Below are 56,693 nucleotides of genomic sequence, written 5' to 3'. Positions count from 1 at the left end.
GCTCGTGCGCCTGGGCGACCGAGGTCGCGTACCAGTAGTCCATGCCGGCGAGTGCGCCGAGCTGCAGCGCGACGAGCACGGCGACACGGACGTCGTCGGATGCCGCCAACCCGGCGATCCCCGCCGCGGCCACGCCGACCGCGATGCCGGTGAGGATGCGTCGCCGGCCCCGCGGAGTGGCGGCGAGGGTCGCGGCGTACAGCAGGTCGAGCACCACGACCAGCGTGACGATGCCGCCGACGGTCAGGAGGTCGGCCACGAAGAGCACGAGCGCTGCGCCCAGCAGCGGCAGCGGCGCGCGCTGCCGGAACGGCACGAGGGCGCAGGCCGGCAGCGCGATCACAAGCGACCACCACGGCGAGACCGGCGCGGACAGCACCGAGAACGCCGTCCACAGACCGACCAGGCCGAGCGCGGCGAAGACGACGGCCAGCACCGCGAAGCCGAGGGCATCGGCGAGCGGTCGGTGAGAGAGCACCCATGCGACCAGGGCGCTCCGGGTGCGCGGCGCGGCGAGCCCCGCGGTCCCCGCGACATCGGCACCCGCAACCGGACCGGCAGTCCCTGGGCCCGCGGCACCGGTCGGGGCCCCTGGGTCGATCGCACGTGCCGCGGGCGCTCGCTCGGCCGCCACGCCCCGCCTCGTTCCGCTCACGCTCTCATGCAACCACGCGCGCCGGGTTGCGGCATCCGTCGAAAGAGGGAGGCACGGAGCGCACGGACTCGTCCCTCCGCCCGATCCGCGCGTGCCCGCCCGCGACGAGGCTGGCGTCATGGAACTCCTCGCCGACGCACCCCTCGCCGTGACGCTGGGCCTGCTCGCCCTCCTCGACGGCCTGAGCATCGGGACGCTTCTCATCCCGGTTTTCCTGCTGCTCACCCCCGGACGCGTCCGCGTCGGACGGGTGCTGCTGTACCTCGTGACGATCGCCGTGTTCTATCTCGCGGTCGGGATCCTGTTCATGCTCGGGCTCGTGAACCTCGTCGACGTCGCGCAGGACTTCCTGTCGTCCACCGGCGGGCAGGTCGTGCGGCTGCTGGTCGGAGCCGGGCTGCTGATCGCCGCCTTCTTCATCGGCGGCGGCGCGTCCGCCCAGGCGAAGGCCGCCGCGCAGGCCGCGGCATCCAACCCCTCCTCACGGTCGAGTCTCGAAGACCCGGGCGTCTCGCCGTGGACCGGGATGCCGCGGCCCACGGTCAGCGGTCCCGCGCACGTCTCCGCGGGCTCGACGCCCCCGAGCGCCGCGCCCCCGGGCGCCTCGCCCACGAGGCCGGCACCCGCGAGCTCGGCGCCCGAGACCCGTCTCACCCGCTGGCGCAACCGGCTGCTCGCGCCCGAGGCCTCCGGCGCCGCGGTCATGGCGGTCGCGATCGGCGCCGGCCTCGTGGAGATCGCGACGATGCTGCCGTACCTCGTCGCGATGGGCATGCTGGCCGAGGCGCCGCTGACGATGCCCGTCCGCATCGGCGCCCTCGCCGCGTACTGCACGGTGATGGTCGTCCCGGCTCTCGTGCTGCTGGTGCTGCGGGTGGTCGCCGCACCCCTCGTCGAGCGTCCGCTCGCGCGCCTCGCCGCGTGGATGGAGCGCACGGGGCGCGAGAACACTGCCTGGATCGTCGGCATCGTGGGCTTCCTGATCGCCCGAGGCGCGGCGACCGAGCTCGGACTGTTCGAGCGACTCGGAGCGACCCTCGGCTGACCGCGCGGGCTAGGCTCTTCGGGTGCGTCTCGTCATCGCCCGCTGCTCCGTCGATTACACCGGGCGGCTCAACGCCCACCTGCCTCTGGCGACCCGGCTGCTGGTGCACAAGGGCGACGGCTCGCTGCTCGTGCACTCCGACGGCGGCTCGTACAAGCCGCTCAATTGGATGAGCCCGCCCTGTCGCCTGGACGTCGAAATTCCGGATGCCGAGTCCGCCGCCGCAGGAGTCCTCGAGCACTGGCGGGTCACGCACGCGAAGACCGGTGACGCGCTGCTCGTGCGCATCTACGAGGTGCTGCACGACACATCGCACGAGCTCGGCATCGACCCGGGACTGCAGAAGGACGGCGTCGAGGCCGACCTGCAGCGCCTCCTCGCCGAGCAGGTCGAGGTCATCGGCGACGACCTGACGCTCGTGCGCCGCGAGTATCCGACGGCGATCGGCCCGGTCGACCTGCTGCTGCGCGATCCCGCCGGCGGCACGATCGCCGTCGAGGTGAAGCGCCGCGGCGACATCGACGGCGTCGAGCAGCTCACCCGCTACCTCGAGCTGCTCGGGCGCGACCCGCATCTCGCGCCGGTGACCGGCGTCTTCGCGGCCCAGGAGATCAAGCCGCAGGCCAAGGTGCTCGCCGCGGACCGCGGCATCCGCTGCGTCACCCTCGACTACGAGGGGATGAAGGGCATCGAGTCCGGCGCCCCGCGCCTCTTCTGACCCCGGCCCCTCTCGCTCGAGCCGCGGCCCCCCCGGCGATCCGCCAAGAGTACAGCTGGTCGCCGAGGGGTAGGGAAGCAACCGCGCTCTCGTCCACCAGCTGTACTCTCACGGCCGGAGACGCCGGGCCCCTCGCGGGCGGGGGCGACCCGGGTCCGTCGCGGACGACGGACGGCGGACGGCCGGCCCCGGGCCGCAGGCGGCAGGCGGCAGCCGGCCGGCGGGGAGCGGCGGGCAGCGTCCCCGTAGGCTGGGAGCATGCCGAGCCGATCTCCGTGGACCTGTGTGCTGTGGGATGTCGACGGGACCATCGTCGACGCCTCCGACGGGATCCTCCGACGCCTGACGATCGCCCTCGAGCACTTCGGCAAGCGCCCGCCGACTCGCGCCGAGCTCGTGCACTGGATCGGCCCGCCGATGTACGAGTCGTTCCAGGTCAACGTCGGCATGACGCCCGAGCAGGCCACCGAAGCCGTCGCGTTCTACCGCGGCCTCAACAAGACCGACGGCTACACCACCGGCGCCAAGCTCTTCCCCGGCATCGGCGAGCTGGTGACGGATGTCGCGGCCGCCGGCATCCCGCAGGCCACGGCCAGTTCGAAGCCCGAGGTGCAGGTCGTCGCCCTCATGGACCACTTCGACCTCTCGACCTCCCTCACCGCGATCGTCGGAGCCACGCCCGACGAGAAGACGCTCAGCGCCAAGGCCGACATCGTCGCCGAGGCCCTGCGCCGCCTCGCCGCGGCCGGCGTCGACACGAGCCGTCCGGTGCTCGTCGGCGACCGTCACCACGACGTCGAGGGCGGTGCCGTCCACGGCGTGCCCGTGATCTTCGTGCGCTGGGGCTTCAGCTGGCCGCACGAGTCCGAGGGCGCGCAGGCCGTCGTCGAGAACGCCGACCAGCTGCGCGCACTGCTGCTGTTCGGCACTCCCACGCACGAGGCCGCACCCGAACCCGTCGGCACCCCCGCGCACGACGCCGCACCCGAACACGTCGGCACTCCCGCGCACGACGCCGCGCCTGCGCCCTCCGGCGACGCGGTCGATGCCGCCCATGCCTGACCTCGCCGCGGCGATCCTCGGGTGGCTCGTGCCGGCCGTGGTCGTCTTCGGGATCGCGGCGCTCGCGATCGGCCTGCTCGTCTGGGGGATCCGCCGCGCCAGGCGGTCGCCACGTGCGCGAGCGGTCGCCGAGGAGGCGCGCGCCCGCGCCGGCGCCACGCTGGTGCGGCTCGACGACGAGGTCGACGAGCTCGAGCTCGAGGTCGGCCTGTCGGGGGCGCTCTACGGCGGCGACGCCCCGGCGTCCCTGCGACGCGCGCGGCTCACGGCGCAGCACGTGCGCGACGACGCCTTCGAGGAGTACCGCGCGATCAGCGAGCCCGACGCCGCGCCCGACGAGATCCGCCGCGTCGCCTCGCGCATCGAGCGTCGCGCGGGCGAGGCCCTCGCGGTGGTCGCGGCCGCCCGGCGCGAGCACGGCGCCTGGGTGCGCGAGCACGTGTCGGCGGCGAGCCAGGTCGACGCCGCGCAGCATCGGCTCGCCGAGCTGAAGGCATCCATGGGAGACCCCGCCGCCCTGGTCGCAGAACTCTCGTCGCGCTTCGCCGAGGACGAATGGCGCGACGCCTCGCGCGCGGCGCACGGCGCGGTGTCGGCCGTCGCCGAATCCGAGCACCGGCTCGACGAGGCCGCCGCACGCGCCGCCGACCCGTCGCTGAGCGCGCTCCCCGACCTCGCAGCGGCGGAGCGGGCGCTGCGCCAGGCCGAAGCCGATGCCCGCGTCCTCGAAGAGACGCACCGGCTCGTGCTGCAGGCGGCGCAGGCCGTGCCCGGCGAGATCACCGCGGCGCGCGCCGCACTGCACCAGGCCGCACTCACGCGCGAGCACCTCGAGCCCGCCGACGCCGAGCGCCTCGGCGCGGAGCTGCGCGCCCTCGAGGGCGAGCTCGACGGCATCGTGACGGATGCCGCGCGCCACCCGACCCGGACGGTCGATGCCATCGCGCGCCTGCGTGGGCGCCTCGACCTCGCGCTGGGTGACGCCCGCACCGCGCAGCAGCGCCTGCGCGGCGCACGCACCGCCCTGCCGGGGACGCTCGCCGCCGCGCGCGGCGCGATCGCCCAGGCCGAGGCATCCGTCATCCACGCCCGCGCCGGCGCCGACGCGCGCTCCCGGCTGCTGTCGGCCCAGCGCGAGCTCGCACAGGCGCGACAGGCGCAGGATCCGGTCTCGGCGCTCGACGCGGCACGCCGCGCGCTGCGTGACGCCGAGGACGCGAAGGCTCTCGCCGACTACTCCCGCCTCGCCGCGCCCCGCTGAGCACCCGCATCGCCGGCGGAGGCGTCGCTAGGGTGAACCCCATGAGCGACGGGGCGACTCAGACACCGAACCGCGTGCTCGCCGGGGTACGACGCATCCCGGCGACGCTGACGATGGTCGCGCTGATCCTCGTGGCCGGCGTCGTATGGCAGGGGCTGTGGCAGCCGTTCGAGGACTCGCCGCTGTTCGACGTCGTCGCGTACGGGCTCCCGGCGCTGCAGGAGGGCCGCTGGTGGACGCCGCTCACCGGCACGTTCTTCGTCAACCAGCCGTGGGTCTACCTGTTCACCATCGGCAGCTTCATCGGCATGGCGTACCTCGAGTTCCGCAAGGGCTCCCGGGTGGCCCTGGCCTACTACTGGGTCGGCCAACTGTTCGCCATCTTCGCGACGGCGCTGCTGCTGTGGGGCCTGTCGTACCTGCCGTGGGCCTGGGCGCAGGCGCAGGCGGCGGCGCTCGATGTGGGCGCGTCGGGCGGCACGATGGCCTGCATCGCCGCGGCGGTGGGACTCTTCCGCCCGCCGTGGCGCGTCCGCGCGTGGCTGCTGCTGATCGGGTTCGTGTTCATCGCCATGCTCTTCTGGGGAGCCGTCGCCGACCTCGAGCACCTGATGGCCGTGCTCCTCGTGCTGTTCGTCGATCGCTCGCTGCGGATCCAGCGCACCACGGTGCGGGAGCAGCGCCTCATCGCCTTCGTCGCCGTCATCGCGCTGGGCGTGATCGAGGGCATCACGATCGTCGTCCCGACCGACGGGCCGTTCGGGCCGACGGAACCCGTCTCAGGCGGATTCATCGACGTCGCGATCGACGTGATCGTCGTGCTCATCGTCGCCAACGGACTCCGCCGCGGCCGCCGCTGGACCTGGGTCGTGGCCATCGTGCTGGCCGTGGTAAACGTCCTGTTCGGGCTGCTGATCCTGGCCGCCATCATCATCGCCAGCGAGGCCCGGATCGAGGCGACCATCGACGGCGAGACCGAGCTCGCCCTGGCGAGCGGCTTCCTGTGGCTGCTGGTGCTGATCTATCTGGTGTGGGTGCGGCGCGCGTTCCGCGCCCGCCGCACCTCGCGCATCGGCCGCCAGCCGGCGCCCGGCGTCGGCGACGTCAAGCAGGCGCTGCACGCGCACGGCGGCGGCACCCTGTCGTGGATGACCACGTGGGACGGCAACAGCTACGCCCGCACCGCCGACGGCATCGTCGCGTACCAGCGTCGCGCGGGCGTCGCCCTGGCCCTCGCCGACCCGGTCGGACCGGCGGCCGCGCGCGAGGCCTCGGTGCGCGAGTTCATCCGCGACGCCGAGCAGGCCGGGCTCGTGCCCTGCTTCTTCAGCGCCGACGAAGCGACTCGCGCCGCCGTGCCGGCGTCGTGGCGCAGCCTCGTGGTCGCCGACGACACCATCGTCGACCTGCCCGGGCTCGAGTTCACCGGCAAGCGCTGGAACTCGGTGCGGTCGTCGCTCAACCGCGCCGGCCGCGAAGACATGCAGTTCCGCATGACCCGCCTCAAGGAGGAATCCTGGGGTGTGCAGCAGCAGCTGCGCGCGATCTCGGAGATGTGGGTCGGCGACAAGGGGCTCCCCGAGATGGGCTTCACGCTCGGCACCCTGGTCGAGGCCGAGGATCCCGAGGTGCGTCTCGCCCTGGCGCTCGCCCCCAACGGCGACGTCGACGGCTTCCTGTCGTGGCTGCCGGTCTACGGTGAAGGCGCCGGCGGCGAGCGCGTCATCCACGGCTGGACCCTCGACCTCATGCGCCGCCGCGACGGCGGCTTCGCGCCCGTCATGGAGTTCCTGATCGGCTCGTCGGCCAAGCTCTTCTCCGAGGAGGGCGCGCAGATCATGTCGCTGTCGGGCGCCCCGCTCGCCCACGACTACCCGCCGGATGCCGGGATGATCGCCGCCCTGAGCGACAAGCTGGCCGACGCGCTCGAGCCCGTCTACGGCTTCCGCTCGCTGCACCGCTTCAAGGAGAAGTTCCACCCGCGATACGAGACGCTCTACCTGCTGTACCGCGACGAGAGCGACCTCACGCGCATCGGCGGCGCGCTCACGCGGGCGTTCCTCCCCGACGCGACGCTGCGGCAGTTCGCCGGGGCGGGCATGGAGCTCGTCCGCGGCGACCGGGACTGACCCCGGCGCGACGGAAGCGGCGGGTCAGCGCCGAGCCCCCAGCGAACCGCAGCAGCCCGCAGAACCCGCCGGACGCGCAGGCCCCGCAGACCCCGCGGGCCGGCCGCGCGAACCCGAGCCCGCAGCGCCGTGCAGGCACGCGGGCATGCTGAAGCCGCGGCATCCGCCATCGTCTCGGACGGGGATGCCGCGGCTCGCGACCGCACGAAGCGGTCTGCCCGCGTCAGAGCGGGCGGATGTTCTCGGCCTGGAGGCCCTTGGGTCCCTGCGCGATCTCGAACTCGACGCGCTGGTTCTCCTCGAGGGAGCGGTAGCCACCCGACTGGATGGCGCTGTAGTGCGCGAAGACGTCTGCGCCGCCTTCATCGGGAGCGATGAACCCGAAACCCTTCTCCGAGTTGAACCACTTCACGGTGCCCTGCGTGCTCATTACTTGCCGTTCTTCGGTGATCTCGCTGCGATTGCGGCGATTCACTCCAACGTAGTGAAGTCACGCGCGCGCGGCGAGACCCAGTTCGGATGGTGACACAAACGTTGCACTGCGTTCACGGAGTCCGGGTCCCATCGCACGCCCGGGCTGAGCGGTGCTCGAAGCCCGGGCGTCGACGGATCCCCCCGGATAGGCCACGCCGTAGCGTGGACATCGCCAATCGTACCGATATATCAGCGTGAGGGCGAGTGTCGGATGCCGCGAGAACACGCGATTCGCACGGCCACGAGGCGCGTCCCGATCGGCCTGGCTGCGAGGTCTATGCAGCTGAATCGTCCGGCGTACACTGGTGCCACTCATGACTGCCCCCTTCGTCCCGCTCGAGCCACGGGGCGCCGTCCTCGGCGACGAGGTGTACGCGCGCCTGGGCGAGGCGATCCTCGACGGCCGGCTCGCGCCGGGGGAGCGTCTGCGCGACCAGGAGCTCGCCGAATGGCTGGGAGTCTCGCGCACTCCGGTGCGCGAAGCACTGCAGCGCCTCGAGCGCGCGGGGCTGGTCGAGGTGTCACCCCATCGCTACACCCGCGTCTCGCACCCCAACCAGCAGAGCGACACCGTCGAGCTCGTCGCCTACAACATGGGCCTGGCCGTGCGGATGGCCTGCGCCCGCGCCGACGACGAGGCGCTGGCCGATGCGCTGGAACGACTCGAAGAGGTCATCGCCGCGTCGCGGTCGGACGAACCCGCCGCCCTCGCCGCGGCCAGCCACGCGTTCTTCGGCGTCGTCACGCGCGCCGGCGGCAACTTCGCCCTCCTGCAGTTCATCCGCGAGTACGAGATCGCCATCCGGCGCGACATGGTGGGCTGGCGCCCGTTCATCGAGTGCCCGATCGGCCGGTCGACGGCGTACGAGGAATTCCGCGAGGCGTTCCGCGCGCGCGATGCCGACCGGGCCGAGCAGCTGCTGCGCCAGATCCACGGACTCTCCTGACCCGCCGGGCGGGGGTTCGTCAAGCGCTTCTGCGTCCGCACCCGCGGGGCTAGCGTGGGCCGCGTGAACCACATCGAGCTGCGCGCCCTGGATGACGACGACCTCGACGCCGTCTTCGAGATGATGCGCGACCCGGAGGCCATCGCGATGGCCGCGTTCACCGCGCAGGACCCCGACGACCGCGCCGCCTTCGACGCCTGGATCGCCCGCGAGCGCGCATCGGACGACGTCCTGTCGTTCGTGGTCACCGAGAACGGCGGCTTCGCCGGCACGGCGGCATCGTTCACCGTCGACGGCGACCGCGAGGTCACCTTCTGGATCGCCCGGCACGCCCGCGGCCGCGGGGTCGCGACCGAGGCGCTGCGGCTGCTGATCTCGCGCGAGCCCCTCCGGCCGCTCTTCGCCCGCGCCGCCGCCCACAACGCCGGCGCCATCGCCGTGCTGACGAGGAACGGCTTCACCGAGGTCTCGCGCAACGTCGACTTCGCCCCCGGCGTCGGCCGCGAGGTCGAAGAGGTCGTGTTCACACTGCTGCCGGTCCTCGACGGCTGAATCCCCGCGATCCAGCGAACCCCCGGAGCCCGCCCGCGCAGGGCATCCCCGGGAACGTCGAAGGCCCCCGGTCTCCCGGGGGCCTTCGATGCGCTGTGCGCGAGGGGGGAGTTGAACCCCCACGCCCTTTCGGGCACTGGCACCTGAAGCCAGCGCGTCTGCCTATTCCGCCACTCGCGCGAGCCGCGGCATCCGGAGATCCCGCGAAACTCAACTTCCCGAGGATATCATGCGTCGCGGCCGGGTCCGAACCGACCCGGTCGGTCCGGCGATCCATAACGGGTACAGCCAGTGCAATTAGCATGTAGCAACCGGCACCCCCCTCAAGAGGAGCTCCGTGGGACTACTTGACAGCTTCGAGAAAGGTCTCGAGCGCGCAGTGAACAGCGCGTTCGCGAAGACCTTCCGCAGCGGCATCCAGCCTGTCGAGATCGCGTCCGCCCTGCGCAGCGAACTCGACAAGAAGGCCGCCGTGGTCAGCCGCGACCGCATCCTCGCGCCGAACACGTTCACGGTGCTGCTCTCACCGGCCGACGACGAGCGGATGTCGGCGCTCGGCGCCGCGCTCACCCAGGAGCTCGACACGCTCGTGCACAAGCACGCGAAGGCGCAGGGCTACTCGTTCGCCGGTCCCGTGTCGATCACCGTGCGCCGCGACGACCAGCTGGCGACCGGCACGCTCCGCGTCGAGTCGTCCACCGCCGAGGGCGGACGCGTCTCGTGGCGCGGCGTGGTCGACGTCGAGGGCCGCCGCATCCCGCTCACCGCGTCGCGCACCGTCATCGGCCGCGGCAGCGACGCCGACATCACGATCGCCGACGCCGGCACCAGCCGCAAGCACGTCGAGATCCTGTGGGACGGCGAGCGCGCGATGGTCCGCGACCTCGGCTCGACCAACGGCACGATGCTCGACGGCCGCAAGATCACCGAGGCCGCGCTGCCGCCCGACTCGACGGTGCGGATCGGCCGCACCGACATCGTCTTCCGGGTCGTCGCGCAGGCCGCAGCCGTCCGGCCCCCGGCATCCGTCGACGACTCGACGCGCGCGTACGGCGCGTTCGATCCGCGCGAGAGGGGTCAGCGGTCATGAGCGAGCTCACCCTCCTGCTGCTGCGCATCGGCTTCCTCGTGTTGCTGTGGGCGTTCGTCTTCGCCGTCGTCTACTCGCTGCGCGCCGACCTCTTCGGTGTGAAGGTCAGGAGAATGCCGGATGCCGCCCCCGCCGCCGCTGCGGCAGCGCCGGCCGCCGCCGGGCCCGGCCCCGCGGCCATGACCGCGCCCGTCGCGCCGGCTCCCTCCGCGCAGGGCCGCGCGTCGCAGCCGGGCGGACCCGCCACGACCGCCACGGTGTCGCGCATCGTCATCACGAGCGGGCCGAAGACCGGGCTCGAGCTGCCGCTCGGCAACGAGCCGCTCACCATCGGCCGTTCGAGCGAGTCGGGGCTCGTCGTGCGCGACGACTACACCTCGAGCCACCACGCACGCCTGGTGCTGTGGGGCGACCAGTGGATGATCCAGGACCTCGACTCGACCAACGGCACGTGGCACGACGGCGCCCGCGTCACCGCTCCCGTCCCCGTCAACATCGGCGCGCCCATCAAGGTCGGCGCGACGACGTTCGAGCTGCGGAAGTAGCGGGCGGTCCCCTCGCACATGGTCTTCCAGGGCTCGAGCGCCGCGATCTCGCACACCGGCAAGGTGCGCTCCAACAACCAGGACTCGGGGTACGCGGGCTCCAACCTGTTCGTCGTGGCCGACGGCATGGGCGGCCACGCCGGCGGTGACGTCGCCTCGAGCCTGGCGATCTCGCGGCTGGAGGCCCTCGACCGCCCGTACGCCTCGACGGCCGAGGCCGAGAATGCGCTCGGCGACGCGATCGCCGACGCCGCGGTCGACCTCGTCGACACCGTGAACGTGCGCCCCGAGCTCGCGGGCATGGGCACCACGGTGAGTGCGCTCATCATGGTGGACGACTACGCGGTGATCGCCCACATCGGCGACTCGCGCATCTACCTGTTCCGCGACGGCGCCCTCACGCAGATCACCACCGACCACACCTTCGTCCAGCGGCTCGTCGACTCGGGCCGCATCACCCCCGAAGAGGCCCGGTACCACCCGCGCCGCTCGGTGCTCATGCGCGTGCTCGGCGACATGGACACCGACCCCGAGCTCGACACCTTCATCATGCCGACCCAGCCCGGCGACCGGTGGCTGCTGTGCTCGGACGGACTCTCGGGCGTGGTGGACGACGCCCACACCGCCAAGGCGATGGGGCAGGGCCTCGCTCCCGGGCGCACCGCCGACACGCTGCTCAAGCAGGCGCTCGACGGCGGCGCGCCCGACAACGTCACGATCGTGATCGTCGACGTCGGCGGGCAGCACCCCGTCTTCTCCGGCACGCCGACCATCGTGGGATCGGCGTCGAACCCGGTCGGCGTCGAGGTGCCGGCATCCGCTCCACGGCGCTCGAGCTGGCTGCACCCCAACCGGCAGGCGGCCAACGAGCCCACCCACTTCGAGCCGGCGCCCGAGTTCCTCGAGGAGCTCATCGAGGAGGACCGTCGCCGCGCCCGGCGCCGCCGCGTCGGCTGGATCGCGGGGGTGGCGCTCGTGCTCCTGCTCCTCGCCGGCGCCGCATGGATCGGCTACCAGTGGACGCAGACGCGCTTCTACGTCGGCGCCGATGAGGACACCGTCGTGATCTACCAGGGCGTGCAGCAGAACATCGGCCCGATCTCCCTGTCGACGCCGTACGAAGAGACCGGCATCCCGCTCGACTCCCTCTCGGATTTCGCCCGCGCGACCGTCGAGGGCACCATCTCGGCGAGCTCTCTCACAGACGCACGCCGTATCGTCGCCGACATCAGCGATCTGGCGGGAGGCAGCGGATGAGCGCGCCGACGAGCACGCCCACCGACGCGGTGTCGACCGACACCGCCGTGGTGCGGGCGCTGCGCCGCATCCGCGTGCCGCAGACGCAGCGCAACCGCGAGCTGGCACTCCTGGTCTTCGCCTTCGCCATCAACGGCTCGGCCATCGCGCTGGTGCAGCTCGGCGCCCTCGGCGCGATCGACTGGACGTTCCTCGTCTACTGCGGCGGCCTCACCGCCCTCGTGATCGCGCTGCACATCCTGCTGCGGCTGCGGGCGCGCGACGCCGACCCGTTCGTCGTGCCGATCGCGACGCTCCTCACGGGCCTCGGCCTCGCGATGATCTACCGGCTCGACCTGTACCGCGAGCGCCACGGGTGGGACGCCTTCTCGACCCGCCAGCTCGCGTGGGCGGCGATCGCCCTGGTCGCCGCACTGCTGGTGGTGCTGTTCCTCAAGAACTACCGGGTGCTGTTCCGCTACACCTACGTCTTCGGCTTCGCGGGCATCCTGCTGCTGATCCTGCCGGTCATCCCGGGCCTGAGCGGAGGCGGCAACGCCGACGTGTGGGTCGATCTCGGGTTCTTCAGCTTCCAGCCCGGCGAGCTCGCCAAGATCGCGCTCGGCATCTTCTTCGCCGGCTACCTCGTGCGCACGCGCGAGAGCCTCACGTCGACCGGCACCCGCTTCCTCGGGCTCACGTGGCCCCGTGCTCGTGAGCTCGGGCCGCTGCTCGTCATCTGGCTCGTCTCGCTGGGCATCATCGTGCTGCAGCGCGACCTCGGCACCGGGGTGCTGATCTTCGGCATGTTCGTGGCGATGCTCTACGTCGCCACCGGCAAGACGAGCTGGGTGCTCATCGGTGTCGTGCTCGCGGTGTCGGGGGCGTTCCTGGCCTCGCGGATCCTGCCGTACGTCGGGGCGCGCTTCAACAACTGGCTCGACGCCTTCAACCCCGACCTCATGGACAACTCGAGCTTCCAGCTCGTCAACGGACTCTTCGGCATGGCCAACGGCGGCCTGATCGGCACCGGCCTGGGTCAGGGGAGGCCCTACCTCACGCCGGTCGCCGAGAGCGACTACATCCTTCCGGCGCTCGGCGAGGAACTCGGCCTCATCGGCGTGTTCGCGATCCTGTGCCTGTACATGGTGTTCACGAGCCGCGGCATCCGCATCGGCCTGGCCGGTCAGGACGACTTCGGCAAGCTGCTGGCCACGGGGCTGTCGTTCACGATCGCGCTGCAGGTGTTCATCATGGTCGGCGGCGTCACGCGCCTCATCCCCCTCACCGGCCTCACGACGCCGTTCCTCGCCGCGGGCGGTTCGTCGCTCGTCGCGAACTGGATCATCGTGGCGCTCCTCCTGCGCATCTCGGATGCGGTGCGCAGCCGGCCCCGGGTGGTGATCGGCTGATGCGTTTCGTCTCGGTCGCTTCGCTCCCTCGCTCAACGACCGCGGCGGTCCGGTCGTTGAGCGAGCGAAGCGAGACGAAACGCGGCAAGGCGGTGAATCACTGACATGACGAAAGAACTCAGGCGTCTCAGCATCCTGATGCTGGTCATGTTCCTCGCGCTGTTCGGGTCGACCAGCTGGATCCAGGTGATCCAGGCCGACGAGCTGATGGCCAATCCGGCGAACCGCCGCACGCTGTACGACTCGTACGAGGTGCAGCGCGGCTCGATCATCGCCAGCGGCTCGGCCATCGCCACCTCGGTGCCGTCGGGCGACCTCTACAGCTGGCAGCGCGTGTACACGGATGCCGAGATGTGGGCGCCCGTGACCGGGTACATCAATCCGGTGCTGAACTCGGCGACCAACATCGAGCAGGCGATGAACCGTGAGCTCAGCGGCACCGCGGGACCGCAGTTCCTGTCGCGGGTCGAGCGGATCTTCACCGGCCAGCCGCCGCGCGGCTCGAACGTCGTGCTGTCGCTCGAGGCCGACGTGCAGCGGGCGGCGTACGAGGCCCTGGGCGACCTGCAGGGCGGGGTCATCGCCATCGAGCCGTCGACCGGGCGCATCCTGGCGCTCGTGACGAGCCCCAGCTACGACACCAACGTGCTCGCGTCGCACAACGCCGACGCGGTCAACGACGCGTACGACGCGCTGGTGGCCGATCCGGGCAAGCCGATGTCGGACCGCGCGATCGGCGGCGACCTCAACCCGCCGGGGTCGACGTTCAAGCTCGTGGTGGCCTCGGCGGCGCTCGCGTCGGGCGAGTACACCCCGGACTCGGCGCTGCCGAACCCAGCCACCTACCAGCTGCCGCAGTCGAGCAGCGTCGTGCACAACGCCAGCGGCGGGGCCTGTGGCGCGGGCGACACGGTCACGCTCGCCGACGCGCTCCGGCTCAGCTGCAACATCCCCTTCGCCGAGCTCGCGGTCGAGCTCGGCGACACCGCGATCCGCGAAGAGGCCGAGAAGTACGGCTTCAACCTCTCGTTCGACATCCCGCTCAAGTCGACCGCGTCGGGCTACCCGCGAACGATCCAGGATGACGCCCAGACGGCGCTGAGCGGCTTCGGCCAGGGCCAGGTGACCGCGACGCCCCTGCAGATCGCGATGGTCTCGGCCGGCATCGCGAACGGCGGGATGGTGATGAACCCGCGCATGGTGGACCGGGTGATCGGCCCCGACCTCTCGGTGCAGCAGACCTTCGACGACACCGAGTTCGGTCGTGCGCTCGACCCCGAGCTCGCAGAGGAGCTGGTGAGCATGATGGTCGCCAATGTCAGTGACGGCGCGGCGTCGGGTGCAAGAATAGACGGCGTCGACGTGGCCGGAAAGACGGGGACGGCGGAGAACACGGGCAACGAGCCGTATACGCTCTGGTTCACCGGGTTCGCTCCCGCCGACAACCCCGAGGTCGCCGTCGCCGTGGTCGTCGAAGACGGCGGCGGGCAAGGACAGTCGGGCAGCGGCAACACCATCGCCGCTCCTATCGCGAAGAAGGTCATGGAGGCGGTGCTGGGCAGATGAGACCGACGCAGGGCGTGACCTTCGGCGGCCGTTACGAACTCGATTCGCGTATTGCGATCGGCGGCATGGGTGAGGTCTGGGAGGCGACCGACCACGTCATCGGACGCACCGTCGCCATCAAGATCCTCAAAGACGAGTACATGGGCGATCCGGGCTTCCTGGAGCGCTTCCGCGCCGAGGCCCGCCACGCGGCCCTGGTCAACCACGAGGGCATCGCCAGCGTGTTCGACTACGGCGAGGAGAACGGCAGCGCGTTCCTCGTCATGGAGCTCGTGCCCGGTGAAGCCCTGTCGACGATCCTCGAGCGCGACGGCTCGCTGTCGACCGACAAGACCCTCGACATCGTCGCGCAGACGTCGGCGGCGCTGCAGGCCGCACACGCGGCGGGCCTGGTGCACCGCGACATCAAGCCCGGCAACCTGCTCATCACGCCCGACGGGCGCGTGAAGATCACCGACTTCGGCATCGCGCGCATCGCCGACCAGGTGCCGCTCACCGCGACCGGCCAGGTGATGGGCACCGTGCAGTACCTCTCGCCGGAGCAGGCGTCGGGGCACCCGGCATCCCCCGCCACCGACATCTACTCGCTCGGCATCGTGGCGTACGAGTGCCTGGCGGGCAAGCGCCCGTTCACGGGCGAGTCGCAGGTCGCCATCGCGATGGCGCAGATCAACGAGCAGCCTCCGGCGCTTCCGGCCACGGTCGCCGCGCCGGTGCAGAACCTCGTGATGGCGATGATCGCCAAGAAGCCCGAGGACCGCCCCGCGTCGGCGGCAGCCGTCGCGCGGGCCGCCACCGCCCTCCGGCGCGGTGACGTCGCCGCCGCAGCGGCCGCCGTTCCCGCCATCGCGGGCGCCGCCGTCGCGGGAGAGGCGGCCACGCAGCTGCTCACCGCCGGCTCCGACACCTCGGCCGCGACGCGGATCATGCCGGCCCCGGGCGAGGAGGTCGTCGAGGAGCAGACCGAGAAGAAGAAGCGCAGCCCGTGGACGTGGCCGCTCATCGCCCTCATCGCACTGCTCCTGCTCGTGCTCATCGGCACGATCTGGGCCGTCGTCGCGAACCAGGGCGGCGACCCCGAGCCCGCTGCCTCGACTTCGACCTCGACCCCGAAGGTGACGCCGAGCGACACGCCCACCCCCACGCCCACGACCGCGAATGTCGTCGCGGGCGATTACGAGGGCCAGGACTGCGCCACGGCGTCGGCGGCGCTCGACGCGCTCGGACTCGGTGCGTCGTGCCCAGAGGGCAACGCCGCTCCCGACGAGGGCAGCGTGGGCAAGATCTACGACGTCAGCCCCACCGGCAACGTTCCCAAGGGCACGATCATCCAGCTCACGGTGTTCGCGGGTCAGACGCCCATGCCGACGCCCAACGCACCGACGTTCCAGGGCGCGCCCGCCTCGGTCGAGCCAGGCGGGCAGCTCACGGTGATGTGGGACGGCTACTCCTGCCCGTCCGGCACCGGCTCGGTCAGCGCGTACACGTTCACCGTGCAGAACGGCACGATCGCCAATGGGCCGAGCTTCCCGCAGAACGCGCGCTCGGCGCAGGTCACGGCAGCCGACGCCCCGGGCCAGACCGTCATCGTCACGTACAACGTGACGTGCAGCGGCGGCACGGCGGGCAACCGCACCTCGTCGGAGTCGGGCGAGGCCACCGTGCTCATCGAGGCCCCGCAGCCGGAGCCGACGCCGACCCCGTGAGCCTGGCTGAGTGACTCCGCAGAGCGGGTCGCGTGAGACACGCGACCCGCTCCGGCTCGGATAGTCTGGCCTTTGTTCCACGCAGGGAGAGACCGTGACAGCTGAGCCGCGCGTGCTTTCGGGGCGCTATCGCATCGACGAGCCGATCGGCCGGGGTGGCATGGCCAGCGTGTACCGGGGCTACGACCTCACGCTCGGGCGCGAGGTCGCGATCAAGATCCTCGACCGCGAGCTCGCCGACGACAACGCGTTCCGTACGCGGTTCCGCCTCGAGGCGCAGGCTGCGTCGCGCATGGCACACCCGACCATCGTCCGGGTGTACGACGCGGGGGAGGACACCCGCACCGCGCCCGACGGCTCGCTCCGGCCCGTGCCCTTCATCGTGATGGAGCTCGTCAAGGGCCGGCTCCTGAAGGATGTCATCGCGGACGGCCCGGTTCCCGTGACGGATGCCGTCCGCTATGTCGACGGGATCCTCGAGGCGCTCGAGTACTCGCACCGGGCGGGCGTGGTGCATCGGGACATCAAGCCGGGCAACGTGATGGTCACCGACGCCGGTCAGGTGAAGGTGATGGACTTCGGCATCGCTCGTGCCGTGTCGGACAGCTCGTCGACCGTCGCCGAGACGACCCAGATCCTCGGCACCGCGGCCTACTTCTCGCCGGAGCAGGCCAAGGGCGAGCCAGTCGACGCGCGCGCCGACCTGTACTCGACGGGCGTGGTGCTCTACGAGCTGCTCACCGGGCGCCAGCCCTTCCGCGGCGAGTCTCCGGTCGCGGTGGCGTATCAGCACGTGAGCGAGGCGCCGGTGCCGCCGTCCGAGGTGAACGACACCGTTCCGCGCGCGCTCGACACGGTGGCGCTGCGTGCGCTGGCGAAGGATCCCTTCCAGCGATATCAGGATGCCGCGGGCTTCCGCGAGGCGCTCGACGCGACGGTCGACGGGCGCCAGCCCTCCAAGCGTCAGGTCGGCGCCCTCACCAGCGAGCTGTACGGGCCGAACCCGCGCCAGGCCGCCGAGACCGCGCGGTCGCTGCGCCAGCTGAGCACCGACACCACCATGAAGCGCACGCAGGCCGGCCCGCCCGTCGCGTGGATCTGGGCGGGGGTGGCGCTGCTCGCGGTGCTGCTGATCTCGCTGCTGTTCTGGGTGCTGACTATCCAGCCGCGCGAGGACCTCCCAGGCAACGTCCGGGTGGTTCCCGACGTCGTCGGCATGACCTACGACCGCGCGAACGACGAACTCGCCGCCGAGGATCTCGCGGCCTTCCGCGTCGACGAGGAGAGCAGCGAGGTCGCCGAGGGCAACGTCATCCGCACGGATCCCGCCTCCGGCACGTCGGTCGAACCCGACCAGCAGGTGCGGGTCTACGTCTCGACAGGGCAGCAGATGTCGACCGTCCCCACGCTCGCCGGGCTCGGACAGGACACCGCGTCCACCGCCCTCACCGACGCGGGCCTGCAGCTGGGCACCATCACGTCGCGGAACGACAACGATCTCGCCGCCGGCACGGTGATCTCGAGCGACCCCGCGGAAGGCACGAGCGTGGCCTCCGGCTCCACGGTGAATCTCGTCGTGGCCTCGGGACGAGTGGCGATCGACGACGTCCGGGGGTACACGCTCGACGCGGCGACCCGGCAGCTCGAGGATGCCGGACTCACCGTCATTCCGCAGGAGGACCCCAACTGCGCCGGCGCGAATCCGCCCACGGTCTCGGCGCAGTCCCTGCCTCCGGGCGACGTGCCGGTGCGCTCCGAGATCACGCTCACCTACTGCAGCGGAACGTAGCGCGCAGCCTGGCTCCGCTTCGGAGCCGCGTTTCACTGCATCCGCATGATGCTCCTCGTCGCATCCCGCGCCACGGTGGGAGTGGCGCTGCACCGGGACGAGTGAGCCACGCGGCGCCAGGAGGAGGACGCCGTGATGCGCTCGCGCCACACCCTGACGACGGCCGCCGCCGGCCTCATGATCGCGCTGGTCCTCACCGGATGCGCGGCGGAGGTCAGTGACGTCGACCGCGCGCAAGCCCGGGTCACGGCGGCGGAGAAGGACGTCGCGCAGGCCGAGTCCGACCTCGCCGCGGCCTCGAGCGCGTTCTGCTCGTCGGGCTCGGACTACGTCCTCGCACTGGATCGCTACGGCGACGTGCTGACGGCGACCGCACCGACCGTCGGCGACGTCCGCACCGGCGGCGCCGACCTCGCCGCCCCGGCGGAGGACGTGCGCTCCGACGCGGAGGCCGCGGTCGCCGCGAAGGACGAGCTGGCGACCGCGCAGGCCGAGCTCGCCGACGCGCAGGCCTCCCTGGCCGAAGCGCAGGGCACCGAAACGGATGCCCCCGAGACCCCCGACGACGAGACGCCCAGCGCACCGCTCGCGCCCGCGGCATCCGTCGATCGCGTGATCCAGGCGCAGGCGGACTTCGAGCAGGCGCTGGCGGGCATCGACGACGACACCACGCTCGTTCAGGCGGCCGAGCAGTTCAACAGCGCCGCCGTCGCGCTCGAGCTGTCATGGCTGCGCCTGCTCGTCGACGCCGGGTGCGTGACGGACGAGCAGCGACAGCACGCCGAAGCCGCGGTGAGCGCGTACACCACGGCGCTGCAGCAGGACCTCACCACCCTCGGCTACTACACCGGAGCCGTCGACGGGATCTACGGACCGCTCACCGTCCAGGCCGTCGCCGACCTCCAGCAGGCCAGCGGCCTGCCGGTCACCGGCACCATGGACAAGGCGACGACCGAGGCGCTGCGCGCGGCGCTCGAGCAGGCCGGCGCGGCAGCCGCGCAGTCGTCGGTCGCGTCCACCGCCGCGCTGCAGCAGACGCTGAAGCTGGTCGGGTACTGGGACGGCCCGGTCGACGGCGTGTGGACGCCCGAGCTGACGGCGGCACTGCAGGCGCTGCAGACAGAGCTGGGCGTCGCGCCGACCGGCACGGTGGATGCCGCGACCATCGTCGCGTTCGAGAAGGCGCTCAGCGAGCTCGAGGCGGGCGGCACGCCGGAACCCGAGCCGTCGGAGTCCGAAGACGGGTCCGAGTCGGAGTCGGACTGAACCGAGCAGCGGAGGCCTGCCGCCTCATCGGGCGTCGCGGCGCGGGCCGAGCCGGGCACCGCGGTCTGCGGCATCCCTGAATCCCACCGTGGCGAGCCAGTTGCCGAGCAGCCGGTGTCCGCCCTCGGTGAGCACGCTCTCGGGGTGGAACTGCACGCCGACGATCGGGGCCGTGCGGTGGACGACGCCCATGATGACGCCGCTCGACGTGCGGCTCGTCACACGCAGCTCGTCGGGAAGCGTCTCGGGAACGATCGCGAGCGAGTGGTAGCGCGTCGCCGTGAAGGGATCCGGGAGTCCCGCGTACAGCGCCGAGCCGTCGTGGTGCACCGCCGACGTCATGCCGTGCATCAGCTCGGGCGCGTGATCGACTCTCGCGCCGAAGGCCTCGCCGATCGCCTGATGACCCAGGCACACGCCGAGGAGCGGGATGCCGGCGGCCCCGGCCGCGCGGACCACGTCGATCGACGCGCCGGCATCGGCGGGCGTCCCCGGACCCGGTGAGACGAGCACCCCCGGACGCCCCGCGATGTCACGCGCCGGATCGGAGAGGGCGTCGGCCTCGACGAGATCGGTGTCGGCGCCGAGCTCCTGCAGATAGCCGATCAGGGTGTGGACGAAGCTGTCGTGGTTGTCGACGACGAGGATCGGTGCGCCCGGGATCGTCACGAGACCGGCGCGCGCGGCTCGAAGGGGAGGCCGACGGTGACCTCCTGCGGGTTGACGAACTGGCTCACCCACGGGAAGACGTAGAAGACGAGTCCGTACAGCACCGCCGCGACGAGGATCAGCAGGATCAGCACGCGCACCCACCACGGTCCGGGAAGCACTCTCCACAGGGCGGCGTACATCAGGCCACCGCCTGGAGGGAGGCGGGCTCGCCCGCAGAGCGGGGCGTGAAGGATTCGAAGACGCCGTAGGCGACGATGCGCTCGGCGAGGGAGTACATGGGGCTGCAGCTGGTCATGGTGATGTAGGCGGTGCCGGCCGGGACGTCCATCGCCTGCGGCACCGGCAGCAGCACCTCGACCTCGTTCGGCGTCACGTACTCGAGGGTGCGGAAGCGGTACGTGTACCAGCCCTCCTCGGTCTCGACGACGATGGCGTCGCCGATGCGGAGGTCGGCGATGCGGTTGAAGGGCTTGCCCCACGTGGTGCGGTGCGCCGCGACGGCGAAGTTGCCGGGCTCACCCGGCATGCGGGTGCCGGGGTAGTGGCCGATGCCGATGGGGTCGAGCGTGCCCGACCGGGTGACGCCGCCGGCCATGGGCACGGCGTAGTCCGAGCCGAAGCGGGGGATGTGCATGACGCCGAACTTCTCGGTGTCGGCCGGCTCGGGAAGGACGGGGGGTGGCGCGGTCACGGGCGCTGCCGCGGGCTCAGGCTCGGGCGTCGCGGCGGCGTCGGGGTTCTCAGCGGCCCACTCGTCCTGCCACTCCTGCGAGAGCTCGGTTCCGGTGGCGTTGCGCTCGGCGCCGTAGATGAGGTCGCCGACCCACAGCTGCCAGACCACGTAGAGCAGGACGATGACGCCGGCGGTGATGAGGAGTTCGCCGATGACGCCCACGACGGACGTGCGACGCTGCCGGGGGCCCCCACGGCGAGCGGCGCGCCCCGGACCGGACACCGCTTCCTCCACAGGGGGAGTCTAGTCAGCACGGGCTGTGCCCCGGCTGGCAGTTAGACTCTTCTGCATGGCACGACCCGGCAAAGACGACGACTCGCTCGTCGAGCGCGCAGAAGGCGAGGCCGCACCCAATCCGGTGTGGTTCAAGCCGATCATGATCGGACTGATGCTCCTCGGTCTCGTCTGGATCCTCGTCTTCTACCTGAGCGGTATGGCGTACCCGATCCCCGACATCGGACCGTGGAATCTCGCCATCGGCTTCGGGATCGCCTTCATCGGCTTCCTGATGACGACGCGCTGGCGCTAGCAGTCACTTCAGCAACGGCCCCGATCTACGACGATCGGGGCTTTTGCGTGCCCGGCGAACGGATGCCGCCCGCTCGGCGGAGTTGTTAACAACTCTGTTAACAGGTGTGAATTACACAGGTGTGATTCTCCCCACCTGTGGATGAGCCTGTGGATAACTCAGAAGTAAATCACCGGAGGAACCAGCAGCAGCGCCAAGAGCGCGGCCGTGAGGCCGGCGAGAAGACCGATCTGCAGGCCCCGCTGGCGGACGGCGCGGGTACGGGCGAAGATGAGGCCGATCAGCGCGCCCACGATCAGTCCGCCCACGTGACCTTGCCACGAGATCCTGCCGGTGCCGAACAACAGCGGGAGGAACGTGACCACCAGGTTGATGCCGAGGATGATCGCGATGCCGGTGATGTTCGCGCCGATGTGCCGGCCGATCACGAGCAGCGCGCCGAACAGGCCGTAGATCGCACCTGAGGCGCCGACCACCGGCGTGCCGAACCCGAGCAGGGCGACGGCGACCGAGCCGCCGAGACCGCTGATGAGGTACAGCGCGAGGAATCGCCACGGGCCGAGCAGCGGCTCGAGGCTCCGGCCGAGCAGCCAGAGCGCGAGCATGTTGAGCCCGACGTGCCAGAACCCGCCCGCGTCGTGCACCAGCAGCACGGTGAGCAGGCGCCACGGCTGGAACACGCCGGTGAGGTCGGGGTAGAGCGCCGGCGCGTACATCGCCAGCAGGTTCGTGAGGGTGCTGCCGAACTGGGGGATGAGCTGCAGCAGGAACACGAACCCGGTGATGCCCATGATCGTGTACGTCACGATCGGGCGGCGGCCGGAGCCCGAGACCGCCCGCGGGCGTGACCACCGACGCTCCGCCTTCCGCTGCGCAGGGGACTGCGCCTTCTGCTGGTCGCGCAGGCACTCGGGGCAGATGACGCCGACCGCGGCGGGCGTCTGGCACTCCGGGCAGATGGTGCGCAGGCACCGCTGGCAGAGCACGAAGCTCTGGCGGTCAGGATGCCGGTAGCAGAAGTTCTCGCGGTTGCGGCGGAAGTCGTCGGTGGTCACGCGGCGGCTGTTCGAGGCTCGGCCGTGCCGGCGTCAGACCGTGACGATGTCGATCGACTCGATGACGACGGGCTCGACGGGGCGATCGCCCGCGGCCGTCGGCACCTCGCTGATCGTGTCGACGACCGACTTGGACGCGTCATCGGCGACCTCGCCGAAGATGGTGTGCTTGCCCTGCAGCCACTCGGGGCCACGGCCGCCCTGGCCGGGGACCGTGATGAAGAACTGCGAGCCGTTCGTGCCCTCGGCCTTGCCGGTGATGGCGTTGCGACGGAGGCCGGCGTTCGCCATCGCGAGCTTGTACGGCTCGGTGAAGGTGAGCTCCCCGTTGATCTCGTCGTTGAAGTTGTAGCCGGGACCGCCCACGCCCTGACCGAGCGGGTCGCCGCCCTGGATCATGAAGCCCGAGATGATGCGGTGGAAGATGACGTCCTTGTACAGGGGGCCGTCGCCGGGCTTGCCGGTCGCCGGGTGAGTCCATGCCTGGGAGCCGTCGGACAGGCCGATGAAGTTCTGCACCGTGCGCGGCGCGTGGTCGCCGAACAGGTTGACGACGATGTCGCCGTAGTTGGTGTGGATCGTTGCGACTGCGGTGTGAAGCGGCATTTCTACATTGTCTCAGAGTTCGCCGCAAGCCCTCCCGTCCTGGCGGCCGTCTGGCAAGATGGGGAGACCGACATCCCCACAACCGGGAGGGCAACCGTGAGCCTCAGCCGCAAGCGCAAGAAGGAACTGGTCAAGCTGCAGAAGCAGGCGGGCAACCTGTGGGAGGCCCAGCAGGTGCTGGTGGGTGAGGCCGCGACCGTGGCTCGCGAGGCGAGCCGTCAGCTCGGCAACTACGGCCGCGAGCAGGTCAAGCCGCAGGTGCAGGCGGGCTACGATCGCTTCGCCGCCCCGTACGTCGACAAGGGCAAGAAGGTCGTCAACGGCACGATCATCCCGGCCGCCGGTGCCGTCGTCGGTTCGGCCATGTCGGTGTGGGACGCCGCCAACGAGCAGCGTTCGCGCCTGGCCGACGGCCGCGGGCTCTCGCTGCCGTCGTCGTGGGGCAAGCCCGCGCCGGCTCCGGTCAAGAAGGGCATCGGCGCCGGTGGCGTGATCGCCATCATCCTCGGTGTCGCCGCCGCCGTCGGCGTGCTCTACGCCGCGTGGCAGACGCTCCGCGCCGACGACGAGCTGTGGGTGGCGGACGACCCGCTGCGCGCACCGGATGCCTGAGTCCGCATCGGGTGCGGAGGCCTGCGAGGTCGACGCACCCCGCGGAACCGACAGAGTGCGCGCGGCCGCCGCGGCGCGCGGTCTCACGATCCAGATCACGGAGCGTCCCGCGGCGAACAGCCTCGCCGAGGCCGCGGCGATCCTCGGGATCGAGCCGTCGGGCATCGTGAAGACGCTGGTGGTCAAGCGCAGCGACGACACCTATCTGTTCGCGCTCATCCCGGGTGACCGCGCGATCTCGTGGCCGAAGCTGCGTGCCGTGGTCGGCGTGAACAAGCTCCAGCTGCCCGACCCCGACCGTGCGCTGGCAGCGACGGGCTACGAGCGCGGCACCATCGTGCCGTTGGGCAGCACCCACGAGTGGCCGATCTACGCCGACGCCGAGATCGTGGGCCGGCGCATCGCCATGGGAGCCGGCGCCCACGGTCACAGCATGTTCGTCGAGGCCGACGACCTGATCGCGGCCTACGGCGCGACGGTCGCCGACATCTCGCAGCCGCTCGGGTAGCGGCATCCGTCATCGGCTCGAAGCCGACGGTCAGGCGAGCCCCGCCATCTCGAGGGCGATGTCGACCAGCTTCACGCGCTGGAGCTTGCGCACCTCGGCGCGCGGGAACCAGTCGGCACGATCGGTGGACCCGTCGACCTCGTTGCGCAGCCGCCCGCCCGTCACCCGCGCGCGGTAGACGATGCGCAGGGTGTGCAGCGGCTCGGTGACGCCGGGGACCAGGCGTCGCCCGGGCGGGATGACGCGGGAATGGATGCCGAGCAGCCCTTCGACCGCGACCTTGTAGCCCGTCTCTTCCCGCACCTCACGGCGCACGGCGCTCTCCGGGTCTTCGCCCGCCTCGAGCCCGCCGCCCGGCATCGTCCACGCCGCGCGCCGGCCTTCGTTCCAATGGGCGAGGAGCAGTCGATCCTCCTTGTCGAGGATCACCGCGTAGGCCGCCACGCGCAGGTCCATGCTTCACCCTAATCCGCGCGAGCTACCGGGGAAACGAGAGGAGCCGGCCGCTGCGGGCCGGCTCTCTCATGCTGTGGAGCCTAGGAGATTCGAACTCCTGACATCCTGCTTGCAAAGCAGGCGCTCTACCAACTGAGCTAAGGCCCCGGGGCGAAGAAAGTGGGGCTACCAGGACTTGAACCTGGGACCTCTTCATTATCAGTGAAGCGCTCTAACCGCCTGAGCTATAGCCCCGTGACTGCGTCGCTTGCGCTCCGCAACCTCCAAGACTTTACCTGAGGATCGCCGAATTCACGAATCGGCTGATTGACTGAGGCCATGAGCGCGTCATCGCACACGGGGGAGCCCCACGCCGTCGGACTGGGGCAGCGCCTGAACTGGCTTCGGGCCGGCGTCCTGGGCGCGAACGACGGCATCGTCTCGGTCGCCGCGCTCGTGGTCGGCGTCGCCGGCGCGACCACCGACACACCGGCGCTGTTCACCGCCGGCATCGCCGGACTCGTCGGCGGCGCGATCTCGATGGCGCTCGGCGAGTACGTGTCGGTCAGCAGCCAGCGCGACTCCGAGCGCGCCCTCATCGCCAAAGAGCGCGGCGAGCTGCGCGACATGCCCGACGAGGAGCTCGCGGAGCTGACGCAGCTCTACCGGGATCGCGGCCTGTCGGAGGCGACCGCCCACCAGGTGGCGAAGGAGCTGACCGCGCACGACGCGCTCCGGGCTCACCTCGAGGTCGAGCTGCACATCGACCAGGACGATCTGGTGAACCCCTGGCACGCGGCGCTGTCGTCGGCTGTCGCCTTCACGCTCGGCGCGCTGCTGCCGCTCCTGGCGATCCTGCTGCCGCCGCCCGAGTGGCGTGTGCCGGTGACGTTCGTCGCGGTGCTCGTGGCCCTGGCGATCACCGGCACGGTCTCGGCGGTCCTCGGCGGGGCGCCGCGCCTCCGTGCCGCGACGCGCCTGGTGATCGGCGGCGCGCTCGCCCTCGTCGCGACCTGGCTGATCGGCACGCTGCTCGGCACCACCGTCGTCTAGAACGACCACGGCTGCCGACCCGGCGGGGCGCGGGCACAACGCGAAAGCGCCGGCATCCGGATCCCGGACGCCGGCGCTCAGGCGGTGCGTCAGTTGGAGGTGAAGCCGACCAGCAGGCCGCCGGTCACCTTGACCGCGAGGTTGTAGATCCCGGCGATCACGGCGCCGAGCACCGTGACGACCACGAGGTTGAGAATCGCGACCACGGCCGAGAAGGCCAGCACCTGCGGGAAGCTCACGAAGTCCGACAGCAGGATGCTGCCGTCGGAGAAGCTCGAGAAGAACTCGTCGGCCTTGCCGATGAGTCCGGTGGTCTGGACGACCAGGAAGACCACGACGAACGAGACCACCGTGACCACGGCGATGGCGATCGCCGCCAGGAACGACAGCTTCACCGCCGACCAGAAGTCGATGTACACCAGGCGCAGGCGCACCTGCTTGGCGCTGGTCTTGCTGCTGGACTTCTTGGCGAGCTTGTCGGCTACCGTGCTCATGCGTCAGTGCTCTCTTCGGGGGTCTCAGGCGAGGCGTCCGACCCGGCGGTGTCGTCTGATGACGGGGTCTCGGGTGACGGTGCCTCTGCGGCTCCGTCGGTGGGGGCGTCCTCGGATTCTTCGGCCAGGCCTCGTTCGCCGTTGCGAGCGATCGCGAGGATGCGATCGTCGTCGCCGGATCGGGCGAAGACGACTCCCATCGTGTCGCGACCCTTGGCGGGGACCTCGGCCACGGCAGAGCGTACCACCTTGCCGCTGGCAAGAACCACCAAGACCTCGTCGTCCTCGGAGACGATCAGACCGCCCGCGAGATCGCCGCGATCCTCGCTCAGCTTGGCCACCTTGATGCCCAGGCCGCCGCGGTTCTGCACGCGGTACTGGTCCACCGACGTGCGCTTGGCATAGCCGCCTTCGGTGACCACGAACACGTAGCCCGCGTCGCGTGCGACGGATGCCGAGAGCAGGCTGTCGCCGGCGCGGAAGTCCATGCCCTTCACGCCCGAGGTCGAGCGACCCATCGGGCGCAGCGCCGAGTCCGTCGCGGAGAAGCGCAGCGACATGCCGTGGCGGCTGATGAGCAGGATGTCGTCGCCCTCGTCGACGAGCAGCGCGCTGACGACCTCGTCGTCGGGGCCGGCCTCGACGTCGTCGCCCTCCTCGGGCACCTGACCGCGGAGCTTGATGGCGATGATCCCGCCCTGGCGGTTCGTGTCGTACTCGGTGAGGCGGGTCTTCTTGACCAGGCCGCTCCGGGTGGCGAGCACCAGGTAAGTCGCGACGGAGTAGTCGCGGATGTCGAGGATCTGCGCGATCTCCTCGTCGGGCTGGAGGGCGAGAAGGTTCGCGACATGCTGGCCCTTGGCGTCACGCCCGGCCTCCGGCACCTCATACGCCTTCGAGCGGTACACGCGGCCCTTGTTCGTGAAGAACAGCAGCCAGTGGTGCGTCGTGGTGACGAAGAAGTGCTCGACCACGTCGTCGGCGCGCAGCTGCGCACCCTTGACGCCCTTGCCGCCGCGGTGCTGCTGGCGGTAGTTGTCGCTGCGCGTGCGCTTGATGTAGCCGTCCCGGGTGACCGAGATGACCATCTCCTCCTCGGGGATGAGGTCTTCCATCGACATGTCGCCGTCGAAGCCGTGGAGGATGTGGGTGCGACGCTCGTCGCCGAACTTGTCGACGATGGCGGTCAGCTCTTCGCGTACGATGTCGCGCTGGCGCTGCGGGGTGGCGAGGATGTCCTGGAAGTCGGCGATCTGGCGCTCGAGTTCGGCGGCCTCGTCGATGATCTTCTGACGCTCGAGGGCGGCCAGGCGACGCAGCTGCATCTGCAGGATCGCATCGGCCTGGATCTCGTCGATGTCGAGGAGCTGCTGCAGTCCCTCGTTCGCCTCCTGCACCGTCGGCGAGCGGCGGATGAGCGCGATGACCTCGTCGAGCGCGTCGAGCGCCTTGAGGTAGCCGCGCAGGATGTGCATGCGCTCCTCCGCCTTGCGGAGGCGATAGGTGGTGCGCCGCACGATGACGTCGATCTGGTGCTCGACCCACAGCGCGATGAAGCCGTCGAGCGACAGCGTGCGCGGCACGCCGTCGACGATCGCCAGCATGTTCGCGCCGAAGTTCTCCTGCAGCTGGGTGTGCTTGTACAGGTTGTTGAGCACGACCTTGGCGACGGCATCCCGTTTCAGCACGACGACCAGGCGCTGACCGGTGCGGTCGGAGGTCTCGTCGCGGATGTCGGCGATGCCGGTGATCTTGCCGTCGCGCGCGAGATCGCCGATCTTCACGGCGAGGTTGTCGGGGTTGACCTGGTACGGCAGCTCGGTGATCACGAGGCACGTGCGGCCCTGGATCTCTTCGATCGCGACGACCGCGCGCATCGTGATCGAACCGCGCCCGGTCCGGTACGCCTCGCGGATGCCGCGGGTGCCGAGGATCTGCGCACCGGTCGGGAAGTCGGGCCCGGGGATGCGCTCGAGAAGCGCCTCGAGCAGCTCTTCGCGGGAGGCGTCCGGGTGCTCCAGCGCCCACAGCGCACCGGAGGCGACCTCACGCAGGTTGTGCGGCGGGATGTTCGTCGCCATGCCGACGGCGATGCCGACCGAGCCGTTGACCAGCAGGTTCGGGAAACGCGCCGGCAGCACCGACGGCTCCTGGGTCTGGCCGTCGTAGTTGTCTTGGAAGTCGACGGTCTCTTCTTCGATGTCGCGCACCATCTCGAGCGCGAGCTGAGCCATCTTGGTCTCGGTGTACCGCGGGGCGGCGGCGCCCATGTTGCCGGGAGAGCCGAAGTTGCCCTGACCCTGCGCGAGCGGGTAGCGCAGCGACCACGGCTGCACCAGGCGCACGAGCGCGTCGTAGATCGCGGTGTCGCCGTGCGGGTGGTACTGCCCCATGACCTCGCCGACGACGCGGGCGCACTTCGAGAACGACTTGTCGGGACGGAACCCGCCGTCGTACATGCCGTAGATCACACGGCGATGCACGGGCTTCAGGCCGTCGCGCACGTCGGGCAGCGCACGGCCGATGATGACGGCCATCGCGTAGTCGAGGTAGCTGCGCTGCATCTCGAGTTGCAGGTCGACCTGGTCGATGCGGCCGTGGTCGTGCTCGGCGGTGGGGTCGGGACGCTCGTCGTCTGCCATGTCTTCTTCGATTCTTCTTTACGTTTCTGAGGTCGGCTTGCGACGTTTCGACTCGCTGCGCTCGCTCAACGACCGGGGGTAGCTCGCTTCGCTGCCTGTTCCTATATGTCGAGGAAGCGGACGTCCTTCGCGTTGCGCTGGATGAACGTGCGGCGCGACTCGACGTCCTCGCCCATCAGCACCGAGAAGATCTCGTCGGCCGCGGCCGCATCGTCGATCGTCACCTGGCGGAGGGTGCGCGTGCGGTGGTCCATGGTGGTCTCCCACAGCTCCTTGGCGTTCATCTCGCCGAGACCCTTGTAGCGCTGGATGCCGGAATCCTTGGGGATCCGCTTGCCGTTCGCGAGCCCGTCGGCCAGCAGCGCGTCGCGCTCCTTGTCGGAGTACACGTACTCGTGTGCGGCGTTGGTCCACTTGAGGCGATAGAGCGGCGGCATCGCGAGGTAGACGAAGCCGGCCTCGATGAGCCCGCGCATGTAGCGGAACAGCATGGTGAGCAGCAGCGTGGTGATGTGCTGGCCGTCGACGTCGGCATCCGCCATCAGCACGATTTTGTGATAGCGGGCCTTGTCGATGTCGAAGTCCTCGCCGATGCCCGTGCCGAAGGCCTGGATCATCGCCTGGACCTCTTTGTTGGCCAGCGCCTTGTCGAGGCGCGCGCGCTCGACGTTGAGGATCTTGCCGCGGAGAGCCAGGATCGCCTGGGTGTGCGGGTCGCGCCCCGAGACGGCCGAGCCGCCGGCCGAGTCGCCCTCGACGAGGAAGATCTCGCTGATCGACGGGTCTTTGCTGGTGCAGTCCTTGAGCTTGTCGGGCATCGCCGCCGACTCGAAGACGCTCTTGCGCCGCGCGGTCTCGCGGGCCTTGCGGGCGGCCATGCGCGCGGTCGCGGCGTCGATCGCCTTGGTGATGACGCGCTTGGCCTGCACCGGGTTGCGGTCGAGCCAGTCGTTGAGCTGATCGCCCACGACCTTCTGCACGAACGCCTTCGCCTCGGTGTTGCCGAGCTTCGTCTTCGTCTGGCCCTCGAACTGCGGCTCGGAGAGCTTCACCGAGATGACGGCGGTGAGACCCTCGCGGATGTCGTCGCCGGTGAGGTTGTCGTCCTTCTCCTTGAGGAGGTTCTTCTCGCGCGCGTAGGTGTTGATGCGCGTGGTCAGCGCCGCGCGGAAGCCCTCCTCGTGCGTGCCGCCCTCGTGGGTGTTGATCGTGTTGGCGAAGGTGAAGACGTTCTCGGTGTAGCTCGTCGTCCACTGCATCGCGAGCTCGAGCGAGATGTGGCGCACGGTGTCTTCCGACTCGATCTCGATGATCTCGTCGTTGACGACGTCGGCGTGACGCACCTTGTTGAGGTACTCGACGTAGTCGACGAGGCCCCGCTCGTAGTGGAAGTCGTCGTAGGGCTGGCGCTCCTCGGAACCGCCGCCCTCGGCATCCGTCACATACGCCGAGTCGGGGCGCTGGTCGCTCAGCGTGATGCGCAGCCCCTTGTTGAGGAACGCCGTCTGCTGGAAGCGGGTGCGCAGCGTGTCGTAGTCGAAGTGCACCGACTCGAAGATCGCGTCGTCGGGCCAGAACTCGATCGTCGTGCCGGTCTCTTCGGTGGGCTCGCCCTTCGCGAGGGGCGCCTGCGGCTGCCCGCCGTCGCGGTACGACTGACGCCACACGTGTCCCTGGCGCTTGACCTCGACCTCGAGGCGCGTCGACAGCGCGTTCACGACCGACGAGCCGACGCCGTGCAGGCCGCCCGACACCGCGTACCCGCCGCCGCCGAACTTGCCGCCGGCGTGCAGCACGGTCAGGACGACCTCGACGGTCGACTTGCCCTCGGTGCGGTGGATGTCGACGGGGATGCCGCGACCGTTGTCGACCACACGCAGGCCGCCGTCGGGGAGGATCGTGACGTTGATGGTGTCGCAGTACCCGGCGAGGGCCTCATCGACGGAGTTGTCGACGATCTCGTACACGAGGTGGTGGAGGCCGCGCTCACCGGTCGAGCCGATGTACATGCCCGGGCGCTTGCGGACCGCTTCCAGGCCTTCCAGCACCTGGATGGCATCTGCCCCGTACTCGTGGGGAGCCTGATCGGGCGTTTCGGGTTCCTCGGAAACGGTATCGGGGGTGTCAGACGTCATCTTCGCGAGGACTCCAAAGGCAGAGACGGGGGCCATGACAGTCTATCGGGTAACGGCCCGATCACGCCGCTCTGCGGCCCTGTGCGGGGAGAAAATTCGCCCCGACGACTCCTGACGTGCCTCAGCCGTAGGTATCGCGCGGGCCCCGCCCTGGAATCGTTCTGGGACCCCATTTCCAGGAGGGGACGTCCGGCCCGATGAAGCGCACCGCGTCGACACCTGCCTCGGGGAACTTGCGGACGATCTCCGAGAGGATGTGCGCGCGCATGAGCTGCAGCTGCTTCGCCCACGCCGTCGAGTCGGCCTGCACGGTGAGCGTGCCCTCGGTGAAGGCCACCGGCCGGGTGTGCTGCGCGGTGTCGTCACCGGCGACCTCCGCCCACGCCCGCACCACGTCTTCTCGGGCCAGCTGGGCGTCCCAGCCCGCTTCGCGCGTGAGGTCGGCGAGCACGTCTCCGACGCCGCGGGGGTCGCGCCCGGCGGCGAAGGGCACGTTCTCGTCGTCGACGGTGCGGCGCCGGCGCTTGCGGTACGACCGCGCCGACGGCTCGAGTCCGCGCAGCCGCAGGTAGGTCGCGATGGTCTCGGGCACGGCGGTGCGGTCCAGCGGGGCGCCCGGCGCGTTCGGGACGGATCGAGGGGGGACGGATGCCGCATCCCCCGGCGGCGGGGCCTCAGGCATCCGTCGACTCGGCCATCGTCTCGGGGCCGGCACCGGCGTCACGGTCGGAGCCGGGGTCGGGGTGGCTGCCGGAGTCGGGGGCGGAGCCCGGGTCGGACCCGAGGTCGGGGTGGGCGCCGGGGTCGGTGTCGGCGGGGGCGGGGAGGATGCGGCCGGCCTCGACGCGCACCATGCGCGCACGCAGGCCCTCCGGGACGTCGCCCTCGACGGCCGCGGTCACGACGACCTGCTCGTAGTCGCCGGCGAGAGTGGCCAGGCGCGCGCGGCGGTCGGTGTCGAGCTCGGCGAACACGTCGTCGAGGATGAGCACCGGGTCACCGAGGCGCGAATCCGCGCGCAGCAGCTGCGCGGACGCGAGGCGCAGCGAGAGCGCGACCGACCAGGACTCGCCGTGCGAGGCGTACCCCTTCACCGGCAGGCCACGGATGCGCAGCAGCAGGTCGTCCCGGTGGGGGCCCACGAGTGTCAGGCCGCGCTCGAGCTCGGACGACCGCTTCGCCGCGAGGGCGCCGCGGAAGAGGTCGGCGATGCGGGCGGTCGAGGCATCCGTCGTCCGCTCCGCCCCCGGCGTGCCGGAACCCGCGGCGGAACCGGTGCCCTCGCCGTCTTCGCCGGTGTCGGCGCCCGCCACGGAGAGCGCCCACTCGATCTCGGGGTTGTGGTCGGCCCCGGCGATCGCGGTGTACGAGGCGGCGAGGGGCGTCGCGAGGTCGGACGCGAGCGCGAGCCGCGCGGCGATGAGCTGGGTGCCGAGGGAGACGAGCTTGTCGTCCCACACGTCGAGCGTCGAGAGGGCGTCACCGCGGATGCCGCGGGCCCTGGCCGACTTCAGCAACGCCGTGCGCTGCTTGAGCACGCGGTCGTAGTCGGCGATGACGCCCGCCATGCGGGGAGCGCGCTGCACCAGGAGCTGATCCGCGAAGCGCCGGCGCGCGGAGGGATCGCCGCGCACGATCTGGAGGTCTTCGGGAGCGAAGAGCACGACCTGCGCGTAGCGCGGCAGCTCGGCCGGCTTCACCGGCGATCCGTTGACCCGCGCCTTGTTCGACCCCTGCCGGTTGACCTGCGCCTCGAGCTGCACGCGACGCTCGCCGTGGGCCAGACGCGCGCGGATGATGGCGGCGTCGGCGCCGTCACGCACCATGGGCGCATCGTTCGAGACCCGGTGCGAACCCAGGGTGGCGAAGAAGCCGATGGCCTCGGCGAGGTTCGTCTTGCCCTGGCCGTTGCGGCCGACGAACACGTTCGGACCTGGACCGAGCTCGACGTCGGCGGCCGCATAGTTGCGGAAGTCGACGAGACTCAGGTGCTCCACGATCACCGGACAAGCCTAATGAGCGGCGCCGACGTCTGCCCCCGCTGCGTTTCGTCTCGGTCGCTGGCGCTCCCTCGCTCAACGACCGGGAACGAGGATCCGGCTGCTGCGCGAGACGAAGCGCGTCGGCGTCAACGGAGGAGCAGGTTCGGCTGCAGCAGGTAGCGGAACGAGTCCGAGCCGGCGCGATCGACCGAGGTCTGCGGCGTGATGAGCACGGGGCTCAGCTTGTTGGCGTTGTCGCTCGAGGTGAACGTGATCCGCACGAACTCGCTCTTCACGGCGCCGAGCGACTCGAGCAGGTACTGCGGGTTGAGACCCAGGGTCACCTCGTCGCCGCCGAGGAGGGTGGCATCGACCGACTCGGTGGCGCGCGCCTGCTCGGTGCCCGAGGCATCCATCGACACGCTGTCGCTCGTGAAGGTGAACCGCAACGGCGCCGACCGGTCGAGCACCAGAGACACTCGGCGCACGGCCTCGGCGAGCTCGGCGGTGTTGACGACCGCGTGGTGCTCGGTCTGCTCGGGGAACAGGCGCCGCACCGGCGGGAAGTTGCCCTTGATGAGCAGCGACGTGACGGTCTTGTTGCCGGCGGTGAAGGCGATGATCTCGCGGTCGCCCGATCCGGAGAAGGCGATCGAGATGTCGCCGCCGTGCGCGAACGTCTTGCCGACCTCGGTGAGGGTGCGCGCCGGCACGAGCGCGGTCGTCGCCTCGTCGGTGGCGGCGGAGCCGCCGTCCCACGGGATCTCGCGCAGGGCGACGCGGTAGCGGTCGGTCGCGACGAGGCTCAGGGCGGTGCCCGAGACCTCGAGCTGCACGCCGGTGAGCACGGGGGTGACGTCGTCGCGCGACGCCGCGAAGGCGACCTGGGCGATCGCGGTCGCGAAGTCCTCGGAGGGGACGAGACCCGAGTCGCCGGTCACCTCGGGGATCGCGGGGTACTCCTGCACCGGCATCGACGCGAGGGTGAACCGCGCCGATCCGCAGGTGAGCAGGATGCCGCCGTCGTCGTCGACCTCGATCTGGATGGGGGCGTTCGGCAGGCGGCTGGCGATGTCGGACAGCAGACGGCCGTGCACGAGGATCGTGCCCGGGTCGTCGACCGTGGCCTCGATCGTCGTCCGCGCCGAGGCCTCGTAGTCGAAGGCGGCGAGCGAGAGGCCCTCTTCGGAGGCCTCGATCAGCACGCCCGCGAGGATCGGCTGGGGGTTCCGCTGCGGGAGGAGCTTGACGACGAACGATACGGCTTCGCTGAACACATCGCGATTGACGTGGAACTTCACGAACGCTCCCTTTGCAGCTGGCCCCGGGGCTCCGGGCTCGGGGTCGGGGTTCTCATGCTAGTGCCAGCCTCGAAGATTGCCAGTCCCGGGTTCGCCGGGACGGCGTGCCAGGACGTTCTCCACCGCAAAGGTGATCGGACGGGTTTCTCTTCATGGATTTCTTGTCATGGTGTTAACGGCTGTGGAAACTGTGGACAACCTCTTCGATCTCAGTCGGGAGAAGAAAACCACACGCGTGTGAGTTGTGGAACGGCTGCGGACGGAGATCGGGATGACGGATGCCGCGGCCCCCGGCATCCGCAATCCATCCACAGGCTTCCCACCCTCGTTCACAGCCGTTTCCGCAGCCTCGTGGAGTTATCCACAGGTTTTCCACACTGTGCAGAACCGGAATGATGGCCCTGCTGCCAGCGGCTGTCAAGAACTTCTTGGGGCATATGCGCCGATGGGCCCGCGCGTCTTCACGCACGAGCCCATCGAAGGGTGTCCCGGGTTCAGCGGCCGTTGCGGCCGAGCTGCGCGGTGATCTCGGTCACCTGGTTGTAGATGGAGCGGCGCTCCTTCATGAGCTCGCTGATCTTCTTGTACGCGTACATGACCGTGGTGTGGTCGCGGTTGCCGAAGAGCTGGCCGATCTTGGGCAGCGACAGGCTCGTGCGCTCACGACACAGGTACATGGCGATCTGCCGCGCCTGAGCGACCTGCTGCGAGCGGCTCGAGCCGTACAGGTCGTCGACGGTGAGCTTGAAGTACTGCGCGGTCGCCGTGATGATGTCGGTCGGCGAGATGACGTTCGCGTCGTCCTGATCGACGATGTCGCGCAGCACCGTCTGCGCCAGCGACATATCGAGCGTCGAGCGGTTGAGGCTCGCGAACGCCGAGACGCGGATGAGCGCGCCCTCGAGCTCGCGGATGTTGCTCGAGACGACGGTCGCGATGTACTCGAGCACCTCGTCGGGGATGTGGAGTCGCTCGGACTGCGCCTTCTTGCGGAGGATCGCGATGCGGGTCTCGAGGTCGGGCGCCTGGACGTCGGTGATGAGGCCCCACTCGAACCGGCTGCGCATGCGGTCCTCGAAGCCCGTGAGGTGCTTCGGCGGCACATCGCTCGTGATCACGACCTGCTTGTCGTGGTCGTGCAGCTGATTGAAGGTGTGGAAGAAGGCTTCCTGCGTCTCGGCGCGACCCTGCAGGAACTGGATGTCGTCGATGAGGAGGATGTCGACGTCGCGATACCGCGCCTGGAATGCCGAGCCGCGGTTGTTCGCGATCGAGTTGATGAAGTCGTTCGTGAACTCCTCGCTCGAGACGTACCGCACGCGGATGCCGGCGTACAGGCTCAGCGCGTAGTCGCCGATGGCGTGGAGGAGGTGGGTCTTGCCGAGACCCGAGTCGCCGTAGATGAAGAGCGGGTTGTACGCCTTCGCGGGCGCCTCGGCGACGGCGACCGCTGCGGCATGCGCGAAGCGGTTGGACTGGCCGATGACGAAGTTGTCGAACGTGTACTTCGGGTTGAGCCGGGTGTCGCTGCGCGAGACGGATGCCGCCTCCGCAGGTTCTTCCATCGGTGGGCGTCCGATCGACGGCATCGCCGGCGCGGCGGCGGGGGCGGATCCGCCGGTGGCCGCCGCCGACGTGATCGAGATGGGGACCGTCAGATGCGCGTCGGCGAGCTCGGGGTTGACCACCACCCGGAAGGTCGAGGCCGGATTCTGGTCGTCCTGCGCGACCCGGGTGAGAGCCTCGAGGATCGGCGCCCGCATGCGCTTCGTGAACTGCGCCGCCGTGAGATCGTTGGGAACGTCGAGGTACAGGGTGCCGCCCATGACGCCCTGCGGCACGGCGAGGCTGATGAAGCCGTGGAGCTGCGGAGTGATCCGGTCGTCCTGCACGAGTTCGTCGAGAACGGCGGTCCAGACGGGAACATCTGGAACTTCGTGCGGTGTCATGGCCCCCCCGGGATGTTGATGACTCCACCGGATGCCGCGGAAACGTCGGCCCGAGCCTGTGGATAACTGCCGGAGCCACGCTAGTCAGGAGGCGTCGCGTGAGCAAACTCCACTGTAGAACCGGCCTGCGTGTCGGTGCCAGGGTCGGATGGCCGCGCGGTGCATAATGACACGTTCTGCGCTCGGTTTGAGTTCTCGGGCGTCTCGACGTAGCCTTAATCGGTTGACTTATGCCCTCGTGGCAGTCGCCCCTGTACACACGTCCCCGGTCTCGAGCGTCCCGGTGACACCTGATCGGAAGTAATCCTCATGAGCAAGCGCACCTTCCAGCCCAACAACCGTCGCCGCGCCAAGAAGCACGGCTTCCGCGCCCGTATGCGCACGCGCGCCGGCCGCAGCATCCTGTCGGCTCGTCGCGCCAAGGGGCGCACCGAGCTCTCGGCCTGAGCCGAGCGGTGCTCGCGAGGCCGAACCGACTGACCCGCGGAGCGGAGTACAAGGCCGTTGTCCGTCGGGGTCGTCGGTGTGCCGGAGCGCACACCGTCACCTATGTCAGCCGCGCCGTGACCGATGGTCCGGCGCGGTTCGGCTTCATCGTGAGCAAGCAGGTCGGCGGCGCCGTCGTCCGCAACACCGTCCGCCGTCGGCTCAAGGCGCTGTGCTTCGCGTCGATCGACGCGGTGGCGCCCGGCAGTGACGTCGTGATCCGCGCTCTTCCCAGCGCCGCGTCCGCCTCCTACGCCGAGCTCCGCGGCGACGTGGAGAAGTGCCTCACCCGGAGGTCGGCATGAGTGTGCTGCCGGCCTACGCCCTCGGCGATGCGCGGTTCGAGGCATCCGATCTCCTGCGCAGCGTGCCCCTCCTCCCCCGCAACGCCGCGCTCGCTCTTCTGCACGGGTACCGTGCCACGATCTCGCACGCGTACGGCGACGTCTGCAAGTACTACCCCTCCTGCTCGGCCTACGCGGTCGGTGCGGTGCAGCAGCACGGTGCCGTCGTCGGGTCGGCGCTCACGGCGGCGCGCCTCGTGCGCTGCCACCCCTGGGCGGCCGGCGGCGTCGACGACGTGCCGCCCCGCAAGAACTTCCGGCATGCGCTGACCCCCCACGGGTTCGTCGTGCCCGGCCCCACCGGAAAGGACTGATCCACCGCATGGATCTCTTGTCAGCCCTGGCCTCGACGCCGTCGCCCTCGGCCCCGGCCACCAACGGAGGATTCGACCTCTTCGGCATCATCCTGTGGCCGCTGAAGTGGCTGGTCGAAGCGGTGCTCGTCTTCTGGCACTGGCTGTTCACCGCGATCGGCCTGCCGCCGGCGGACGGCATCACCTGGGTGCTCGCCATCGTCGGCCTTGTCATCGTGGTGCGCTCGGCGATGATCCCCCTCTTCGTGCGGCAGATCAAGAGCCAGCGCAAGATGATGGAAATCGCTCCTGAACTGCGAAAAGTTCAGGAGAAGTACAAGGGCAAGCGTGATCAGCTCTCTCGCGAGGCGATGAGCCGCGAGACGATGGCGCTGTACAAGAAGCACGGTACGACGCCGGTCTCGAGCTGTCTGCCGCTGCTCGTGCAGATGCCCGTCTTCTTCGCGCTCTTCAGCGTGCTCAACGACGTCACGAAGCACTACGACGCGGGCACCGGCGGTGTCGGCCTGCTGAACGCGACGCTCACGGCCGAGTTCTACAACGCGAAGCTGTTCGGCGTCGCCTCGCTGCACGAGACCCTCATCGACGCGGTGAACACCGGAAACACGCCGGCCATCATCATCCTTGCGACGCTCGTCGTGCTGATGATCGCGTCGCAGTTCTTCACTCAGCTGCAGATCATCTCGAAGAACCTGTCGCCCGAGGCCAAGACCGGCCAGGCGTACCAGATGCAGAAGATCATGCTCTACATCCTTCCGCTGGGCTTCATCTTCTCGGGTGTCTTCTTCCCGCTCGGCGTCGTCATCTACTGGTTCGTCTCGAACCTGTGGACGATGGGCCAGCAGTTCCTGGTGATCCGCGAGATGCCGACCCCGGGTTCGGACGCCGCGAAGGCGCGCGAGGAGCGCCTGGCTCGCAAGGGCAAGGCGATCGACGCCTCGGGCAAGGTCGTGCCGATGGAGAAGTACCAGGCCGAGCAGCAGCGTCTGTACGAAGAAGCTGAGCGGGCAAAGGCCGCCGCTCCCAAGCGCCAGCAGCCGGTCAGCAAGCAGCGCGCCAAGAAGCAGGCGCAGAAGCAACAGGGTCCGAAGCCCGCCGGTCAATCCTCGGGTGACGCCGACTCCGGCGCCGGCTCCTGACACCGCCCGCCACAGCACGGGCTTCTGACAACGATTCGCCCCCGATCTCTCGAGGACCACGACATGAGCACCTCCCCCGACATCGCATCGACCGCCGTCGGTGACAGCGGCGCCCGCGACGACCGCACGCCCGCCACTGTCGCCCAGCTCGAGGAAGAAGGCGACATCGCCGCGGACTTCATCGAGGGGCTTCTGGACATCGCCGATATCGACGGTGATCTCGACCTCGACGTGCGAGCCGGTCGCGCCTACGTGTCGGTGGAGGCGCCGGCGGGCGGTTCGGTTGCGTTGATCGCCGCACCCGACACGGTGCAGGCCCTGCAGGAGCTGACTCGCATCGCCGTGCAGAACCGCACCGGGCGGTTCTCGCGCCTGATCCTCGACATCGGCGGGTCGCGCGACGCGCGTCAGAACGAGCTCACGGTGCTCGTGGACCGTGCGATCGCCCGTCTGGACGACGGCGCCTCGCAGGCTTCGCTCCCCGCGATGTCGAGCTATGAGCGCAAGGTCGTGCACGACATCGTCGCGGAGCGCGGGTTCGTGTCGGAGTCGTACGGCGAAGGTGCTGAGCGTCACACGGTGATCCGTCGCGGCTGACGCGGCGTTTCACGTGAAACATCGGTGGACGGGGCCGGCGTGACTATTGAGATCGAGCAGGAGCCGGTCGCCGCGGCGGAGATCTTCGGCGATCGCATCGAGGTGGCCCGCCGCTTCGCGGATGCGCTTGGGCAGCATGGCGAGGAGCGTGGGCTGATCGGGCCCCTCGAGCCGCCGCGTCTATGGTCGCGCCACATCCTGAACAGCGCGATCATCGCCCCTCTCTTTCAGGGGCGAGTGGGCGATGTGGGGTCGGGTGCCGGACTGCCGGGCCTCGTGCTCGCGATCGCGCGACCGGATGTCGAGTGGGTCCTCATCGAGCCGATGGAGCGTCGCGTGGCGTGGCTCTCGGAGCAAGTGGCCGATCTGGAGCTCGACAACGTCGAGGTTCTGCGTGCTCGCGCCGAGGACTGGAAGCGAGGTCCCGTGCTCGATGCGGTGACCGCCCGCGCCGTGAGCGCGCTGCGCACCCTCGTTCCGCTCACCGCTCCCCTGGTGCGAGACGGCGGTGAGCTGATCCTGCTCAAAGGCACGAGCGCGTCGACCGAGATCGAGGCCGCCGAGAAGCAGCTGCGCAAGTTCAAGGTGACCAAAGCCCACGTCGAGATCGTCGGCGAGGACGTCCTCCCCGAGCCCTCCCGAGTGATCCGCGCCACCGTCCGCTGACCGTCCGGCCGTTTCACGTGAAACGGTCCGGCTTTCCCGCCGTTGCGGCGCGTGGTGTTGCGAGTCGGGTGTGTACTTCGCGACCCGGGTGCGGCGGGAATCTTGTGCCGCCGGTCGAGTAGCGACGAAGGGGCGGATCGAGAGACCCATTGCCCGGGTTCTGCGGGTGTGCGGCGGAGTGCCGTTCCCGCCGGTCGAGTAGCGAGGCACGAGCGTATCGAGACCCTTGCTTGTCGGGGCGCCTGGTCTGGAGGCGGTCCTTGGAGCGCCGGTCGAGTAGCGACGAAGGATCGTATCGAGCCCATTTGCTGGTGCTTGCGTTGTGGCGCGTGTCTAGGGGCGCTGGTCGAGTAGCGACGAAGGAGCGTATCGAGACCCGACTTCGAGCCCGGTAGGTTCGGCCCCGGTTTAGTTCGCCGGTCGAGTAGCGACGAAGGAGCGTATTGAGAGCGATTCCCTGGGCTCTGGGGGTGTGCGGCCGTGCGCCGTTCCCGCCGGTCGAGCAGCGACGAAGGAGCGTAGCGAGACCTTTCATGAAGGCTCGCTGGCGTGTCGGCCGCTCGGGCCCGCCGGTCGAGTAGCGACGAAGGAGCGTATTGAGAGCGATTCCCTGGGCTCTGGGGGTGTGCGGCCGGGTGCCGTTCCCGCCGGTCGAGCAGCGACGCAGGAGCGTAGCGAGACCTTTCATGGAGGCTCGCTGGCGTGTCGGCCGCCCGTGCCCGCCGGTCGAGTAGCGAGGTACGAGCGTATCGAGACCCATTCCTTGGGCTCTGCGAAGTGGCGTGCTTCTTGTTCGCCGGTCGAGTAGCGACGAAGGAGCGTAGCGAGACCTTTCATGAAGGCTCGCTGGCGTGTCGGCCGCCCGTGCCCGCCGGTCGAGTAGCGACGAAGGAGCGTATCGAGACCCTTGCTTGCGCTTTGCGGTGTGGCCCGTGCCCGGGTTGCCGGTCGAGTAGCGAGGTACGAGCGTTCCGAGACCGATTCGTTGGGCTCTGGCGGTGTGCGGCGGTGTGCCGTGCCCGCCGGTCGAGTAGCGAGGCACGAGCGTATCGAGACCCATGGCCTGGCCGCCGCGGGTGTGCCAGCGGTCTTGTGCACCGCCGGACGAGTAGCGAGGTACGAGCGTTTCGAGACCGATTCGTTGGGCTCCGGCGGTGTGCGGCGGTGTGCCGTGCCCGCCGGTCGAGTAGCGAGGCACGAGCGTATCGAGACCCATGGCCTGGCCGCCGCGGGTGTGCCAGCGGTCTTGTGCACCGCCGGACGAGTAGCGAGGCACGAGCGTATCGAGACCCCATCTTGAGCCCCAGAGTGACCACGTCCTCTTGAATCAGCCCTCTCCTCCCCCGCAGGCCAGTCACTCTCCTTGCTCACCGAATGGACCCAATCGCCGCCATGGACGCAGCGGAACCGGGATGATCCTCGAATGGCATACATGTACATCCTGGAATGCTCGGATCGATCGCTCTACGTCGGCAGCACCCTCAATCTGGAGTACCGGCTCGCGCAGCACCAGAACGGTGAAGGCGCGCTCTACACGCAAACGCGACTTCCCATTCGCTTGCTGTACTTCGAAGAGTTCGAACGCGTCGACGCTGCGTACCGTCGGGAGAAGCAAGTGCAGGGATGGGGTCGTGCGAAGCGTCTCGCCCTCGTTCATGGAAAGCTCGACCGGTTGCCGCCGCTTGCAAAGAAGGTGCCACGGCTCGATGTTTCACGTGAAACGGCGAAGGAGGCTGGCGCGTCCGCGCCTGGGGCTAGCGGTGACGGTTGATGCCTCTTCCGGATTGGCGGCGGGCAGGAGTGATGGTGTTTCACGTGAAACGGTGCGCGAGTCCGCGCAGAGCCGAACCGCGAGCAGCGTGCGAGGTTTCGGTTCAAGAGGGATGGCTTTGGCCGACTCGAGACTTGATTGAGGGACGCAATCCGCATGACGCACGCAGGAGGTCTTCACGTGAAGCGCCGCGTGACTGTGGCACTCCGGGGTCGAGGCTGGTGGCAGCGATTGGCGCTCGAGGAATCGCGAAGCCGGGGCGTGGCCGGACAGGATCGCCGATCGACTGATGGTGCGTCACGGGTTGAGGCACGCCGACCAGCGTTTCACGTGACGCACGCCGCAAGCCCTTCCTCGGGCCGGTCGAGAGCGAGGGCGCGCTGAAGCTTCTCTATGCGATGGTGAGCGCAAGCGTGATGTCGGGGCCACCGGGCCCTGTCGGTGGCAGTTCAGGACACCGCACCACGCTCGGTCGAGCCGCGAGCGTTTCGCGTGAAACATGCTCGGATCCACGCACGCGGTTCGGGGAGAGTGCGTGGCCGACGGTGAACGCATGAATGCACAGATCTTGGGGTGGACGGCTCACGACGTGAACCGAGGCATGTTTCACGTGAAACGGGTACGTGCGGCATGAGGTGTCAGCACCGCCGGTCGAAAGCCAGCCGCTGCGTGCGGGCTGTGGGAAAAGGTGGTGCGCGCGACCTGGCGCGCCGGCATCACCTGTCATCCCGCCGCCGTTACTCCTTCCGTTCACTCCCACGGTTCATCACGGGCTGCATTGTGGTGCCGGCACTGTGTGCCTCGATCGGACATCGGCTCACATCCGAGATCGCGAGAAGCCGGTGAGCTGACGGTCGGTTCGGGTGGGCTCGTCGCCACCCGCCCGGCCGACCTACTGGTGAGACATAACCGGTGTGACTGCGTGAGACGCGGGCCTCTCGCGATGCGCACTGCCTCGCCGCGTGAGCGGTGGTTTGCGAATGCCGAGAGTCGGAGGTGCGGTCCCGGTGCGCTCAGTGAGCGCTCCTCCACTGTCGGGTGCTCTGGTCCGATGCGAGCAGGTGCGGGTAGCTCTTGTGCGGAGCGCAGCACTGGTCTCGATACGCTCGTGCCTCGCTACTCGACCGGCGGGGCCGTGGGACAGGGTTGGCGGTGGGTCTCGATACGCTCCTTCGTCGCTACTCGAACGGCGAACCGCGCCCCAGAGTGCTCGATGCGGTGCTGGTTGACCCGCGGAGCCTGGGCCGAGGGTCGGGGCGGGGTCTCGATACGCTCCTTCGTCGCTACTCGACCGGCGGGGCTGTGGGACAGGGTTGGCGGTGGGTCTCGAGACGCTCCTTCGTCGCTACTCGAACGGCGAACAGCGCCCCAGCGTGCTCGATGCGGTGCTGGTTGACCCGCGGAGCCTGGGCCGAGGGGCGGGGCGGGGTCTCGATACGCTCCTTCGTCGCTACTCGACCGGCGACGGGGGCCGGGGTATCGACGTGCTCGTGTCTCGGTGCTTGACCCGGTGAGCGCAAGGCGTGGGTTGGGGCGGGGTCTCGATACGCTCCTTCGTCGCTACTCGACCGGCGACGGGGGCCGGGGTATCGACGTGCTCGTGTCGCGGTGCTTGACCCGGTGAGCGCAAGGCGTGGGTGGGGGCGGGGTCTCGATACGCTCCTTCGTCGCTACTCGACCGGCGGGGCCGGGCTCGTGTGGTGGAGGTGGGGTCTCGATACGCTCCTTCGTCGCTACTCGACCGGCGGGAGGGTGGTTCGTGGGTTGGAAGCGGGGTCTCGATACGCTCGTGCCTCGCTACTCGACCGGCGGGGCTGTGGGACGTGGGTGCGAGGTGGGGTCTCGATACGCTCCTTCGACGCTACTCGACCGGCGACCGGGAAGCGATGTTTCACGTGAAACGGGCGGAGAAAGAGGAGCCGACGGAAGGGGGTGGGGGTGGGGCGGGATAGAGTGGGAAGCGTTGTTCACCGGCTCGCGAAAGGGAGAGTGTTTCACGTGAAACAGCCCGACGAGACCGAAGCTCCGGCATCCTTCTCGTTCGACGACTCACCGATCGCCCGGGAACTCGCGGACCTCAGCGCACGCCGTAAAGCGCTCGAAGACGCGAATGTCGAGCTGACCGGACGCACCCGCGTCGTCACGGTGTCGAACCAGAAGGGCGGCGTCGGCAAGACGACGACAACCGTCAATCTCGCCGCGGCACTTGCCGATCGAGGCGCGCGCGTCCTCGTGATCGACCTCGATCCGCAGGGCAACGCGTCGACCGCCCTCGGCGTGCCGCACACTGCGGACACGCCCAGTGTCTACGACGTCCTCATCGACGAGTTCCCACTCGCCGACATCGTGCAGGTCAGCCCGGAGTCGCCCAACCTGCTCTGCGCGCCGAGCACCATCCACCTCGCTGGCGCCGAGATCGAGCTCGTCTCGCAGGTCGCACGGGAGCATCGCCTGCGCACCGCTGTCGACGACTATCTCGCGAACCTCGATGAGCGCATCGACTTCATCCTCATCGACTGCCCGCCCTCGCTCGGGCTGCTCACCATCAACGCGTTCACCGCCGCCAGTGAGCTGCTGATCCCCATCCAGTGCGAGTACTACGCGCTCGAGGGCCTGAGCCAGCTGCTCGGCACCGTGCGCATGATCCAGAAGCACCTCAACCCCCGGCTGCACCTGTCGACGATCATCCTCACGATGTATGACGGCCGCACCCGCCTTGCCCAGCAGGTCGCCGACGAGGTGCGTGAGCACTTCCCCCGCGAAGTGCTCGAAACCGTGATCCCCCGGTCGGTCCGCGTCTCCGAGGCCCCCAGCTTCGGGCAGACCGTTATCGCGTACGACGGCCAGTCCGCCGGCGCGATCGCCTACCGCGAGGCGGCCGTGGAAGTCATCCGGCGCGACAGCGCCTCGAACGAAAAGGACGCCTGATGGCAGCGAAGCGCACCGGCCTCGGCCGCGGAATCGGCGCACTCATCCCGACGAACGAGCAGGTCGAGGAGCGCCCGGCAGACGTCTTCTTCCCTCGCCCGGTCGCCGTGGAAGAAGTACAGGACGAACTCGTCGAGGTTCCCGGCGCCCGGCTCGCGCACATCGACCCCCACGACATCGTCCCCAACCCGCGGCAGCCGCGCACCAACTTCGACCCCGAGCACTTCGCCGAGCTGGTGCACAGCGTCCGCGAGTTCGGTGTGCTGCAGCCCGTCGTCGTCCGCAAGAACGAGAAGGACCAGTACGAGCTCATCATGGGTGAGCGTCGCACGCGCGCCGCTCGCGAGGCCGGACTGACCTCGATCCCCGCGGTCGTGCGCGACACCGCTGACGAGCACCTGCTCCGCGACGCGCTGCTCGAGAACCTCCACCGCTCCGAGCTCAACCCGCTCGAAGAGGCGTCGGCGTACCAGCAGCTGCTCGAGGACTTCGGCATCACGCAGGAGGAGCTCGCCACCCGCATCGGTCGCTCCCGCCCTCAGATCAGCAACACCATCCGCCTGCTGAAGCTCCCCGTCCCGGTGCAGCAGCGGGTGGCCGCCGGTGTGCTCACCGCGGGTCACGCCCGTGCGATCCTCTCGCTCGAGGATCCGGCGGCGATGCAGCGGTTCGCCGACAAGATCGTCAACGAGGACCTCTCGGTACGCGCGGCGGAGGCCGCCGCGAAGCTTCCGGATGCCTCCCCCACCCGCGGTGCGAAGCCGCAGGCGGGCTCGCGCCGCGCCCACCTCGACGAGGTCGCCGAGCGACTCGGCGACCGCCTGAACACGCGCGTGAAGATCTCGCTCACCGCGAAGAAAGGGCAGATCAGCATCGATTTCGCGAGCATCCAGGATCTGAACCGGATTCTCGAAGAGCTCGGCGAGACCGGCTACGGCGCGAACTGATCCGAAATCGAGTCGAGTTCGTCTCTGAGCCGCTCGTCGGCCCTGGGGGATCTCGCCACCGTCGTTCCTCGCTCCCCGCTCGGTGCAATCACTCGATGGACGGGTCTGCGAGCGGCACGAGGCGGGCCGCGCGGCGGCGCAGCAGCTCCGCCTCAGCGTCGTTTCCGGGCAGGCCGGCGGCTTCGAGGAAGGCGGCGGTGGCGGCATCCGTCCGTCCCATCCGCTCCAGAAGCTCCGCGCGGACGGCAGAGTAGGGACGGAAGCCCGAGAGTTCGGGCTCGAGACCGTCGACGACCGCCAGCGCGGACTCCGGCCCCTCGGTCATCGACAGCGCCACGGCTCGGTTGAGCCGCACGACGGCGGAGGGCGCCAGTGACTCGAGTGCATCGTAGAGCCGCAGGATGCGCGCCCAGTCGGTCGCGGCGAAGCCCGGTGCCACGGCGTGGCATTCGGCGATGGCGGCCTGCAGTCCGTAGTAGCCGACGCCGCGGGAGGCGGCATCCGCTCTCCGCATCGCCTCGCGACCGCGGGTGATCGCCGAGCGGTCCCAGCGGCGGCGGTCCTGGTCTTCGAGGGTGACGGGCAGCCCCTCCGGGTCGACCCGTGCGGCGAACCGCGACGACTGGAACTCCATGAGTGCGATCAGCGACCAGATCTCCGACTCCCGGGGCATCAGGGCGGCCAGCTGCCGGCCGAGCCGAACGGCTTCGCGCGCGACGTCGGGGCGGACGAGCCCCTCCCCGTCTGCGGCCGAGTAGCCCTCGGTGAAGAGGAGGTAGATCACCTGCAGCACGCTCGCGAGCCGTGCCGGCCGTTCGGCGCGGTCGGGCACCTCGAACGCCACGCCCTCGGTGGCGAGCTGGCGCTTGGCGCGGACGATCCGCTGCTGCACGGTCGGCACCGTCATGAGCAGCGCCCGCGCGATCTGCTCGGTGGTGAGGCCGGCCACCGTCCGCAGCGTGAGCGCCAGCCGGGCCTGCGCAGGCAGCACGGGATGGCAGGCCACGAACACCAGGCGGAGCACGTCGTCGTCGATGCGGTCGGGGTCGGCGTCTTCGGGGACAGAGTCCACCGCCTCGACGGCCAGCGCCTCGGTGACGAACATGGGCTCTCGCTGGGCGAGGCGCTCACGGCGTCGCCAGCCGTCGATGGCGCGGCGCTTGGCGACCGACATGAGCCAGGCGCCGGGATTGTGAGGGATGCCGGAGGCCGGCCACGACGCGAGTGCCTCGACGAGCGCCTCCTGAGCGAGGTCCTCGGCCCATGCGAAGTCGCCGGTGTGCCTCGTGAGAGCGGCGACGATGCGGGCGGACTCGTCACGCCACACGGCCTCCACCGCGCGGCGCGCGTGGATGTCATGGGTGTCGCCCGTGGTCATCATGTCAGCGTAGGCGCGGGACGGCCCGCGAAGTCGGAACGGCGTCGTACCCTTGATTGGTGGCGAACGACGAGCAGACCCCGCGCCGGCGCGCGAGCCTGGAGCTGCTGCGGGCGGAGGCCTCCGACGAACTCTCGGTGCTGATCACCGAGCGCCTGCGGGCCGGTGAGGATCCGTGGGACTTCATGGACGACCTTCCCAGCGTCGACGAGCTGGTCGTGTTCATGCTGCGGGCCGAGAACATCGCCGCCGACGGCGGTGCGCGGCCGAACGCCAGTCGTCACTACCGCGTGCTGCGCCAGATCGCCCTGGACTATCCCCCGCTCACCCGCGCGGTGTGGGGCCTGCTCGGAGACACGAACACGCACCGCCGGTGGGATCCGACGGTGCGTGCCGAAGCGAGCTGAGTCAGGCATTCAGGCGTTGGCCGCGCGCCACTCCTGCGCCTTCTGCACCCACTCGTCGTTCTGATCGAGGTCGGCGAAGTCGTTCACGCGGCGCACCTCGAGCACCGTGCCGGGCCCCAGCGGGCACTTCCGGGCCCAGTGCTCGGCCTCCTCGCGTGAGGCGACTTCCACGATCCAGAACCCGGTGAAGACCTCGCGGGCCTCGGCGAAGGGTCCGTCGGTCTGCGCCGGCGGCACCGTGCCGAAGTCGAGCCGGAAGCCCTCGGAGGCGTCCGACAGACCCTCGGCGCTGAGGAACACCCCCGCCTTCTGCAGCTCTTCGTTGTATGCGCCCATGGCGGCATACATCGCCGGCACATCGGCCGCGGTGGGGTCGAACGCCGCGGCCGCCTCGGCCTCGACCTGCATGATGAACATGTAACGCATGGGGGTTTCCTTTCGTCGGAGGCCGGAAGGCCCGGTGCGGACTCGTTCGAGCCCTTCACCATGTGCGTCGAACCAGACTGCCCCAGATCGACACGGTTCCGCAGATTTCTTCAGAAAGGGTCGGATGCCTGCCGAGGCATACGACGAAACACCCAGATGAATAGAAGAAACCCCGCCGGAGCGAGCCGGCGGGGTTTCGAGAACGAGGAGCGGATCAGCCGATGTAGGCGGCGAGATCCTGCTCGAGGGCGAACTTCGGCTTGGCGCCGATGATCGTCGTCTCGACCGCACCCTTGTTGAACACCTTCATCGCGGGGATCGAGGTGATCTGGTACTTCATCGCGAGGTCGGGGTTCTCATCCACGTTGAGCTTCAGGATGGTGATCTTGTCGGGGTGCTCGGACTGGATCTGGTCGAGGACGGGCGAGACCATGCGGCACGGCCCGCACCACTCCGCCCAGAAGTCCACGAGCACCGGACCCTCGGCCTGGAGCACGTCCTGCTCGAACGTGGCGGAGGTCGTCGACTTGGCGGTCATGTGTCTTTCTCCTTCTGTGGAAAGTCTGTCCACGCTCATGTAACGCCACATGAGCGCGATGTGTTCCCGGCTTGAATCCGGATGCGATCGGCGCTAGGCGGCGGCGACGTCGGCTGCGGGCTCGGCTCCGGGAAGGCCGTCGATCTCGGCGGCGTCGGTCGCGGGCTCGCCCGCCTCGCCGAGGGCGGCGAGGTAGTGCTCGAGGTCGAGGGCTGCGACGGTGCCGCTGCCGGCCGCGGTGACCGCCTGCCGGTAGGTGGGGTCGATCACGTCGCCGGCGGCGAACACGCCCGGCACCGAGGTGCGCGACGAACGGCCGTCGACCGCCACGGTGCCCTCGGGGGTGAGATCGAGCTTGCCGTGAACGAGGTGGGTGCGCGGGTCGTAGCCGATCGCGACGAACACGCCGTCCAGCGGCAGCTCGCGCGTCGAGCCGTCGACGGTGTCCTTCAGGACCACGCCGGTCACGGCATCCTCGCCGAGGATGTCGGCGACCTCGGCGTTCCAGATGAACTCGATCTTGTCGTTCTTGAACGCGCGGTCCTGCATGATCTTCGAGGCGCGCAGCTCGTCACGGCGGTGGATCACGTACACCTTCGACGCGAACTTCGTCAGGAACGTGGCCTCTTCCATCGCCGAGTCGCCGCCGCCGACGACGGCGATCACACGCTCCCGGAAGAAGAACCCGTCGCACGTCGCGCAGTACGACACGCCACGGCCCGAGAGGCGGGACTCGCCCTCGATGCCGATCTTGCGCGGCGCCGAGCCGGTGGCGAACACCACGGCGTCGGCCTCGTGCGAGGCGCCGCTGCCGAGGGTGACCTTCTTCACCGGGCCGTCGATGTCGAGCGACACGACGTCGTCGTACAGCACCTCGGCACCGAACTTCTCCGCCTGCTCCTGCATCTTCGCCATGAGGTCAGGACCCATGATCGCCTCGGGGAACCCGGGGAAGTTCTCGACCTCGGTGGTGTTCATCAGCTCGCCGCCGGCCTCGACCGAACTCGCCACGACGAGCGGGTTCAGGTTCGCGCGGGCGGCGTAGATGGCCGCCGTGTAGCCCGCGGGCCCCGATCCGATGATGATGACCTGACGCACGTGCGCACCTTTCGTCGATGGAGTCTCACGGGGCGTCTGCTGACGGACGCGAAGGCTCCGGATGCCTCAACACATGGTAACCGCGCGGCATTCCACGGGTCGGCGGCCCGGGCCGGTTCACCGCGTCCGGAACCGACCGGGGCAGAGGTCAGCGCCGACCGGGCAGGAATCGGCGCACCAGCCCGCTCGCAACGGCCAGTTCCGGCGCGCGCAGCAGCGCGAGGAACCCGATGTACACGACGACCACGACGATCCCGATGATCGCTGCCCCGATGGCCCCGAGGAACTTGTCCGACACGGTCCAGCCGTCCACCCCGCCCAGGAGCTGGAACGTGAGCCACCCCGCGATGGCCGCCGGCACCGCAGCGAGGGCGAAGCGGCCGAGCGCGAGCATCCACGAGCCGACGTGGATGCCACCCAGCCGGCGGTGCAGCAGCCACGTGGCGACGACCACCTGGACCACGCTCGCGAAGGATTGACCCAGCGCGACCGCCGCCGTCAGCTGCGACGGCGGAAGCACCCCCTCGGTGAAGGCCCACAGTGCACCCCACGCTGTCAGCACGACGATCGCGCACTGCAGCAGCGTGAAGAAGAACGGCGTGCGCGTGTCGTCGTAGGCGTAGAACGTGCGCTGCACGACGAACAGCACAGCGAGGGGGATCAGGCTGACCAGGTAGCACAGCAGCACCCCCGCCGCAGCGGTCGCTTCGTCGGGACTGCCCGTGAAGATACGAGAGGCCGGGATGGCCGCGACGGCGAGGGCGGCCGTGGCTGCGACGACGAACAGTCCGAGAGTCCGGATGCTGCGACCGATGTCGCCGCGGACCTCATCGTGGCGTCCTGCGGTGGCGTGCTCGCTGAGCTGGGTGAAGTACGGGGTCCCGATCGACAGCACGATGATCGAGTAGGGCAGCATGAAGAGCAGCCAGGCGTTCCCCGCGACGAAGATGCCGGGGTCACCCTCGGGGATGTTCGACATGACGCGGGACTGGACGATGCCTGCGAGCTGGCCGGCGAGCACCATGAGGAAGGTCCAGCCCGCCAGCTTGCCGATCTGCCCGAGACCCACGCCCTTCCACCGGAAGTCCGGCCGGATGTGGAGCCCTGTGCGTCGCCAGAAGGCGAAGAGGATGCCGGTCTGCACGATGATGCCGAGCGTCGCGGTACCCGCGAGCACCGCGATCATCGTCGGCGTCCACACGGTGGAGGCACCGGCGGGACCGAAGAGCCAGATGAACGCCAGGAATCCCGCGATCGACACGAGGTTGTTCACGATGGGCGCCCACGTGTAGGGGCCGTACACCCGCCGTGCGTTGAGCGACTCGCCCACCAGCGCGAAGAGTCCGTAGAAGAGGATCTGCGGCAGGCACCAGTAGGCGAAGGCGGTGGCCAACGCCTGCTGCTCTGGTCCGAACGACGGCGCATAGAGTGCGACCAGCCACGGCGCGGCCAGCGTGGCGATCACGGTGGTGCCGAGCAGCACCACGGTGCCGAGCGTGAAGAGCTTGGAGACGAACGCGCGTCCGCCATCGTCGTGCGCCGCCGCCTTCACGATCTGCGGCACCACGACCGCACTCAGCAGGCCCGTCGAGATGATGGCGTAGATGTTGTTGGGGAGCTGATTCGCGACGGCGAAGGCGTTGCCGCCGGCGGAGACGGCCCCGACGGCGGAGACCAGCACCACCGCGCGGAGAAATCCCGTGAGGCGCGACACGATCGTGCCGGCGCCGATGAGGACGCTCGCCCGCCCGATCCCGCTCATCGCTTCCGCCCCTCGTCCGCTCCCGCATCCGGCACGCCGGAGTCTCCGCCGGTTGCAGGTGCCACGCCGGACCCGTCCTCGGCGCCGGCCACGGAATGGACGCCATCCGCCGCGGCGCCCACGGACCGGCCATCCGCCGCGGAGACCTCAGACCCATCCGCCGCGGCGGCCCCGGCCTCGGCGAGCGACCCGGCCCCGTCGGGAGACCCGGCCTCGCCAACCGCCTCGCCGTCCGCATCGCCGGCGGTCGCGGCATCCTTCCCCCTCCGCCGGCGGCGCATGCGCAGCACGGTGCGGGCGATGCCGACCAGGAGCAGCCCGCCGACCAGCACCGCGAGGGCTGTGATTCCGGCGGCCTCCCAATCGGCCCACACGTTCACCTCGACGGTCTCGGCGTCGCCGATCGCGACGAACGCGGGGCTGCGCAGCTGGAGTGTGAGGGTGACGTCGCCGCGTCCGACGCGGGCCTGCACCGGCACTTCGACGCGGGTGTTGCTCTGCGGGGTGGCGACGACCGGCGTCTCGCTCTGCACGTCGAGACGGAGGTTGTCGCGCGTCGTGTACAGCACCAGGTTGACGGGGTACGGGAGGTCGTTGCGCACCCAGAACCGCAGCGCCGCGCTCGAGCCGTAGAGGTCGCTGGGGCTGGTCGGGAGCAGCGCCACCGAGTCCAGCGTCTCGGCCGTCTGAGCGCGGTGATCGGCCAGGGCGCGCGGCCACGCGTCGTCGCCGATCCACGCGACGCCGAGCACCTGCAGCATCTCGGCACGCTCGGGTCCGGTGAGCAGCGAGGGCTGATCGAGGATCGTCGCGAACCGCGCGAGCGCGCTTTCGTCGTCGACGAGAGCGGATGCCGCGGCCGCACGCTCGGGGGTCTCGCCGAGCTCGGCGAGCTCGACGTCGCCTGGCGGGCTCGCCGCGAGGGCGACGAGGTTGCGCGGCACGACGCCCGGCGCGGAGAAGGCGGCAGTGATCGTCGCGCCGAGATCGACCCGGCTGCGGGCGTCGCCCCTCCCCACGGTGACCAGGAGCGGTCCGGTGGTCTCGGCGGTGGCGAAGGCGAGGTACGCGGTCGCCGCCGTCAGGGGTGCGCCCCGGAGCCAGTACTCCTCGCTCTCGGAGGCTTGTTCGAGCGCATGCGACACGTCGCTGTCGTAGACGAGGACCGCCGCGTCGCCCACGGCGCCGCGCGCGGGCACCGTACGGCCGTCGGCGCCCGCCGCGGTGGTGGCCGACGGCACGAGAGTGATCGGCGCGGTGCCGTCGGTCGCGAGGCCGGCGAGCTGCGCGACGACGCCGGCGTCGGCGGTGCCGCCGGCCGGCCAGAACACACCGGGTCGTGTGCCCGGTCCGACCGCCAGCAGCTCCTCGGTGGACGGCAGCGAACTCGTCGCCGCCGGGGTCGGCCCCGCGGTCGGGGTGGGCGTGGGGGTCGCGGTCGGGGTGGGCGTGGGGAAGTCGGCAGGCGACATGTACGCGGTCAGCGAGGTGGGCTGCAACGGGCGCGGGAGACCGGCGTCGAGCTGCGCGGTGATGTCGGCGTCGCCGAACTGCAGTGCGAACCGGGAGTTCTGCAGGGCGTCGAGGCGCGTGAGCCACATCAGCGCCGACTCGGGGGCGGAGTCTCCGAGCACGCGGATGGCCGCCGGCACGGCAGGGTCGACCGCGAGGATGGCGGGAGTTCCGGTGACGCTGTCGAGCTGAGCGGTGAGCGCGCCGTCCGGGGCGGTGAGCTCGGCCAGCTCGTCGGCCGTGAGCAGACCCTCGCTCAGCGGGCCGGCCGTGATGGGAACGACCACGCCGAGGCCGACGTCGGCGACCTCCTCGGAGGGCACGATCATCGTGCTGGTCGACGTGACGGTGCCCTCAGCATCCTGATACGACGCGACGAGCGGGTACACGCCGGGGGCACGACCGGCCAGCGCCGGGTCGTCGGCCGCGACCGTGATGCTGCGCACCTGCGAGGAGTCGGGCGCGATCGCGTCGAAGGTTGTCGTGCCCACCGGCACGAGACCGGGGACGTCACCGGTGCCCGCGAGCCAGTCGCCGAGCGCCTCGCGGTCGGCGATCGGGGCGGTGCCGAGTGCGAGCGTCACGGTCGTGCCCACCAGCTCGTCGACGGTGCCGTTCTGCAGCGAGATCGACGCGCTCAGGGCGTTGCCGGGGCGTACGACGCCGTTCGACACGGGCGCGAGTGTGAACACCGTCGTGCCGAGCGGGACGGTCAAGGTCCGAGTGGGGGACGGCGTGGGCGCGGGCTCGGTCGCGGCGGTCGCGGGGCCGGCCAGCAGCAGTCCGCCGAGCACCGCCGCGACGGCGACGGCTGCGGTCACGACACGCGGTGTGCGGCGGGGGGGACGCCGCAGTGCTCGCGTTGGGGTCACGATCATCCTGTCGGGGGGTTCGCTCCTGTGCGATGTCCTGACCGCACGATCGACTGCGATTCTACGGTCCGCGCCTCCGAGCTCCCCGGACGACGGGCCGGACGGGGCATCACGGGGCGTCGCGCGGTTGAATGGTCGGGTGCTCCCCGAACCCGACCCCGACCTCTGCCGCGCCCTCGCCGCCGACCTCCGCGACGCGGGCTTCACCGCCGAAGCGCTGCGCGACGCCTGGGGGCCCGCGGCTGACGACGCGATCGCGCGCGGCCTCCGCTCACCCGCCTCGCGGGCGCTCGGCGACCGTGACGACGCGCTGGCCGTGCTCGGCAGACTGCTGGTGCTCGGGATGCCGGCGGCCGCGGCATCCGTCGACAGCGCACTCGTGCGCACCGGAGCCGTGGGACTGGCGCGCCTGGGACTCGCCGAGGTCGTCGGCGACGCCGTGCGACCGCGCGCTGTGGTGCGTCCGCAGTCGTACACCGACGACTCGGGCTCGGGACAGTGGTGGATCGCGAGCGACCTCGACGAGGCGGCGCTCGGCGGGCCCCTCCCCGAGGACCACGTGCTCGGGGTGGGCGGTGCGTCGCTGACGCTCGCGGGCCTGCAGCTGCCGACGCCGGCCGCCCGGGGCCTCGACATCGGCGCCGGGTGCGGCATCCAGGCCCTGCGCTCCCGGGCGCAGGTCGCGCACGTGGTCGCCACCGACATCTCGCCGCGCGCGCTCGCGTTCACCCGGCTCAACGCTCTGCTCAACGGCGTCGACGGCATCGAGGTGCGGCTCGGCAGCCTGTTCGAGCCGGTCGCGGGCGAGGAGTTCGACCGGATCGTGTCGAATCCGCCGTTCGTGATCACGCCCCGCGTCGCAGACGTTCCCGCCTACGAGTACCGCGACGGCGGCATGATCGGCGACGACGTCGTGGCGGCGTTCGTCCGCGGCGTCGGGGCGCACCTCGCCCCCGGCGGCGTGGCGCAGCTGCTCGGCAACTGGGAGACCCGCGACGGCGTGCCGGGGCTCGAGCGCGTGCGGTCATGGGTCGAGTCGTCCTCCGTGGGGCTCGACGCCTGGGTGGTCGAGCGCGAGAGGCTCGACCCGCTGTCGTACGCCGAGCTGTGGGTGCGCGACGGCGGGACGCTCCCGGGCACGCCCGGCTTCGCGCGGCTCGTCGACGCGTGGCTCGACGACTTCGCCGCGCGGGGGGTGACCCAGGTCGGTTTCGGCTATCTGCTGCTGCGGCGGCCCGCCACCGGCTCACCGACGCTCGCGCGGTACGAGACGCTGCACACCGCGCTCGCCTCGGACGGCCTCGGGGGGCACCTGGCCGCCGCGCTCGCCGCCCACGATCGACTGGCGGAGCTCGACGACGCCGGTCTGGCGGCATCCGTCCTCGTCGTCGCAGGCGACGTGACCGAGGCGCGTCACCACCTGCCCGGCGCGGAGGACCCGACGGTGATCGAACTGCGTCAGGGCGGCGGATTCGGTCGCGCGCTCGGCGTGGACCCGGGCCTGGCCGCCCTCGTCGGCGCGTGCGACGGCGATCTGCCCGTGGGCGCACTCATCGACGCGATCGCCGATCTGCTCGAGGTCGACGCCGGAGCCCTGCGGGCCGACCTGCTGCCGCGCGTGCGCGAGCTGACGTTCACCGGGTTCCTCCGCTTCGCGGGCTGATTTGTCGCGCCGACGCGGTGAGCTCGGACGCGTTTCGAATCGCACACTTTGCAGCCGCGGGTCCGCCGGATCTGCAAAGTGCGCGATTCGAAACCGGTGAGAGCCTGCTCGGTAGGCTGGAACCCATGCTCAACATGGCCGAGGGCATCGCGCGCCTCGGCGCGCTCGCCGAGTCCCCCGTCGTCGCCACGCTCGCCCGCGCGTTCGCCGACGCCGGCTTCGACCTCGCGATCGTCGGCGGCCCGGTGCGCGACGCGCTCCTCGGCCGGCCGACCAACGACCTGGACTTCACCACCGACGCCCGGCCCGACGACATCCTCCGCGTCGTCACGCCGATCAGCTCGACCCAGTGGGACATCGGCCGCGCCTTCGGCACGATCGGCGCCCGCGTGCACGGCGAGCAGGTCGAGATCACGACGTACCGCGCCGACAGCTACGACGGCATCACCCGCAAGCCCACCGTCGAGTTCGGCGACACCATCGAGGGCGACCTGGTGCGCCGGGACTTCACGGTGAACGCGATGGCGCTGCGCGTGCCCGGGCAGACCCTCGTCGACCCGACCGGCGGCGTCGAAGACCTCGTCCGCGGCGTGCTGCGGACGCCGACCGACCCCGCGGTCAGCTTCGGCGACGACCCGCTCCGCATGCTGCGGGCGGCCCGGTTCGCGGCGCAGCTCGGGTTCTCGGTCGACCCCGGCACCGAAGCGGCGATGGAGGAGCTCCGGGCCACGCTCGAGATCGTGAGCCCCGAGCGCATCCAGGCCGAGCTCGTCAAGCTGCTCGCGACCGACGACCCCGTGCGCGGCATCCGTCTCCTCGTCGAGACTCGGCTGATCGACGAGTTCCTCCCCGAGATCCCCGCGCTGCAGCTCGAGGTCGACGAGCACCACCACCACAAGGACGTCTACGAGCACTCGCTGACCGTGCTGCGCCAGGCGATCGAGCTGGAGAAGACACGGAATCCGGATGCCGCGGCCGACGTGCCGCTGCGCCTCGCCGCTCTGCTGCACGACATCGGCAAGCCGGCGACGCGCCGGCTCGAGCCGGGCGGTGGCGTGACGTTCTACCACCACGACATCAAGGGCGCGCGGCTGGCCCGCAAGCGCCTGCAGGCACTGCGGTTCGACACTGCGACCATCGCCTCGGTGACGCGGCTCATCGAGCTGCACCTGCGCTTCTTCGGGTATTCGGAGGGCGCGTGGACCGACTCGGCGGTGCGCCGGTACGTGCGTGATGCCGACGCCGAGCTCGAGCGGCTGCACATCCTCACCAGGGCCGATGTCACGACCCGCAACGTGCGCAAGGCCAAGCGCCTCGCGAGCGCCTACGACGACATCGAGCGCCGCATCGCCGAGCTCGCCGCGCAGGAGCAGCTCGACGCCATGCGGCCCGAGCTCGACGGCAACCGCATCCAGGAGGTGCTCGGCATCCGTCCGGGGCGCGAGGTCGGCGAGGCCTACCGGTTCCTCCTCGACCTGCGACTCGACGAGGGCATCGTCGGCGAGGCCGAGGCCGAGCGGCGCCTGCGGGAGTGGTGGGCCGCACGGGCGTGAGCCTTCCGGTGTGACGCCGGGCCGCGGCATCCGATCGCGCCTCGTCGAGAACGTGCGATCTCGACGAGAACGCACGCTGTCGGCGCCGATGACGTGGCGGTTTCTAGCGGTCAGTGCAACATTCGCGGGCTGG

At 70.2% G+C, this 56,693-nt stretch carries 52 protein-coding genes and 3 tRNA genes (1 of these 55 running past the window's edge); 31 read left to right on the top strand and 24 right to left on the bottom strand.

What is annotated here, in order from left to right; genetic code table 11:
- Positions 1–478, bottom strand: partial view of a sensor histidine kinase gene (locus R8Z57_RS16670; RefSeq protein ID WP_318354905.1) — the 5' end (the start) only. Its footprint begins 680 nt before the window's first position; the window shows 478 of its 1,158 coding nt (coding positions 1–478); its start codon is at positions 476–478; its stop codon lies off the left edge, out of view.
- 295 nt (positions 479–773) lie between these two features.
- Between R8Z57_RS16670 and R8Z57_RS16665 the strand changes: the two genes are divergently transcribed.
- The 5 genes from R8Z57_RS16665 (at position 774) to R8Z57_RS16645 (ending at position 6,870) form a co-directional block, all read left to right on the top strand.
- Positions 774–1,700, top strand: coding sequence for a GAP family protein (locus tag R8Z57_RS16665; protein ID WP_318354904.1), 927 nt, complete (start codon positions 774–776; stop codon positions 1,698–1,700).
- Positions 1,701–1,722: 22 nt separating this feature from the next.
- Positions 1,723–2,418 (top strand): endonuclease NucS, encoded by a 696-nt coding sequence (gene nucS, locus R8Z57_RS16660; RefSeq protein ID WP_318354903.1) that lies wholly within the window; start codon positions 1,723–1,725, stop codon positions 2,416–2,418.
- Between the two features lie 258 nt (positions 2,419–2,676).
- Positions 2,677–3,480 carry an HAD hydrolase-like protein gene (locus R8Z57_RS16655; RefSeq protein WP_318354902.1) on the top strand — a complete coding sequence of 268 codons (804 nt, stop codon included), beginning with the start codon at positions 2,677–2,679 and terminating at the stop codon, positions 3,478–3,480.
- Entirely contained in the window at positions 3,473–4,741 is a 1,269-nt protein-coding gene (locus R8Z57_RS16650) for a hypothetical protein (RefSeq protein ID WP_318354901.1), read from the top strand. Before R8Z57_RS16655 ends, R8Z57_RS16650 begins: the two co-directional genes overlap by 8 nt.
- Before the next feature lie 41 nt (positions 4,742–4,782).
- Positions 4,783–6,870, top strand: coding sequence for a DUF2156 domain-containing protein (locus R8Z57_RS16645; RefSeq protein ID WP_318354900.1), 2,088 nt, complete (start codon positions 4,783–4,785; stop codon positions 6,868–6,870).
- 223 nt (positions 6,871–7,093) lie between these two features.
- Here R8Z57_RS16645 and R8Z57_RS16640 read toward each other — a convergent pair whose 3' ends face one another.
- Entirely contained in the window at positions 7,094–7,300 is a 207-nt protein-coding gene (locus R8Z57_RS16640) for a cold-shock protein (protein WP_109208752.1), read from the bottom strand.
- Positions 7,301–7,658: 358 nt separating this feature from the next.
- Here R8Z57_RS16640 and R8Z57_RS16635 point away from each other — a divergent pair, with 358 nt between their 5' ends.
- Complete coding sequence (locus R8Z57_RS16635) at positions 7,659–8,291, top strand: GntR family transcriptional regulator (protein WP_318354899.1); 633 nt, start codon at positions 7,659–7,661, stop codon at positions 8,289–8,291.
- 63 nt (positions 8,292–8,354) lie between these two features.
- The gene (locus R8Z57_RS16630; protein ID WP_318354898.1) at positions 8,355–8,843 is read left to right on the top strand and encodes a GNAT family N-acetyltransferase; all 489 of its coding nucleotides are present in this window, start codon (positions 8,355–8,357) and stop codon (positions 8,841–8,843) included.
- A 96-nt stretch (positions 8,844–8,939) separates the two neighbouring features.
- On the opposite strand, the gene R8Z57_RS16625 is transcribed toward R8Z57_RS16630, so the two are convergent.
- A tRNA-Leu gene (locus R8Z57_RS16625) sits at positions 8,940–9,023 on the bottom strand.
- Between the two features lie 157 nt (positions 9,024–9,180).
- On the opposite strand from R8Z57_RS16625, the gene R8Z57_RS16620 reads away from it, so the two are divergent.
- From R8Z57_RS16620 to R8Z57_RS16585, 8 genes are all read left to right on the top strand, one after another.
- A complete protein-coding gene (locus tag R8Z57_RS16620; RefSeq protein ID WP_318354897.1) occupies positions 9,181–9,933 on the top strand; it encodes a DUF3662 and FHA domain-containing protein in 753 nt (250 codons plus the stop codon).
- Positions 9,930–10,478 carry an FHA domain-containing protein gene (locus R8Z57_RS16615; RefSeq protein ID WP_318354896.1) on the top strand — a complete coding sequence of 183 codons (549 nt, stop codon included), beginning with the start codon at positions 9,930–9,932 and terminating at the stop codon, positions 10,476–10,478. The genes R8Z57_RS16620 and R8Z57_RS16615 overlap by 4 nt, the downstream gene beginning before the upstream one ends.
- 18 nt (positions 10,479–10,496) lie before the next feature.
- Positions 10,497–11,735, top strand: a complete 1,239-nt coding sequence (locus R8Z57_RS16610; protein WP_318354895.1) for a PP2C family serine/threonine-protein phosphatase — start codon at positions 10,497–10,499, stop codon at positions 11,733–11,735.
- Positions 11,732–13,126 carry an FtsW/RodA/SpoVE family cell cycle protein gene (locus R8Z57_RS16605; RefSeq protein ID WP_318354894.1) on the top strand — a complete coding sequence of 465 codons (1,395 nt, stop codon included), beginning with the start codon at positions 11,732–11,734 and terminating at the stop codon, positions 13,124–13,126. Before R8Z57_RS16610 ends, R8Z57_RS16605 begins: the two co-directional genes overlap by 4 nt.
- A gap of 105 nt (positions 13,127–13,231) precedes the next feature.
- Positions 13,232–14,692: a peptidoglycan D,D-transpeptidase FtsI family protein gene (locus tag R8Z57_RS16600; RefSeq protein WP_318354893.1), complete on the top strand. Its 1,461-nt coding sequence runs from the start codon at positions 13,232–13,234 to the stop codon at positions 14,690–14,692.
- Positions 14,689–16,398, top strand: coding sequence for a serine/threonine protein kinase (locus tag R8Z57_RS16595; protein WP_318354892.1), 1,710 nt, complete (start codon positions 14,689–14,691; stop codon positions 16,396–16,398). Before R8Z57_RS16600 ends, R8Z57_RS16595 begins: the two co-directional genes overlap by 4 nt.
- A 94-nt stretch (positions 16,399–16,492) precedes the next feature.
- A complete protein-coding gene (gene pknB / locus R8Z57_RS16590; RefSeq protein WP_318354891.1) occupies positions 16,493–18,187 on the top strand; it encodes a Stk1 family PASTA domain-containing Ser/Thr kinase in 1,695 nt (564 codons plus the stop codon).
- Positions 18,188–18,322: 135 nt separating this feature from the next.
- Positions 18,323–19,453, top strand: a complete 1,131-nt coding sequence (locus R8Z57_RS16585; protein WP_318354939.1) for a peptidoglycan-binding protein — start codon at positions 18,323–18,325, stop codon at positions 19,451–19,453.
- A 24-nt stretch (positions 19,454–19,477) separates the two neighbouring features.
- Here R8Z57_RS16585 and R8Z57_RS16580 read toward each other — a convergent pair whose 3' ends face one another.
- From R8Z57_RS16580 to R8Z57_RS16570, 3 genes are read right to left on the bottom strand one after another with little or no spacing between them, the layout of a single operon-like run.
- Positions 19,478–20,116, bottom strand: coding sequence for an anthranilate synthase component II (locus tag R8Z57_RS16580; protein WP_318354938.1), 639 nt, complete (start codon positions 20,114–20,116; stop codon positions 19,478–19,480).
- Between the two features lie 2 nt (positions 20,117–20,118).
- The gene (locus R8Z57_RS16575) at positions 20,119–20,304 is read right to left on the bottom strand and encodes a hypothetical protein (protein ID WP_318354890.1); all 186 of its coding nucleotides are present in this window, start codon (positions 20,302–20,304) and stop codon (positions 20,119–20,121) included.
- Positions 20,304–21,092 (bottom strand): class E sortase, encoded by a 789-nt coding sequence (locus R8Z57_RS16570; RefSeq protein WP_318354889.1) that lies wholly within the window; start codon positions 21,090–21,092, stop codon positions 20,304–20,306. The genes R8Z57_RS16575 and R8Z57_RS16570 overlap by 1 nt, the downstream gene beginning before the upstream one ends.
- Before the next feature lie 55 nt (positions 21,093–21,147).
- Here R8Z57_RS16570 and R8Z57_RS16565 point away from each other — a divergent pair, with 55 nt between their 5' ends.
- On the top strand, positions 21,148–21,387 hold the full coding sequence (locus R8Z57_RS16565; RefSeq protein WP_318354888.1) for a cell division protein CrgA: 240 nt from the start codon (positions 21,148–21,150) through the stop codon (positions 21,385–21,387).
- A gap of 158 nt (positions 21,388–21,545) precedes the next feature.
- On the opposite strand, the gene R8Z57_RS16560 is transcribed toward R8Z57_RS16565, so the two are convergent.
- Positions 21,546–22,442: a rhomboid family intramembrane serine protease gene (locus tag R8Z57_RS16560; RefSeq protein WP_318354887.1), complete on the bottom strand. Its 897-nt coding sequence runs from the start codon at positions 22,440–22,442 to the stop codon at positions 21,546–21,548.
- Positions 22,443–22,475: 33 nt separating this feature from the next.
- Complete coding sequence (locus R8Z57_RS16555) at positions 22,476–23,048, bottom strand: peptidylprolyl isomerase (protein WP_318354886.1); 573 nt, start codon at positions 23,046–23,048, stop codon at positions 22,476–22,478.
- A gap of 96 nt (positions 23,049–23,144) precedes the next feature.
- Here R8Z57_RS16555 and R8Z57_RS16550 point away from each other — a divergent pair, with 96 nt between their 5' ends.
- Together R8Z57_RS16550 and R8Z57_RS16545 are read left to right on the top strand one after the other, a co-directional pair.
- A complete protein-coding gene (locus R8Z57_RS16550; protein WP_318354885.1) occupies positions 23,145–23,660 on the top strand; it encodes a DNA helicase in 516 nt (171 codons plus the stop codon).
- On the top strand, positions 23,653–24,168 hold the full coding sequence (locus R8Z57_RS16545) for a YbaK/EbsC family protein (protein ID WP_318354884.1): 516 nt from the start codon (positions 23,653–23,655) through the stop codon (positions 24,166–24,168). The genes R8Z57_RS16550 and R8Z57_RS16545 overlap by 8 nt, the downstream gene beginning before the upstream one ends.
- 30 nt (positions 24,169–24,198) lie before the next feature.
- On the opposite strand, the gene R8Z57_RS16540 is transcribed toward R8Z57_RS16545, so the two are convergent.
- The 3 genes from R8Z57_RS16540 to R8Z57_RS16530 all read right to left on the bottom strand — a co-directional run bounded on the left by R8Z57_RS16540 (position 24,199) and on the right by R8Z57_RS16530 (position 24,858).
- Positions 24,199–24,624 (bottom strand): NUDIX hydrolase, encoded by a 426-nt coding sequence (locus R8Z57_RS16540; protein ID WP_318354883.1) that lies wholly within the window; start codon positions 24,622–24,624, stop codon positions 24,199–24,201.
- A 74-nt stretch (positions 24,625–24,698) separates the two neighbouring features.
- Positions 24,699–24,771, bottom strand: a tRNA-Ala gene (locus R8Z57_RS16535).
- A 13-nt stretch (positions 24,772–24,784) separates the two neighbouring features.
- Positions 24,785–24,858 (bottom strand) — tRNA-Ile (locus tag R8Z57_RS16530).
- Between the two features lie 84 nt (positions 24,859–24,942).
- Between R8Z57_RS16530 and R8Z57_RS16525 the strand changes: the two genes are divergently transcribed.
- Positions 24,943–25,656 (top strand): VIT family protein, encoded by a 714-nt coding sequence (locus R8Z57_RS16525; RefSeq protein WP_318354882.1) that lies wholly within the window; start codon positions 24,943–24,945, stop codon positions 25,654–25,656.
- Between the two features lie 89 nt (positions 25,657–25,745).
- Here the strand turns inward: R8Z57_RS16525 and R8Z57_RS16520 are convergent, their stop codons facing one another.
- The 7 genes from R8Z57_RS16520 to dnaA all read right to left on the bottom strand — a co-directional run bounded on the left by R8Z57_RS16520 (position 25,746) and on the right by dnaA (position 36,159).
- Complete coding sequence (locus R8Z57_RS16520; protein WP_318354881.1) at positions 25,746–26,150, bottom strand: DUF3566 domain-containing protein; 405 nt, start codon at positions 26,148–26,150, stop codon at positions 25,746–25,748.
- On the bottom strand, positions 26,147–28,792 hold the full coding sequence (gyrA, locus tag R8Z57_RS16515) for a DNA gyrase subunit A (RefSeq protein ID WP_318354880.1): 2,646 nt from the start codon (positions 28,790–28,792) through the stop codon (positions 26,147–26,149). Before gyrA ends, R8Z57_RS16520 begins: the two co-directional genes overlap by 4 nt.
- A gap of 101 nt (positions 28,793–28,893) precedes the next feature.
- Positions 28,894–30,927: a DNA topoisomerase (ATP-hydrolyzing) subunit B gene (gyrB, locus tag R8Z57_RS16510; protein WP_318354937.1), complete on the bottom strand. Its 2,034-nt coding sequence runs from the start codon at positions 30,925–30,927 to the stop codon at positions 28,894–28,896.
- Between the two features lie 121 nt (positions 30,928–31,048).
- On the bottom strand, positions 31,049–31,609 hold the full coding sequence (locus tag R8Z57_RS16505; protein WP_318354879.1) for a DUF721 domain-containing protein: 561 nt from the start codon (positions 31,607–31,609) through the stop codon (positions 31,049–31,051).
- Positions 31,602–32,930, bottom strand: coding sequence for a DNA replication/repair protein RecF (recF, locus tag R8Z57_RS16500; RefSeq protein WP_318354878.1), 1,329 nt, complete (start codon positions 32,928–32,930; stop codon positions 31,602–31,604). The genes R8Z57_RS16505 and recF overlap by 8 nt, the downstream gene beginning before the upstream one ends.
- A gap of 125 nt (positions 32,931–33,055) precedes the next feature.
- Positions 33,056–34,210 (bottom strand): DNA polymerase III subunit beta, encoded by a 1,155-nt coding sequence (gene dnaN / locus R8Z57_RS16495; protein WP_318354877.1) that lies wholly within the window; start codon positions 34,208–34,210, stop codon positions 33,056–33,058.
- A 494-nt stretch (positions 34,211–34,704) separates the two neighbouring features.
- A complete protein-coding gene (gene dnaA / locus R8Z57_RS16490) occupies positions 34,705–36,159 on the bottom strand; it encodes a chromosomal replication initiator protein DnaA (protein WP_318354876.1) in 1,455 nt (484 codons plus the stop codon).
- Positions 36,160–36,468: 309 nt separating this feature from the next.
- Here dnaA and rpmH point away from each other — a divergent pair, with 309 nt between their 5' ends.
- From rpmH to R8Z57_RS16445, 9 genes are all read left to right on the top strand, one after another.
- The gene (rpmH, locus tag R8Z57_RS16485; RefSeq protein WP_005054680.1) at positions 36,469–36,606 is read left to right on the top strand and encodes a 50S ribosomal protein L34; all 138 of its coding nucleotides are present in this window, start codon (positions 36,469–36,471) and stop codon (positions 36,604–36,606) included.
- A gap of 8 nt (positions 36,607–36,614) precedes the next feature.
- The gene (rnpA, locus tag R8Z57_RS16480; protein WP_318354875.1) at positions 36,615–36,950 is read left to right on the top strand and encodes a ribonuclease P protein component; all 336 of its coding nucleotides are present in this window, start codon (positions 36,615–36,617) and stop codon (positions 36,948–36,950) included.
- Positions 36,947–37,303 (top strand): membrane protein insertion efficiency factor YidD, encoded by a 357-nt coding sequence (gene yidD, locus R8Z57_RS16475; RefSeq protein WP_318354874.1) that lies wholly within the window; start codon positions 36,947–36,949, stop codon positions 37,301–37,303. Before rnpA ends, yidD begins: the two co-directional genes overlap by 4 nt.
- Before the next feature lie 8 nt (positions 37,304–37,311).
- Positions 37,312–38,442 carry a membrane protein insertase YidC gene (gene yidC, locus R8Z57_RS16470; RefSeq protein ID WP_318354873.1) on the top strand — a complete coding sequence of 377 codons (1,131 nt, stop codon included), beginning with the start codon at positions 37,312–37,314 and terminating at the stop codon, positions 38,440–38,442.
- 63 nt (positions 38,443–38,505) lie between these two features.
- Positions 38,506–39,039 carry a protein jag gene (locus tag R8Z57_RS16465; protein WP_318354872.1) on the top strand — a complete coding sequence of 178 codons (534 nt, stop codon included), beginning with the start codon at positions 38,506–38,508 and terminating at the stop codon, positions 39,037–39,039.
- Positions 39,040–39,078: 39 nt separating this feature from the next.
- The gene (rsmG, locus tag R8Z57_RS16460) at positions 39,079–39,705 is read left to right on the top strand and encodes a 16S rRNA (guanine(527)-N(7))-methyltransferase RsmG (protein WP_318354871.1); all 627 of its coding nucleotides are present in this window, start codon (positions 39,079–39,081) and stop codon (positions 39,703–39,705) included.
- A gap of 1,423 nt (positions 39,706–41,128) precedes the next feature.
- Entirely contained in the window at positions 41,129–41,476 is a 348-nt protein-coding gene (locus tag R8Z57_RS16455) for a GIY-YIG nuclease family protein (RefSeq protein WP_318354870.1), read from the top strand.
- A 1,998-nt stretch (positions 41,477–43,474) separates the two neighbouring features.
- The gene (locus R8Z57_RS16450) at positions 43,475–44,404 is read left to right on the top strand and encodes a ParA family protein (RefSeq protein WP_378722948.1); all 930 of its coding nucleotides are present in this window, start codon (positions 43,475–43,477) and stop codon (positions 44,402–44,404) included.
- Positions 44,404–45,351: a ParB/RepB/Spo0J family partition protein gene (locus R8Z57_RS16445; protein ID WP_318354868.1), complete on the top strand. Its 948-nt coding sequence runs from the start codon at positions 44,404–44,406 to the stop codon at positions 45,349–45,351. Before R8Z57_RS16450 ends, R8Z57_RS16445 begins: the two co-directional genes overlap by 1 nt.
- A gap of 88 nt (positions 45,352–45,439) precedes the next feature.
- Here R8Z57_RS16445 and R8Z57_RS16440 read toward each other — a convergent pair whose 3' ends face one another.
- A complete protein-coding gene (locus tag R8Z57_RS16440) occupies positions 45,440–46,729 on the bottom strand; it encodes an RNA polymerase sigma factor (protein WP_318354867.1) in 1,290 nt (429 codons plus the stop codon).
- 56 nt (positions 46,730–46,785) lie between these two features.
- Between R8Z57_RS16440 and R8Z57_RS16435 the strand changes: the two genes are divergently transcribed.
- A complete protein-coding gene (locus R8Z57_RS16435) occupies positions 46,786–47,136 on the top strand; it encodes a tryptophan synthase subunit alpha (RefSeq protein WP_318354866.1) in 351 nt (116 codons plus the stop codon).
- Positions 47,137–47,145: 9 nt separating this feature from the next.
- Here R8Z57_RS16435 and R8Z57_RS16430 read toward each other — a convergent pair whose 3' ends face one another.
- The 5 genes from R8Z57_RS16430 to R8Z57_RS16410 all read right to left on the bottom strand — a co-directional run bounded on the left by R8Z57_RS16430 (position 47,146) and on the right by R8Z57_RS16410 (position 53,293).
- Entirely contained in the window at positions 47,146–47,562 is a 417-nt protein-coding gene (locus R8Z57_RS16430) for a YciI family protein (protein WP_318354865.1), read from the bottom strand.
- Between the two features lie 214 nt (positions 47,563–47,776).
- The gene (trxA, locus tag R8Z57_RS16425; RefSeq protein WP_318354864.1) at positions 47,777–48,100 is read right to left on the bottom strand and encodes a thioredoxin; all 324 of its coding nucleotides are present in this window, start codon (positions 48,098–48,100) and stop codon (positions 47,777–47,779) included.
- Between the two features lie 93 nt (positions 48,101–48,193).
- Complete coding sequence (gene trxB, locus R8Z57_RS16420; protein WP_318354863.1) at positions 48,194–49,198, bottom strand: thioredoxin-disulfide reductase; 1,005 nt, start codon at positions 49,196–49,198, stop codon at positions 48,194–48,196.
- Between the two features lie 148 nt (positions 49,199–49,346).
- Positions 49,347–50,960: a murein biosynthesis integral membrane protein MurJ gene (murJ, locus tag R8Z57_RS16415; RefSeq protein WP_318354862.1), complete on the bottom strand. Its 1,614-nt coding sequence runs from the start codon at positions 50,958–50,960 to the stop codon at positions 49,347–49,349.
- A complete protein-coding gene (locus tag R8Z57_RS16410; RefSeq protein WP_318354861.1) occupies positions 50,957–53,293 on the bottom strand; it encodes a DUF6049 family protein in 2,337 nt (778 codons plus the stop codon). Before R8Z57_RS16410 ends, murJ begins: the two co-directional genes overlap by 4 nt.
- 190 nt (positions 53,294–53,483) lie before the next feature.
- Between R8Z57_RS16410 and R8Z57_RS16405 the strand changes: the two genes are divergently transcribed.
- Together R8Z57_RS16405 and R8Z57_RS16400 are read left to right on the top strand one after the other, a co-directional pair.
- A complete protein-coding gene (locus R8Z57_RS16405) occupies positions 53,484–55,007 on the top strand; it encodes a methyltransferase (protein WP_318354860.1) in 1,524 nt (507 codons plus the stop codon).
- Positions 55,008–55,132: 125 nt separating this feature from the next.
- Positions 55,133–56,560, top strand: coding sequence for a CCA tRNA nucleotidyltransferase (locus tag R8Z57_RS16400; protein ID WP_318354859.1), 1,428 nt, complete (start codon positions 55,133–55,135; stop codon positions 56,558–56,560).
- Positions 56,561–56,693: the final 133 nt, after the last annotated feature.

This window comes from Microbacterium sp. M3 (genome assembly GCF_033548675.1).
Lineage (GTDB): Bacteria > Actinomycetota > Actinomycetes > Actinomycetales > Microbacteriaceae > Microbacterium > Microbacterium arthrosphaerae.
The sequence above is the reverse complement of the archived record's forward strand: the minus strand, read 5'-3'. Positions and strand labels throughout refer to the sequence as shown.

Excerpts from the sequence above, each read along its gene's own strand:
- R8Z57_RS16665 (WP_318354904.1), top strand. The coding sequence starts at position 774 with ATGGAACTCCTCGCCGACGCACCCCTCGCCGTGACGCTGGGCCTGCTC.
- R8Z57_RS16655 (WP_318354902.1), top strand. The coding sequence starts at position 2,677 with ATGCCGAGCCGATCTCCGTGGACCTGTGTGCTGTGGGATGTCGACGGG.
- R8Z57_RS16650 (WP_318354901.1), top strand. The coding sequence starts at position 3,473 with ATGCCTGACCTCGCCGCGGCGATCCTCGGGTGGCTCGTGCCGGCCGTG.
- R8Z57_RS16645 (WP_318354900.1), top strand. The coding sequence starts at position 4,783 with ATGAGCGACGGGGCGACTCAGACACCGAACCGCGTGCTCGCCGGGGTA.
- R8Z57_RS16640 (WP_109208752.1), bottom strand. The coding sequence starts at position 7,300 with ATGAGCACGCAGGGCACCGTGAAGTGGTTCAACTCGGAGAAGGGTTTC.
- R8Z57_RS16635 (WP_318354899.1), top strand. The coding sequence starts at position 7,659 with ATGACTGCCCCCTTCGTCCCGCTCGAGCCACGGGGCGCCGTCCTCGGC.
- R8Z57_RS16615 (WP_318354896.1), top strand. The coding sequence starts at position 9,930 with ATGAGCGAGCTCACCCTCCTGCTGCTGCGCATCGGCTTCCTCGTGTTG.
- R8Z57_RS16610 (WP_318354895.1), top strand. The coding sequence starts at position 10,497 with ATGGTCTTCCAGGGCTCGAGCGCCGCGATCTCGCACACCGGCAAGGTG.
- R8Z57_RS16605 (WP_318354894.1), top strand. The coding sequence starts at position 11,732 with ATGAGCGCGCCGACGAGCACGCCCACCGACGCGGTGTCGACCGACACC.
- R8Z57_RS16600 (WP_318354893.1), top strand. The coding sequence starts at position 13,232 with ATGACGAAAGAACTCAGGCGTCTCAGCATCCTGATGCTGGTCATGTTC.
- R8Z57_RS16595 (WP_318354892.1), top strand. The coding sequence starts at position 14,689 with ATGAGACCGACGCAGGGCGTGACCTTCGGCGGCCGTTACGAACTCGAT.
- R8Z57_RS16585 (WP_318354939.1), top strand. The coding sequence starts at position 18,323 with ATGCGCTCGCGCCACACCCTGACGACGGCCGCCGCCGGCCTCATGATC.
- R8Z57_RS16575 (WP_318354890.1), bottom strand. The coding sequence starts at position 20,304 with ATGTACGCCGCCCTGTGGAGAGTGCTTCCCGGACCGTGGTGGGTGCGC.
- R8Z57_RS16565 (WP_318354888.1), top strand. The coding sequence starts at position 21,148 with ATGGCACGACCCGGCAAAGACGACGACTCGCTCGTCGAGCGCGCAGAA.
- R8Z57_RS16555 (WP_318354886.1), bottom strand. The coding sequence starts at position 23,048 with ATGCCGCTTCACACCGCAGTCGCAACGATCCACACCAACTACGGCGAC.
- R8Z57_RS16545 (WP_318354884.1), top strand. The coding sequence starts at position 23,653 with ATGCCTGAGTCCGCATCGGGTGCGGAGGCCTGCGAGGTCGACGCACCC.
- R8Z57_RS16540 (WP_318354883.1), bottom strand. The coding sequence starts at position 24,624 with ATGGACCTGCGCGTGGCGGCCTACGCGGTGATCCTCGACAAGGAGGAT.
- R8Z57_RS16525 (WP_318354882.1), top strand. The coding sequence starts at position 24,943 with ATGAGCGCGTCATCGCACACGGGGGAGCCCCACGCCGTCGGACTGGGG.
- R8Z57_RS16520 (WP_318354881.1), bottom strand. The coding sequence starts at position 26,150 with ATGAGCACGGTAGCCGACAAGCTCGCCAAGAAGTCCAGCAGCAAGACC.
- gyrA (WP_318354880.1), bottom strand. The coding sequence starts at position 28,792 with ATGGCAGACGACGAGCGTCCCGACCCCACCGCCGAGCACGACCACGGC.
- gyrB (WP_318354937.1), bottom strand. The coding sequence starts at position 30,927 with ATGACGTCTGACACCCCCGATACCGTTTCCGAGGAACCCGAAACGCCC.
- R8Z57_RS16505 (WP_318354879.1), bottom strand. The coding sequence starts at position 31,609 with ATGCCTGAGGCCCCGCCGCCGGGGGATGCGGCATCCGTCCCCCCTCGA.
- dnaA (WP_318354876.1), bottom strand. The coding sequence starts at position 36,159 with ATGACACCGCACGAAGTTCCAGATGTTCCCGTCTGGACCGCCGTTCTC.
- rpmH (WP_005054680.1), top strand. The coding sequence starts at position 36,469 with ATGAGCAAGCGCACCTTCCAGCCCAACAACCGTCGCCGCGCCAAGAAG.
- yidD (WP_318354874.1), top strand. The coding sequence starts at position 36,947 with ATGAGTGTGCTGCCGGCCTACGCCCTCGGCGATGCGCGGTTCGAGGCA.
- yidC (WP_318354873.1), top strand. The coding sequence starts at position 37,312 with ATGGATCTCTTGTCAGCCCTGGCCTCGACGCCGTCGCCCTCGGCCCCG.
- R8Z57_RS16465 (WP_318354872.1), top strand. The coding sequence starts at position 38,506 with ATGAGCACCTCCCCCGACATCGCATCGACCGCCGTCGGTGACAGCGGC.
- R8Z57_RS16455 (WP_318354870.1), top strand. The coding sequence starts at position 41,129 with ATGGCATACATGTACATCCTGGAATGCTCGGATCGATCGCTCTACGTC.
- R8Z57_RS16445 (WP_318354868.1), top strand. The coding sequence starts at position 44,404 with ATGGCAGCGAAGCGCACCGGCCTCGGCCGCGGAATCGGCGCACTCATC.
- R8Z57_RS16440 (WP_318354867.1), bottom strand. The coding sequence starts at position 46,729 with ATGACCACGGGCGACACCCATGACATCCACGCGCGCCGCGCGGTGGAG.
- R8Z57_RS16430 (WP_318354865.1), bottom strand. The coding sequence starts at position 47,562 with ATGCGTTACATGTTCATCATGCAGGTCGAGGCCGAGGCGGCCGCGGCG.
- trxA (WP_318354864.1), bottom strand. The coding sequence starts at position 48,100 with ATGACCGCCAAGTCGACGACCTCCGCCACGTTCGAGCAGGACGTGCTC.
- murJ (WP_318354862.1), bottom strand. The coding sequence starts at position 50,960 with ATGAGCGGGATCGGGCGGGCGAGCGTCCTCATCGGCGCCGGCACGATC.
- R8Z57_RS16400 (WP_318354859.1), top strand. The coding sequence starts at position 55,133 with ATGCTCAACATGGCCGAGGGCATCGCGCGCCTCGGCGCGCTCGCCGAG.